The sequence below is a fragment of the Paraburkholderia jirisanensis genome (assembly GCF_054782355.1).
In genome coordinates this window covers 743,568-800,092 of the sequence record NZ_BAAGSQ010000029.1, presented here as the reverse complement: position 1 = coordinate 800,092, position 56,525 = coordinate 743,568, and the positions used below count along the sequence as shown (strand labels likewise).

The window sequence follows — 56,525 nt, the reverse complement described above, 5'->3', positions numbered from 1 at the left end:
TCGGCGCTGGTGCCATTCTCGTCGCTCGGCTGGCCGAACGAAACGCCGGAACTGCAGGCGTTCCTGCCGTCGTCGGTGCTGGTCACGGGCTTCGACATCATCTTCTTCTGGGTCGCGCGGATGGTCATGATGACCACCCACTTCACCGGCCGCGTGCCGTTCGACACGGTCTACGTGCACGGCCTCGTGCGCGACCACGAAGGCCAGAAGATGTCGAAGAGCAAGGGCAATACGCTCGACCCGCTCGATATCGTCGACGGCATCGAACTGGAAACGTTGGTGAAAAAGCGCACCACCGGCCTGATGAACCCGAAGAGCGCCGCCACCATCGAGAAGAAAACCCGCAAGGAATACCCGGACGGCATCCCCGCGTTCGGCACCGACGCGCTGCGCTTCACGATGGCTTCGATGGCCACGCTCGGCCGCAACATCAACTTCGATCTCGCGCGCTGCGAGGGCTACCGCAACTTCTGCAACAAGCTGTGGAACGCCACCCGCTTCGTGCTGATGAACTGCGAAGGCCACGACTGCGGCTTCAGCAAACCGGGCGATTGCCAGCCGGGCGACTGCGGCCCGGGCGGCTATACGGATTACTCGCAGGCCGACCGCTGGATCGTGTCGCTGCTGCAGCGGGTCGAAGCGGAAGTGGCCAAGGCGTTTGCCGACTATCGTTTCGACAATGTGGCAAACGCCCTATATAAGTTCGTGTGGGATGAATACTGTGACTGGTACGTCGAGCTGGCGAAGGTGCAGATCCAGACCGGCACGCCCGAACAGCAGCGCGCCACGCGCCGCACGCTGCTGCGCGTGCTCGAAACGGTGCTGCGCCTCGCGCATCCGGTGATTCCGTTCATCACCGAAGCGCTGTGGCAGAAAGTAGCGCCGTTGACCGATGCTTACCCGCAGGGCGCAGCGCCCGGCGAAGCGTCGATCATGGTGCAGCGCTACCCCGTTGCGGAGCCGAAAAAGATCGACGAGGCCGCGGAGCAATGGGCAGCCGATCTGAAAGCGGTGATCGACGCGTGCCGCAACCTGCGCGGCGAGATGAACCTGTCGCCGGCCACCAAGGTGCCGCTGCTCGCGGCCGGTAACGCAGAACGGCTGCATACGTTCGCGCCTTACGCCCAGGCGCTGGCGCGTCTGTCGGAAGTGCGCGTGCTGGCCGACGAAGCCGCACTCGACGCTGAAGCCCATGGCGCGCCGATTGCTATCGTTGGAAACGACAAGCTCGTGCTGAAGGTGGAAATCGATATCGCTGCCGAGCGTGAGCGCCTGTCAAAAGAGATTGCAAGACTGGCCGCGGAAGTGACGAAATGTAACGCCAAGCTGCAGAACGAGAGCTTTGTTGCAAAGGCGCCTGCCGCCGTGGTTGAGCAGGAGCAGAAAAGGCTGGCAGAATACCGCACCGCTATCGACAAGCTGACGGCGCAGCTCACGCGCCTGCCAGCCTGATAGATGCCGCGCCGCGCGCTGCACGCGTTGTTTCGCGCAACGTGATGCAACTTCGCGGCACGGCTAACCAACCAGAGGATCCAGGGGTAATCGCATGCTAAAAGTTACAAAAGCTGTCTTTCCGGTAGCAGGTCTTGGCACCCGGTTCCTCCCTGCGACCAAAGCCAGTCCCAAAGAAATGCTGCCGATCGTCGACAAGCCGCTGATTCAATACGCGGTCGAAGAGGCGATGGCGGCCGGCATCACCGAAATGATCTTCGTCACGGGCCGCAGCAAGCGCGCGATCGAAGATCACTTCGACAAGTCGTATGAGATCGAAGCCGAACTGCAGGCACGCGGCAAGGACAAGCTGCTCGAGCTGGTGCGCAGCATCAAGCCGAGCCATGTCGACTGCTTCTACGTGCGCCAGCCGGAGGCGCTTGGCTTGGGTCACGCGGTGCTGTGCGCCGAGAAGCTGGTGGGCGACAACCCGTTCGCCGTGATTCTCGCCGACGACTTGCTGTACGGCACGCCGCCGGTCATGCAACAGATGATCGAGGTGTTCGACCACTATCACAGCTCGGTGATCGGCGTCGAAGAGATCCCGCGCGACGAGACCAGGTCGTACGGTATCGTCGACGGCAAGGAGTGGGAAGACGCGATCATCAAGATGTCGGGCATCGTCGAAAAGCCGGAGCCGGCCGATGCACCGTCGAATCTTGGCGTGGTCGGGCGCTATGTGCTGAAGCCGCGGATCTTTGAACACATCCGCTCGATCAAGCCGGGCGCGGGCGGTGAGCTACAACTCACTGACGCGATTCAATCGCTGCTGAACGACGAGCAGGTGCTCGCGTACAAGTATCACGGCACGCGCTTCGATTGCGGCAGCAAGCTCGGGTATCTGAAGGCGACGGTTGAGTTCGCACTGCGCCATCCGGAAGTGGCGCAGGACTTCGAAGCGTATCTGCGCACGCGTTCGCCGGTTCTCGGAGGCTGATCGCCACGAAGCGACAAGCGAGGCGGTAAGGAATAAAGGCGTTGTGTCTGCTCGTGCAGGCACAACGCCTTTTTGTTGCAGCGTAGGTTGCGGTTACCGCAGCGCCGCCCAGGCCGCGATCAGCGCCGCAGCGTCAACAGCTTGCGTCAGCGACGCCGGATCAGAAAAACAAAGGTCTTGTCCTGCGTCGTCGCTTCGACGATACCGTTGCCGGTCTGCTTCGCGAACGCCGCGAAATCGCGCTGCGAGCCGGGGTCGGTGGCGAGCACCTTCAGGATCTGGCCGCTCTCCATATCGGCGAGCGCTTTCTTGGCACGCAGGATCGGCAGCGGGCAATTTAGCCCGCGCGCATCGACTTCCTTGTGAATCTGGGTTTCCATCGACGAGGACCTTCCGGGTAAAACGTCACGGCAAGATGCCGTGCAGAGGGTCAAATTCTACCGCAGGCGACTGTTCGGCGTGCTGCGGTGCCGGCGAGCGCCACGCGCGCGCACGCCGACACCCGTCATAGCGTCACCGCTTGCCCCGTCTCCAGCGAGCGCCGCAGCGCACTGCCGATGCGTGTCGCTTCCAGTGCATCCGCGAGTGTCGCGCCGCCCTGCTCGCCGCCTTTCATGGCCGCAACGAAGGCCTGCGCTTCGTAAAGAAACGCATCCTCGAAGCGGTCGAAAAAGGTCGGCGTGCATTCGTTGCGCACGCCATGCGCGTCCAGAATCTCGACGCGATTGAGCCGCGGATTACGCCCAACAGTCATCGCCCCCGCGGTGCCGATCACCTCGCTGCCGGTATCGTTGCCGTGCGCCATCGTGCGCGACGCGTAGAACATCGCCAGCTGTCCGCCTTCGAATTCGCAGATCGCCACGCCGTTATCGACGTCGCCGAATTCGCGCAAGCCTTCATGCAGCGCAACCGTGCCGGCCGCGTACACGCGCTTCGCCTTCGGTTTGCCGAGCAGCCAGCGCGCGACGTCGATGTCGTGCACCGTGCAGTCGAGAAAGATGCCGCCCGAAGTCGGCGCAAAGCGCACGAAGAAGCCTTCCGGATCGTTCTGGTCGCAGGTTTGCGAGCGCACCATGAACGGCCGGCCGATGCGGCCTGCCTGAATCTTGTCGTACGCGTCGCGATAGCTCGGATCGAAGCGGCGCATAAAACCGATGGTCGCCTGCAGTTGGGGCGCGCGCTGCGCTTCTGCGATCACGCGCTCGCATTCGGCGATATCGAGCGACAGCGGCTTCTCGCAGAACACGTGTTTGCCGGCGCGCAACGCGTCGACGATCTGTTGCGCGTGCAACGACGAAGGGGTGACGAGCCACACTGCGTCGACGTCGCGATCGTCGAGCAATGAAGCGTAGTCGCGATAGGCACGCGGCGCGGCGGGCAACGCGTCGCGCGCCCATGCGAGTTCGTCGTCGAGCGGGCTGCACACGGCGGCGAGCACTGCGCCTGGCACGCGATACGCAAGATTCTGCGCATGGCGCTTGCCGAGGCGCCCGAGCCCCACCACGCCGATGCGCAAAGGTGCGGCGGATACTGTCGTGGCGGCCGTCATCACGCGTTGCCCTCGCTGAGCTTCACCGCGCGGCCTTCGCGCCACGAGCGGGTGGCCGCATCGGCCAGTTCAAGCGCTTTCAGGCCGTCGGCCACCGTGGTGCGCACCGGCTTGCCTTGCGTGACGGCTTCGAAGAAATGCGCAATCTCATGCGCATAGGCCGCGCGATAGCGTTCGAGGAAGAATGCTTCCGGCACATCGCTCGATACTGCCGTCTTCGAATACGCGACCACTTCGGTCGGCCGCACGTTGCCCGCTTGCAGCATCCCCTCGCTGCCGAGCACTTCGAAGCGTTGATCGTATCCATACGCAGCGCGACGCGCCGTGTTGATCTGGCACAACCGCCCACGCTTCGTGCGGATCGTCACCGCGGTCGAATCGATATCGCCTGCATCGGCAATCGCCGGGTCGCTCAGACAGCTGCCGGTGGCATGCAGCGTGTCGGCTTCGTCGTCGAGAATCCAGCGGAAGATATCGAAATCGTGGATCAGCATGTCCTTGAAGATACCGCCCGAGTGCTTGATGTACTCGACCGGCGGCGCGCCCGGATCGCGGCTCGTCACGACCAGCATTTCCGGCGTGCCGATTTCGCCCGCATCGATGCGCGCCTTGACCGCGGAAAAGGTCGGATCGAAACGCCGCTGAAAACCGATCATGCAAACCACACCCGCCTTCGCAACCGCATCCGCGCAAGCGCGTGCGCGTTCGATCGTCAGGTCGACCGGCTTCTCGCAGAACACGTGTTTCTTCTGCGCCGCGGACTTCAGAATCAGATCGGCATGCGTATCGGTGCTCGAGCAGATCACCGTCGCGCCGATCGACGCATCGCCGATCGCGCCATCCACGTCCGCGACCTGCGCGCCGTGCTGCGCGGCCAACGCCGCAGCCGCGTCGCGATTCACATCCACCACATACTTGAGCCGCACGCCCGGCTGGCGCGCCAGGTTTGCCGCATGAATCTTGCCGATGCGCCCCGCGCCGAACACGGCTACATCGATCGTCTTGTCTCCTGCCGAACTCGCATTAGTCATCGTATCCTCCAAGGTCCTTCGATTCTTCGACGTTCAATTCCAGCTTGTACGCAAGCGCGATAAACAGCGCCTGGCACAGGCAGATCGTGCTGGTCAGCGAGCGGAACGCAAACGCGCTGCCCTCTTTCACATACAACTGCGCGCTCGCATAGCGGGCGAGCGGCGATAGCTGGCTGTCGCTGATCACCAGGGTTTTCGCCTGGTGATGGTGCGCGACGCGCAAGCAGTACTGCGTTTCCTTGCCATACGGCGCGAAGCTGATTGCGATCACCACATCGCCCTTCTTCACGCTGCGAATCTGTTCGCGGTACATGCCGCCGAAGCCCGACACCAGATGCACGCGTTTAGGCGTGTGCTGCAGCGCATACACGATGTAGCTCGCCACCGGAAACGACCGGCGTACGCCGATCACATAGATGTTGTCGGCCTGCTGCAGCATCTTCACGGCGGCTTCGAACTGCTCGTCGTCGAGCGAGCCTTCGAGTTCGTCGAGGCCGCTGCGGCACGCGGCCACGAATTCGCGCGCCACAGTGCCGCCCGACAGGCGCCCCGGCTTCTCGTCGATCAACTTGCGAATGCGCTGCTGATAGCTCTGCGCGGTGCCGCCCTGCCCCGTATAAGCCTGTCTAAACACCGCCTGCAGATCGGAGAAGCCCGAAAACCCGAAACGCTGCGCGAAGCGCACCACCGCCGACGGATGCACGCCGCAGCTCGCGGCAATATCGCTGGTGCGATCGACCATCACGCTGCCGCGGTTCTGCTCAATATAAGTGGCCACGCTCTTCAACTGACGCGGCAACGATTCGTAGTTGTCCGCGATGCGCTGCATCAATTCTTCGACGCTCGGCAGTTCTTCTGTGCTTGGCTCGGCCATGGCCCGTCCTTCGGTGCTGTATTGCGGCGCAAAAACCGCGTTGCTGGCGCCTGCGCACGTTGCGCCGACGTTGCCGATTATAGGTAGCGCACCCATCAAATGGAATGAATTTTCCATTTTTATTTGTCATGAAATTTTCATTGCAAGCGCTCCGAAGATCGCCTAATCTTGGTCGTGAGCGATGGTGTGCGCGGAAGGTCAACTGCGTGCGTGCCTGGCGGTGTTCCCGCTGTGTACCCCATACGTTCCCCTCAAAAACGAACAGACCGAGAAAGGTGGAGACAATGAAACTTTGCAAGAGCAAGGGTTCGCTATCGGCGCTTGTCGCAGCGCTGTCGCTGACGCTGGGGTTCGCCGCGGCGTCGCCCGCACAGGCAGCCGACGCACACTTCGTACTGATCAGCCACGCGCCGGATTCCGATTCGTGGTGGAACACGATCAAGAACGCCATCAAGCAGGCCGACGAAGATTTCAACGTCGAAACCGATTACCGCAATCCGCCGAACGGCGATATCGCGGATATGTCGCGCCTCGTCGAACAATCGGCTGCACGCAACTACGATGGCGTGATCGTCACCATCGCCGATTTCGACGTGCTGAAAAGCTCGATCGGCAAGGTCACCGCGAAGAAGATTCCGCTCGTTACGATCAACTCCGGCACGGAAGAGCAGAGCCAGAAACTGGGCGCGATCATGCACGTCGGGCAGCCTGAATACGTGGCCGGCAAGGCCGCAGGCGAAAAGGCCAAAGCCGCGGGCGTGAAGTCGTTCCTGTGCGTGAACCACATTGCAACCAACGCGGTGTCGTTCGACCGTTGCCGCGGTTTCGCCGAAGCGATCGGCGCGAACTACAAGACGTCGACCATCGATTCGGGCCAGGACCCGACCGAAATCCAGACGAAAGTCAGCGCTTATCTGCGCAACCATCCGAAAACCGATGCGATCCTGACGCTCGGCCCGGTGCCGGCTGCGGCAACGTTGAAGGCCGTGCAGCAGATGGGTCTCGAAAATAAGATTTACTTCGCTACCTTCGACTTCTCCGACGATATCGCCAAGGCGATCCAGGCCGGCACGATCAAGTTCGCGATCGACCAGCAGCCGTATCTGCAAGGCTATATCCCGGTGGCCGTGCTCGCGATCGCGAAGAAGGAACACACCACCGATCCGACCAAGATCCGCCAGATCCTGCAGGCGAATCCGAAGTTCAAGGCACGCCTCGAAACCTACGGTCTCGAACCGTCGTATGGGCCTAAGGACATTCGCTCTGGCCCGGGCTTTATCACGAAGGACAATCTCGACAAGGTCGTCAAGTACGCGGGCCAGTACCGCTAAGCGACTTTCTGTTAGCAAGCCGTAGCGGTACCGGACGCGCTGTGAGGCGCGGCACCGGCGGGCCTCGCTCCGCCTGTCGCCGCGCAACTTGCTGGCTTCGAGGCCTTTCGGACCGTGCTTTCCACGGCGCATTCAACCGGCTTGCGGCGCACCGCCCCCCTCGCGGTGCGCGCGCAGCCGGGCATCAAGGAGACATCATGGGCGTAGCCGGCAAACACTATCCGTCGCATGCAGCACCGCCGTCGAACGACGGCGACGCTGCGGCAGCTTCACAGCCAGGCGCGCAGCCAGGCGCGGCGCATTCAGACGAACGCGTGCGCCGCGAATCGTGGTTCGGCCATCTGCTGAACCGTCCGGAATTTGCGGCGATTTCCGGCACCGTGCTGGTGTTTATCGTGTTCGCGTTCGCCGCCGGCCATTCGGGCATGTTCAATCTCGACGGCGTGATGAACTGGTCGCAGGTGTCCGCGTATCTGGGCATTCTGGCGGTCGGCGCGTGCCTGCTGATGATCGCCGGCGAGTTCGATCTGTCGATCGGTTCGATGATCGGCTTCGCCGGCATGATGGTTGCGATTCCGTCGGTGTATTTCCATTGGCCGCTGTGGGCGGCGATTGTGTTCGCGTTCGCCGGTTCGATGGCGCTCGGTGCGCTGAATGGCTATCTGGTGATGCGCACGCGCTTGCCGTCGTTCATCGTGACGCTGGCATTCCTGTTCATTCTGCGTGGGCTGACGCTGGCGCTGTCGATCATGGTGGCGGATCGCACGATCATTTCGGGCGTCGGCGATCTTGCGCAGAGCGATCCGGTGTCGAATCTGCTGTTCCATGGCGTCGCGCTGCATGGGCTTTTCACCTCCCTCGCGCATATGGGCATCGGCACCCTGCTCGATAACGGCCAGCCGCTCGTGCCGGGCATTCCCAAGGTGGTTCTGTGGTGGTTTGCGCTGGCGGCGATCTGCGCGTTCGTGCTCGCCAAAACGCGCTACGGCAACTGGATTCTCGCGGTGGGCGGCGATGCCAACGCAGCGAAAAACGTCGGCGTGCCGGTGCGGCGCGTGAAGATCTCGCTGTTCGTGTTGACCGCGTTCTGCGCATGCCTGTTCGCGGTGCTGCAGGTGTGCGATATCGGCTCGGCTGCAGCTGACCGCGGCCTGCAAAAGGAATTCGAAGCGATCATCGCCGCGGTGATCGGCGGCACGCTGCTGACCGGCGGCTACGGCTCGGTGGTCGGTGCGTGTTTCGGCGCGCTGATCTTCGGCGTCGTGCAGATCGGTATTACCTATACGGACGTCAGCTCCGACTGGTTCCGCGTGTTCCTCGGCGTGATGCTGCTGCTCGCCGTGCTGTTCAACCACTACGTGCGCCGCCGCGTCGCGCAATCGTAACGACCGGGAGACGACCATGTCCGATACCACTACCCAGGACGACATCATTCTCGCGCTCGAAGACGTCAGCAAGTTCTTCGGCAAGGTGATTGCGCTATCCGGCGTGACGCTGCGCTTAAAGCGCGGCGAAGTGCACTGCCTGCTCGGCGACAACGGCGCCGGCAAGTCGACGCTGATCAAGACGCTGGCCGGCGTGCATGCGCCCTCCTCCGGCCAGTATCTGGTGGACGGTAAACCTGTGCATTTCGAATCGCCGAAAGATGCGCTCGACTTAGGCATCGCAACGGTTTATCAGGATCTTGCGTTAGTGCCGCTGCTGTCGGTGGCACGCAATTTCTTCATGGGCCGCGAGCCGCAGAAGAAACGCTTCGGCTTGTTCAACGTAATGGACCTTGAGACCTGCGCGCAGACCTCACGCGAAAAGCTCGCCGAAATGGGCATCAACGTACGCGATCCACATCAGCCGATCGGCACGATGTCCGGCGGCGAACGGCAGTGCCTCGCGATTGCGCGCGCGATCCACTTCGGCGCGCGCGTGCTGATCCTCGACGAGCCCACCGCGGCGCTCGGCGTCAAGCAGAGTTTCAACGTGCTGAAGCTGATTCACAAGGCGCGCGCGAAAGGCATCTCGGTGATTTTCATCACGCACAACGTGCACCACGCGTATCCGATCGGCGATTCGTTCACGCTGCTCAACCGCGGCAAATCGCTCGGCACCTATACGAAGGAGACGATCAGCAAGGATCAGGTGCTCGACATGATGGCAGGCGGCGCCGAAATGCAGAAGATGATCGGCGAGCTCGAAGGCGCGACGATCTGAAGCCCAGGTCCAGGCGAATCTGACGCGCGCCCTTATGTCTGCAAGCTCGCACCCTATTGCTATCGCTATTGCGCTCGCTGCGGCGACGTCCCGACACTCAGGATAATTTATGGCCCTCACCAGCACCTCGACTGCCCCGGCGGGCACCCGCTTCGCCGCCGGACGCAGCCGCGACATCATCTGCCTCGGCCGTCTCGCGGTCGATCTGTACGCGCAGCAGGTCGGCGCGCGGCTCGAAGACGTGTCGACCTTCGCGAAGTATCTCGGCGGGTCTTCGGCGAATATCGCGTTCGGCTGCGCGCGGCTCGGGCTCGACGCAGCCATGCTTGCGCGGGTCGGCAACGACCATATGGGACGCTTTCTGACTGAGACGCTCACTAAGGAAGGCTGCGACGTCAGCCACGTGCGCGTCGATCACGAGCGGCTTACTGCGCTCGTGCTGCTCGGGCTGAAAGACCGCGACACGTTTCCGCTGATCTTCTACCGCGAGAACTGCGCGGATATGGCCGTCGACGAAGCGGATTTTGACGAGGCGTTCATCGCATCGTCGAAGGCGCTGCTGATAACCGGCACGCATCTGTCGACCGAACAGGTGAACCGCACCAGCCGCCGCGCGCTGGAATACGCGCGCCGCAACGAAGTGCGCACGGTGCTCGACATCGACTATCGGCCGGTGCTGTGGGGCTTGACCGGCAAGGCTGATGGCGAAACGCGTTTCATCGCGAACGAAAGCGTCAGCGCGCATCTGCAAGGCCTGCTGTCGCTATTCGATCTGGTGATCGGCACCGAAGAAGAGTTCTGCATTGCGGGTGGCAGCACCGACTTGCTCGAAGCGCTCGCCACCGTGCGCAGCGTGACGCCGGCAACGCTCGTCGTCAAACGCGGGCCGCTTGGCTGCCAGATCATCGACGGCGCATTGCGCGCGAGTCTCGACGACGCGCCGATTCACGGCGGCGTGCAAGTCGAAGTGCTGAACGTGCTCGGCGCGGGCGACGCGTTCGCATCGGGCTTTCTATCCGGATGGTTGCGCGATCAGCCGCTCGATGCATGCGCCCGCGCGGCGAATGCAAGCGGCGCGCTGGTCGTCTCGCGCCACGGCTGCGCGCCCGCGATGCCGACGCCGGCCGAGCTCGACTATTTCCTCGCCGAAGCCAAAGCCGACCCGCAAAGAATGCGCCGCCCGGACCGCGACGCGAAGCTCGCCCGCCTGCACCGCGTGACGCCCGCGCGCAAGCAATGGGACGAAGTGCTCGGCTTCGCGTTCGACCATCGCAACCAGTTCTTCGAACTGGCGCAGCAAACCGGCGCCGGCGAAGCGCGCATCGACCAGTTGAAAAAGCTGTTCGTCGCAGCGGCCGCGCAAACCGAAACTGCACTCAGCCTGCAAGGGCGTATCGGCGTGTTGATCGACGACCGCTACGGCCAGGACGCACTGAACGCCGCAACCGGCCGCGGCTGGTGGATCGGCCGTCCGGTCGAGCTGCCCGGCTCGGTGCCGCTGGAGTTCGACCACGGCCGCTCGATCGGCACTACGCTCGCGAGCTGGCCGCGCGAGCACGTGGTGAAGTGTCTGGTGCACTACCACCCGGATGAGGCAGTCGAACAACGGCTCGAACAGGAAGCGCAACTGCGCGCGCTGTACGACTCGGTGCAGGCAAGCGGCCACGAACTGCTGCTCGAAGTGATTCCGCCGAAGCATGCGCATCTGCCGAACGATCCGCAGGTGGTGCCGCGCGCGCTGAAGCGTCTGTACAACATCGGCATCTATCCGGAATGGTGGAAGCTCGCCCCACTCGATGCCGCGCAATGGCAAGCCGTCGATGCGCTGATCGCCGAGCGCGATCCGCACTGCCGCGGCGTGGTGCTGCTCGGACTGTCGGCGCCGGTCGATCAACTGATCGAAGGCTTCACGGCCGCTGCGGCTTCGGCCAGCTGCCGCGGCTTTACGGTGGGCCGCACGATCCATTACGAACCGAGCCACGCGTGGCTTGCCGGTGAAATCGGCGATGAAGAACTGATCGCGCGAGTGCGGCGCACCTTCGAAACCTTGATCGTGGCATGGCGCTCGGCACGCGCTGCCGCGCGCGGCAACGACCCGCGCAACGTTCATCAGGAGCAGGCGGCATGAACCAACGTGTGTTCCATCAGGAGACGAGCGCAGCGGATCCGGTCACTGCGGGCGCAGAGCAAGCTGCCGCGCCGCACGGCACGCTGCGTTTGACTGCAGCGCAGGCGCTGGTCCGTTACCTCGCTGCGCAGCGTGTCGTTACCGAAGACGGCAAGAGCACCGAGCCGCTGTTCGGCGGCGTGTTTGCGATCTTCGGACACGGCAACGTGGCCGGCATCGGCGAAGCCTTGTACCAGCATCGCAACGAGTTGCCGACGCTACGTGCGCACAACGAGCAGGCGATGGCGCACAGCGCGATCGCCTTTGCGAAAGCGCATTTCCGCCGCCGCATGATGGCGGTCACCACGTCGATCGGACCGGGCGCGACCAACCTCGTCACCGCGGCGGCGCTTGCGCATGTGAACCGCTTGCCGGTGCTGCTGCTGCCGGGCGATATCTTCGTGTCGCGCGCGCCGGACCCGGTGTTGCAGCAGGTCGAGGATTTCCACGACGGCGGCATTTCCGCCAACGATGTGTTCAAGCCGGTGTCGCGCTATTTCGACCGCATCATGCATCCGGCGCAATTGCTGAGCGCGTTGCCGCGCGCGATGCGCGTGCTGACCGATGCGGCGCTGTGCGGGCCGGTGACGCTCGCGCTGCCGCAGGATGTGCAGGCGGCCGCTTACGACTACCCCGCCGATTTCTTCGAGCCGCGCGTCGTATCGTTCCATGCGCCGGCGCCGGTCGACGAAGAACTCGCAGCGGCGCTTACGCGCCTGCGCGACGCGAAGCGGCCAATGATCGTCGCCGGTGGCGGCGTGCTGTACGGGCGCGCGTCGGGCCAACTGTGCGCGTTTGCGGCCGCGCACGGCATCCCGGTTGCCGAAACGCAAGCAGGCAAAGGCGCGCTTGCGTGGGACGATCCGCTGAACATGGGCGCGCTCGGCGTGACCGGTTCGCCCGGTGCGAATGCGCTCGCGCACGAAGCGGATTGCGTGCTCGCGGTCGGCACGCGTCTGCAGGATTTCACTACCGGCTCGAACACGCTGTTCACGCAGGCCGACGTGATCGGCATCAACGCGAACGCATTCGATGGCCTCAAGCATCGCGGGCTCGTCGTGCAAGCCGATGCCGCGCGGACGCTCTCCGCACTGTCCGTGCAATTGAAGGACTGGCGGGCCGACGCTACGTGGACAACGCGCGCGCACCAGCTCGCAAACGAATGGCGCGAAACCGTCGCGCGTCTCACGCACGCGCCGCAACGCGACAACGTGCTGCCCTACGACGCCGACGTGATCGGCGCAGTACAGCGCTCGAACCCGCAATCGGCGCTCAACGATATCGTCGTCTGCGCGGCCGGCACGCTGCCCGCCGAACTGCACAAGCTGTGGCGCGCCGGACGTCCCGGCGCCTATCACGTCGAATACGGCTATTCGTGCATGGGCTACGAGATCGCGGGCGGTCTCGGCGCGAAGCTCGCGCGACCCGAGCGCGAAGTGATCGTGATGGTCGGCGACGGCAGCTATCTGATGCTGAACAGCGAGATCGCGACGTCGGTGATGCTCGGCACGAAGCTGATTATCGTGGTGCTCGACAACCGCGGCTACGGCTGTATCAACCGGCTGCAGCAAGCGTGCGGCGGCGCGCCGTTCAACAATATGTTCGACGATTGCGCGCAAGGTCCGCTTGGCGCGCCCGCGGTCGATTTCGCCGCGCATGCGCGTTCGCTCGGCGCAAAGGCCGAGCATGTGAAGCACATCGGCGAACTCGAAGCCGCCCTGCAGCGTGCCCGCGCCGCGGACCGCACCTACCTGATCAGCATCGACACCGACGCCGCCCGCACCACCGACGACGGCGGCTGGTGGTGGGAAGTCGCGGTGCCCGAGGTATCGCAACGGTCCGGCGTGCGCGATGCGCGCACCGCTTACGAAGCCCAGCTGGCCACGCGCGATCACGCCGCCGGCCCTTCACCTTCAGCCAACGAATGAGGATGCTCGCATGACTCCGTTCGAAGTACGCATCGGCATCAATCCGCTATCGTGGATGAACGACGATTTGCCGTCGCTGGGCGGCGAAACCCCGCTGGACCAGGCACTGACCGAAGGCCGTCAGATCGGCTATCAGGGTTTCGAGCTCGGCAACAAGTTTCCGCGCGAGCCGCAGGCGTTGAAGACACTGCTGGCGCAATACGATCTGGCGCTGGTGTCAGGCTGGTATTCGGGAAAGCTCGCGCATCGCAGTGTCGCCGAGGAAATCGATTCGGTTGGACCGCATCTGGAACTGCTCGCGAAAAATGGCGCGAACGTAATGGTGTACGGCGAAGTGGCCGATTCGATTCAGGGCGCGCCGCAACCGCTGTATCAGCGGCCGCGCTTTTTCAGCGACGCGCAGTGGGAGACGTATGCAAAGCGTGTCGATGAATTTGCGCGGTACACGTTGAGCCAGGGCGTGCGGCTCGCGTACCACCACCATATGGGCGCGTACGTCGAAACGCCCGCGGACGTCGACCGCCTGATGGCGCAAACCAGCGATGCGGTTGGCCTGCTGTTCGATGCGGGCCACATCACGTTTGCCGGCGGCAACGCGCTCGAAACGCTCGACAAGCACATCGCGCGCGTGTGCCACGTGCATTGCAAGGACGTGCGCCCAGCCGTGATGAAGCTCGCGCGCAACCGCAACTGGAGCTTTCTCGACGCGGTGATCAACGGCGCGTTCACCGTGCCGGGCGACGGCGCGATCGATTTTCCGGGGATCATTACGCGGCTCAAGCAGCATGGTTATCGCGGCTGGCTGGTGGTCGAAGCGGAACAGGATCCGGCGGTCGCGCCTTCGTATGCGTACGCGGAGAAAGGTTATAAGACGCTGCGCTCGCTGGTCGATGCGCCGCTGCTTGCTGCACAGGAGGCTCTATGAGTCTGCTCGTCAAAGCCCAGCGCGAGGGCCAGACTATCGCGCGTGTGACGCCGGAATCGGCGGGCTGGAGATATGTCGGCTTCGCTGCGTATCGGCTCGATGCGCATGAAGTCGTGCATGTGTTCGAGACGGCGCGTGAGGTCTGCATCGTGGTGCTCGCCGGTGCGGTGGATATCGAAACCGATACGCAACGTTGGAGCAGCCTCGGATCGCGCGATAGCGTGTTCGAAGATAGCGCGCCGTATGCGGTATATCTGCCGCCGGGCATCCGCATAACCGTGCGCGCCAATCGCCGCGCGGAAATCGGAGTGGCCAGCGCGCCGGCAAAAGGCACGCTACCCGCGCGGCTGATCGAGCCGGGCACGATGAAACGTTCGGTGCGCGGCAAAAGCCAGAATACGCGCTACGTGTGCGACATTCTTCCGCAGACTGAGCCCGCTGAATCGCTGCTGGTGGTCGAGGTGCGCACGCCGAGCGGTCATTCGTCGAGCTATCCGCCGCACAAGCACGACACCAACAACGTCCCGCACGAAAGCTCGCTTGAAGAGACTTACTACCATCGGCTCAATCCGTCGCAAGGTTTTGCGTTTCAGCGCGTGTATACGGATCAGCGCGATATCGATGAGTCGCTTGCAGTCGAGGATCACGATGTCGTGATGGTGCCGCGCGGGTACCATCCGGTGATCGTGCCGTACGGTTACGACTCGTACTACCTGAACGTGATGGCTGGGGCGCAGCGGGTGTGGCATTTCAAGAACGATCCGGCGCACGAGTGGATCGTGGAGCGTGATGCGAAGGGCTAACGCGCAAGCGTCGGGCCGCGTCGCGCTCCCGTCGTGCTCGTAGCGTTCGCGAGCAGATGACGGCAGCCGCCCGCAACAGCGCGAGGACGGAAACGAGGGCGCGCGATCGTCACGCGTTGGCCATCGCCTGTTCGAGCCTGGTGGTGATCTTGTTCAGGTCGTCTTCGCTGAATCCGCGCCGGGCCCTCAACTGCTCGGCGATAGCGACCACCGACATGCCGCGCTTCACGGGCACGCTCACGTTTCTTGCCTTCGCGGCGGCCAGCGCCCAATTGCGATTGTTTTGCGGAATGCCCAGTTTCTTGCCCTCCTTGTCGGTGAAGTTGTTCAAGCGGCTTTCGGTGTAGAGCTTATTGTTTTCGGTCAACTGGCCCGTCAGCGTGGGCACCTGCCTGATCTGGATCCGCTCGTAGGTGATGCCGTTTTTCTGGAACGCCATCATCCGATCACCGGAGCCCGAGCTTATCGGTTCGAGGTAGAAGGTCTCCATGCCCATCAGCGCCATGGCTTCGAGCATGCCGCTGCGCATGCCGAAGTGGATCACCTTGTGGCTACCTTCCTCGTCGAGATAGCGGAAGAACGCGAGCTGGGCGAGAAAGCCGGTGTCCTGGAAATGGTCGGCCCAGGTGTCGGACTTCCACATGTTCGACACGTCGATCACATGCGGCCCGGCATCACGCGACATCCGTTCGAGGTGGTCGCCGCGTTCGTCGCCGGCCAGCAGGACGGTCGCACGCGATTGCGAGAAGTGCTCGGCAACCTGGCGGATGCCCGCGTAGCTCGAATCGAGTTCGATGTGAGCGCCGCCGCGCTTGCCGCTCTGGCGGCTCCAGCACACGAGGATATGCGAGCGCAGTTCGAAATTGATGCCCTTGAATTTTCCGGCCATGTACTCATAGAGCGCGGTCTTCATGTCGGTGGGCAGCGTGCCGCGGCGCCAGGCGCGCGCCACCGTCTCGGCCGTGGCGGGCGACCACTGGTTCGCCAGCAGGCCGGTGACGGCCGTGATCGAGCGCGGCCACTGGTTGACCGGCTCGGCCGTCTGGCATAGCCGCAGCCTGATGCCATCGAGCTCGCTGGCACCCGATTGGCCCGCGCGGGGGATCGGCTTGCCGAGCTTGAAGTTCGCCTGCACGTCTTTCCAGAGGTCGTTGATGCGCACGTTCTTCGCCGAGATGTCGATCAGGTGGACGCGATCCTGCACGCCCGATTCGGCATAGATCTTCTGGATAAAGTCGCTTTTGTCGGCGTACGGGCCCGCGCCCTTGGTGTCCTTGACCAGCACCACGCAGGCCGTCCGGTCGGTCGCGAGCAGGGCCGATGCCGTGTAGGTGTCGCCCGACATGTAACCGCATTGCAATATTTTCGTCGCCATCAGGTCATTCCGGGTAAATCAGGGGGCGACCGCTCAGGCCGCTCGGCTTCGGTTACCTAACGGTTGCGCATCCCGATTTATTCCGCGCGGCTGCGTCTCCTGCTTTAGAGCCGCTGCTGGGTCGTCGAGCGGCGCCTCGACATTCATGTCGCCTTGCTCTGTCGTTATCTGCGCGGGATTCCTGGAAGAATTGTGTTTGCGGCTCGTAATCGGCTTCAGCGCCTCCTCGTATGCGCCCGGTTACGAAGCCTCGTCTCCACGGCCTGCACCCTACTGCGATAGCCGGGTAACACCGCGGCGTTGGCAAGGTCTGCTTTCATGGAGATAACAACACCTTCGTTCGAAAGGCATGCTTATGACGACCTTTGCACTAAACGCGACGCCTGCTCAAGCAACGGCCTTCGAGCCGGATACATCGGCACAAGCTGCACAGGCGCAACGCGTCGACGCACGGCAACCACGCACCGACAGGCATGGGCCGCGCAAGCAGTCACAGCGCCACGAAGCGGGTTCATTCGAACCCGCTGTGCCAATGGGAACGCGCGGCGCGCAGTTGCTTGCCGCAACCAGCACGCCGACCAGCGCAGGTGAATCAGCGCGGCACACCGCCACCACGACGAACCGCGCACACAACGAACGCTATGCCGACGAAGCTGAGCTTTGCTCGCTGCTCGCGCGTTACGACGCTGGCGGCGCTAACGCAAAGGCGGACGCGCTCAATGCCGCACTCGGTGCGCAACTCGAAAAGAGCGCGATGACCGGCTATCCGGAGGACGCACGTGGATTTGAGCAGAACGTGCAAATCGACCTCGGCATGTGTGCCGATCTGCCGTTGGATGCACGCACCGACTATGAAGCGAGGCTGAAGGAACTGTGGACCGCCTTCGAAGCCGCGCCGGATGCCTGGCACAGGAGCCACTTCGCCGATGCGGAGCGGGCATTACACAACGACCTTGCCGGCGAACTCGATGCGATCGCCGATGATCCCGCCGCGCGTCTGCAGGCTGTGTTCAACACGCCGTTCGGCAGCGACATGCTGGATGCGCAAGGGCAACAGCAATTGCTTTCCCTCGCCGAAGCTCGCAAGCAGTTCCGTCTTGCTCGCACCGAGCAGCAGCGCGAAGCGCTGTTCTCGGTCGCGAGCCAGATCAAGCAGCAATTGCAGGCCGACATTGCTAGCACGACCCGCGGACAGATCGACGAACAGACACGGCTATGGGCCGATGCCCGCACCGACGTACTGAATGCATTGCAATGGGCGACCGCGCTCACCGGGCCCGGTGCAACCGCAGGTGCACGACTCGTAGAGTTCGGTAATCGTGCCTTTGCCGGTGCGCGCCACGCGCGGGCCTTCACGGAGTTGCGTCAGATCGAGCCCGACCGGTTCCGGCAATTCACGCAATGGGAGAACGAGTTCGCCGCGCAGGACCGCGACGCGGCGCGCAAGCTGCCTGAGGTCGAGCTTGCGCCGCCGCGCAACTTCTCGGATATCCGCTTCACGCTGCCTGCGCCCGGCCCGCAGTATGAAGACCAGTTGCGTGCGCTTTACGTAGACGCGCTGCACGGCATGCAAGCGGCGGATAAGCGCATCAGCGTCGCGGCTGAACCGCACTCGTCGCCGATCAGGGCGAATTACATCAAGACGCACGGTTCGACTGTGTGACCGGTGCGGCGGTCAATTGCGCGGACGCGCAATGGCTTGCAGCGCGGCCGGCTGTGCGGCCTTCGATGGCCGGGGTCGGCACGTGGCGCGGTGGTCTGCGCTGCTACGGCTACGGTCGCGCCTCCAGCACCAGATTGAACGGCGTCTCGTGAGCGCGCCGGAAACGCGTAAAGCCGCCTCGGGTCACCACATCGCGTAGACGCGCTTCGCCTGCTTGCGCACCGAGCGCCATCTGCCCTTCCTGCGCCATTGAGGCGGGCGTGCAGATCAGCGTCGATGCGCAATAGTAGACGCGCCCCACCGCGTTCAGATTCTCCTCGAGCGTGTCGTTAGCGAAAGGCTCGACGATCAGCCACGTGCCGTCCGGCTTCAGCGTGCCAGCTACGTGCGCCGCCGCGCCGACCGGGTCGCCCATATCGTGCAGGCAGTCGAAGAAAGCAACGAGATCGTAATCGCGGCCGGGATACCCTTTCGCCGGAGCCACCTCGAATTTGACGCGCTCCGCGACACCCGCCTCCTGTGCTTTCTCGCGTGCGTGCTCGATCGAGGCCTCGTGGTAATCGAAGCCGACGAACGTCGCCTGTGGATACGCCTGCGCCATCAGGATCGTCGACACGCCGTGACCGCAGCCGACATCCGCAACGCGTGCGCCGCCCGCCTTCAGTTTCGACTCGACGTCTTCGAGCGCCGGGATCCATTCGGTGGTCAGATGCGCCGTATAGCCTGCGCGAAAGAATCGCTCGGTGCCCCTGAACAGCGACGGATGATGCTGGTGCCAGCCGACCCCTAGCCCCGTGCGAAACGCGGACTCGAGTTTCGGAAGGTCGCGATACATCGATTCGGCCGTGTCGAAGAAACCGACCAGAAAAGTCGGGCTGGACTCATCGGCAAAGCACATGGCTGTTTCGGCTTCAAGCTCGAACGTTCGCGCAGCGCTGTCGTAGCGAACAAAGCCGGATGCGGCCTGCGCCGCGAGCCACTCGCGCACGTAACGCTCGGCAAGACTCGCACGCTGCGCAACCGCCTCGCTCGTCATCGGCCCTTGGCCAGCCATCGCCTTGTACAAGCCCAGGCGGTCGCCTAGCGCCACGAGCGGCGCTGCAGCCACCGCACCGAACTCGCCAACCATGCGCCCCATGAAGGCCTCGAGTTTTTTCTCGTCGAATTGCATGACTCCCCCTCGCTCAAAGACAGAATCGGCCTGGATGTCTAATCCGCTATTCACCTTTCCCCAAAAACGAGTATAGGGATGTGCACGAAATATTCAGCCGGAATTACAACTCCGATTGCAATGCAAAGCAACAGAGTACGGCCCCGATATATCTAACGGCATACGAGATCAACGAGCAACCATGCTGAGCATGGTCACTCCCAGTAGGCAGCGTTACCGGTTCCTAGCCCTAGACGTAGCGCTTGAGATTTATCTGATGTCAGCACGATTCATCAACAACGTTTTAAATATTTTCCTATAAAACTCAGATAACCATCTTAACAATTGAGGTCATAAAGCGCCGACATAAAATTAATTGTCGTATTTATCGTGTTTGGGTAAACGAATAGGTGTTCAATGCCCCTATACTTCCTCCGCCGTCATATAGGCGGCCGGGTTTGGCAACCTGAAAAGCAAGAACCACGCTCCTGGTTGAACGGGTGTGTGACGGCTTTACATTGTTTGGACAATGGGCGGGCCGTGGCGGGGAGACCTTCGGGTCTATCAGCTCGTTCTTGCGCTGGTTTGCCAACCCTGTCATCGTGCCCGCCCACCATTCTTCGATGGGTTGCGGGCTTTGCCTGACAGTGGAGGACGCATTATGACCGACAGGATCACACCTGCCTCGCTCGAGGAATCCGTTTCGCGAAACGAAGCACCGCCGAACGCCGACGCTGCCGCGCCGGACATGTCGTGCGCGCGCCCGACGAACCGTGGCCGTACCCAGGCTGCGGCCACGTCGCGAGCGCGCCTGAACGTCAAGGATCGGCCGACCACGCGCAGCGGTCTCGCGAAGTGGGAAAGAAAGCGCTATGCGGCGACGGCCGTATCCGCATTCGAATATTGCGATCGCTCGGTCGCACAGTTGCGCACCCTTGTCGCGATCGCGGCGACGATTTTGCGCGCGCCGCCGCTCACCGCTGACGAGCGGCGTAGCCAGAAGACCATGCTGGAATTGCTGCTGGAAACCGCGGAAGGCTACCAGCAGATGGCGGAAGAGGATCGGACGCTGTTCGAAGTGCTGGTGCTGGATGCCCGCGGCATCGAAGCAACCGAGATGAGTGCCGCGGAAGCCATCCGGCTGTTGGGAGCGAAGGGAAAGCAGGCGGCACGCGCGGCCGCTTGATGTACGCGGTGTGGCGTGCGTGAGGTGCGTGACTTACGTCACGCCCTCCGCCGCTCGCTCAAACGTCCATCACCTGCTCGAGTATTTCGCGCAACGCCGGCGTGCAGGCAATCACACGGTTACCGTTGCGCAGACAATCTTCCGTGAGGAAATCGTTAGTCCAGCCGCCCGCCTCGTCGACGATCAGCACAGCGGCAGCGGCGTCCCACGAATTGATGTGCAGCTCGCAATATCCGTCGTGACGGCCCATCGCGACGTAGGCGATGCCGAGCGCCCCCGAACCACGGCGCTTCACGCCCGCGCCGAGCTCATGCAGCCGCGCGTGTACGGCCGCATAGCCTTCGAACGGAATGCGCGACGACCAGCCGAGTTCGATCACCGACTGGCGAACGTCGTCGATCGTGCTGACCTTGATCGGTTTGCCGTTCAGCGTCGCACCGGCGCCGCGTTGCGCGGCGAACAGCTCGTCGAGTATCGGGTCGTATAGCACGCCGACTTCGGCGCGCCCGTCGCGCACGAACGCGATCGACACGCAAAAATGCGGCACGCCGCGTGCGAAGTCGGCTGTTCCGTCGATCGGGTCGACGATCCACACGTCGCGGCCAAATGAGCCGCCGCCCTCTTCGCCGAAGAAATCGTCGTCGGGGAAGGCTTCGGCGATGCGCGTCGCGATCAACTGTTCGACTTCGGCGTCGGTTTCGGTCAGGTAGTTCTGCGGGCCTTTGAACTGCAGCTTGAGCACTTCGTCGCGCGCTTCGAAACGCAAGCGGATCAGACGCCCTGCTTCGCGCGCGATTGCGCAGGCGGCCATAAAGCGGAGATTCAGTTGCACGTCGGTCATGCTGTCCTCACGTGTCTCTATGTGGGTCGCACCCGCGGCTGGTAAAGCCGCATGGCATCAAGTCGGCATTCGGTCGGCGCTGTCCGATACGCGCACTCGTGGCGCGCCACCGCAGCACCGCAGCACACTATACCTGCGCATGCCGCGAATTCGATGACAGGCAGAGCGCGTCCGCCGCCGTGGTTCCACGAGCTACGAGCGGTGTGCCACCTGCGCCGCAGCACGCATCAAAACATCGACGCCCGCGCCTAATGCTCAACCACCAACGGTTCAAGCGCTGCCCGCAGCGGCGCAGGCAGCGGCACGGGCCGCCGGCTTTCGCGGCCCACATACGCATGCACGAAATACCCCTGCGCCGCCGGCTCTTCCACGCCTTCCTTGAACAGTCCGACTTCGTAGCGCACGCTCGTATTACCGAGCCGCGTCACGCGCAGTCCAACGTCGACGCGGTCCGGAAACGAAAGCGGCGCGAAGTAGCTGCACTGCGTCTCGACGACCAGCCCGATCGTCTCGCCACGCTCGAAATCAAGCACACCGCTGCGGATCAGATATTCGTTCACCACCGTATCGAAGTAGCTGTAGTAAACGACGTTGTTCACGTGACCGTAGACATCGTTGTCTTCCCAGCGCGTCGCAAGCTGCAGGAAGTGCGGATACGCGTGACGTGGCGTAGGAACGGGCTTTTTCATCGCGGCATTCACAATGATTCGGTCAGCATGCGTCGATAGTCGTCGGCACTCGCTTCGCGGGGATTCGTCTTGTGGCAGTGGTCGGCAAGCGCGCCCGCGATCACCTTGTCGAACACGCTTGCATCGACGCCCATTTGCGCGAGACCGGTGGGTAGCCCAAGACGCGCGGTCATGTCGAACACAGCCTGCGCGACATCCGCATCACGCGCGATACCCATCGCGTGACGCATGCGCGCGTAGCGGTTTTCGCGCACCACGCTCGGCGCGCTCTCGTTGAAACGCAGCACCGCAGGCAACACCACCGCGTTCAGCGTGCCGTGATGCAGCGACGTGCGGCCATCCACTGCTACCCCACCGAGCGGATGCGACAGCGAATGCACGCAGCCCAACCCTTTCTGGAACGCCATCGCGCCTTGCATCGATGCGCTCATCATGTTCAGACGCGCGTCGCGGTCGCTGCCGTCCGCGGTAGCCCGCTCGATGTTGGCCCACGCGCGTTCGAGGCCATCGAGCGCAATACCGTCCGCCGGCGGATTGAATGCCGCCGACAGAAACGTCTCGATGCAGTGCGCGATCGCGTCCATGCCAGTCGCCGCGGTCAAGCCCGGCGGCAAGCCGAGTGTCAGGCCGGGATCGCAGATCGCGGCTTTCGGCAGCAGATGCCATGAGTGAAAGCCGAGCTTGCGCCCGTCGTTCAGTATCACGATCGCGCCGCGCGCCACTTCGCTGCCGGTACCGGACGTGGTCGGCACGGCGATCAACGGCGCGCACGCATCGGTGATCTTGCCGCTGCCGCCTTCGATCGTCGCGTACTGCGTGAGCGACCCCGGATGCCCCACGGCAATCGCGACGCCCTTGGCCAGATCGATCGACGAACCGCCACCTACCGCAATCAGGCCATCGCAGCGCTCATCGCGATAACGCGCGGCCGCGGCCAGCACCATGGCTTCGGTCGGGTTCGACGGTGTGTCGTCGAACACCGGCAGCGAACCAGGCTGCAGCGCGTCGAGCGCGCGCTGCGCGAGGCCGGCCGCGACGACGCCTTTGTCGGTGACCAGCAGCGGCCGCTTGATGCCGATCCGCGTACATTCCGCCGGCAGTTGCGCCAGCGCATCGTAGCCAAGATGGATGTGGGTCAGGTAGTAGATATAGGCCATGTCGGTTGCGCTCCTCGTTTCCTCTGTTATGCGACGAACCCGTGCGGATTCCGTCGAAGGACAACTACGGCACGCGGCCACCGAGAGTCTGGGACTGCCCGGCAGCCGCGCTTGATGCGTAACTCGTGATGCATAACCTGATGCGAAACCGATAGCCCGCAGCGCGTGCTGGTTTCGTCGAAGGCCTCTAGTCTACGGCCCTGATGCGCCGAGCGGCATTCAAACGATGATGTTTATGCCGCGCACAGCTCGCGCACTTCGCTGACAAACCGCTCGACGGTTTCCACCTGCGTATCCCACGCACACATCAGCCGGCATCCGCCCGCACCGATGAACTCGTAGAACTTCCAGCCGCGTGTACGCATCGCTTTGGCGACCGGCGCCGGCAATTGTGCGAACACCGCATTCGACTGCGATGGGAACATGATGCTCACGCCCGGGATCGCGGCGAGCCGCGCCTCCAGCAGTTGCGCCATTGCATTCGCATGACGGGCGTTGCGCAGCCACACGTCGTCGTCGAGCAGACCGAGCCACGGTGCCGAGATAAAACGCATCTTCGAGGCAAGCTGACCGGCCTGTTTCAACCGGTACGCGAAGTCTTCGGCCAGCGCACGATCGAAGAAAATCACCGCTTCGCCCACCGGTAAGCCGTTCTTCGTGCCACCGAAGCACAGCACGTCGACGCCCGCGCGCCAGGTTATCTCGGATGGATGCACGTCGAGCGCGGCCACCGCGTTGGCAAAGCGCGCGCCGTCCATATGCACCTTCAGGTGGCGGCGCTTCGCAATCGCGGCGATCGCGCGGATTTCCTCGACGCTATAGACCGTGCCGACTTCGGTCGACTGCGTCAGCGTGACGACTTTCGGTTTCGGGTAATGAATATCCGCGCGGCGCGTGATCACCGCTTCGATCGCATCGGGTGTCAGCTTGCCGCCGACGCCGGGCGCCGTCAGCAGCTTCGAACCGTTCGAAAAGAATTCGGGGCCACCGCATTCATCGGTCTCGATATGCGCAAGCTCGTGGCAGATCACCGAGTGATACGACTGACACAGCGAAGCCAGCGCAAGCGAATTGGCCGCCGTGCCGTTGAACACGAAGAACACTTCGCAATCGGTCTGGAACAGGTCACGCAGACGGTCGCACACCTGCTGGGTCCAGGAGTCGTCGCCGTAGGCAGGCTCGTGGCCGCTGCCGTTGGCCGCGATCAGTGCTTGCAGCGCTTCGGGGCAGATGCCCGCATAGTTGTCCGACGCGAAATGTTGCATGGTTGCGATGGGCGCGATCGCGCCGGGCAGAAGGATGGAGCCGCTATTTTAGTGCTAGGGGAGTGAAGTTGTTTGGGGCGGGCGTGAGGTTGCAGGCGATGGCTGGGGCGGCGGGCATCGGTGAGGCTTGCGTTGCTCAAGGCCGTCTGAGTTGTTGAAGGCCCGGGCGGAGGGGGATCGTCTGTCTCGCGGGGGTGCGAGGGTGAGAGGACTCTTTGCGCTGCTGCGCGCGCGGGTCAGCGCGAGCGTCTGACGGTGACCACTGCGAGCCCGACCGCACCGGACAGCAACACACCAGCCGCAAGCCACAGCGCTGGCGTGAACGACCCGGTGCGCGCCGCAATCGGCGCGGCGACGAGCGGCCCGAGAATCTGTCCGAGGCCGTAGGCAGCTGTTGCATAACCCATCAGCCCCGCCGCGGCATCGCCGTGCAGGCGACGCGCCTCGCGCATCGCAAACAACGTGATCGCCGTGAACGGCAAACCGATCAGCACGCTACCGAGCGAAAAACCGCCGATAGTCGGCCACACGATGCTCAACGCGATACCCGCCGCCTGCAGCACATAGCAGATCGCCATCAGCATGCGATTGTCCCAGTGCAGCGGCAAACGCGTGCCGGCCAACGCGCCGACCATCAGCGCAACGCCGAACATCGGCCAGAACAGGTCCGGCCAGATCGAGCCCGGCAAGGCGGCGCGCGCGATCACCGGCAGGAAGGTCGCGGTGATGATGTAGCCGAAGCCCGGCATCGCGTAGAGGATGATCAGCCACAGGGCATCGTTACGATGAGTGAGGTGCGCGGGCTGCGTGGATTGCGTGGATTGCGTCGGTCGTACTGCCGGCGCAGTCTGTCCGGCAGCGCGCGTGTTCACCCCGGCACGCTGCGCCGTGCCGCCGCGTGCCGGCGTGAAAACGCGCCATACGCTTGCTGTCAGCAGTGCGGCGACCGCGCCGAAACCGAGCCAGCCAGCCGTCGCGCCCAGCCCGCCTGCCACGCTGACGAACAGACCCGTCGCAGCGATGCTAAAGCCTGGCCCCATATAGATCATCCCGCCCAGTTCGCTGGCGCGCAGCTCGGCAAGCCGGCGTAACCCCCATTGCGAAGCGAACACGAAGGTCCATGCGCTCGCCGCGCCCGCCGCGAAACGGATCGCGAGCCACACCCAAAAACCGTCCGTGACGCCCATCGCGAGCACCAGCAGCGCAGTCGCGGCAAGCCCCCAGCGCACCACGCGGGCCGCCTCGACGCGGATTGCCGCGCAGGTCAGCGCACCCATGCAATATCCGGCATAGTTCGCAGACGCGAGCCAGCCACCCTGCTGGATATCGAGCATGCCTTCCTTGAGCATCAGCGGCAGCAACGGCGTGAAGGCAAAGCGGCCGACGCCTAGCGTGACCGCCAGCGCAACCATGCAAGCGAGCGCGATACGGCGCGCGACATGCGGTTCTGCGCGAGATTCAATGGTGGCGGAGGCGAAGTCGTTCATCGGCTGGCGAGATGGGTCTGTTACCAGGGGTTCCGGTGCGCGTTAGCGTGGCGCCGCACCGGAAAGCTTTCACTCATGTTAGTCCGCCCTTATAATCACAAAAAATGAATAATTCAGATTGAATCGATCATATGTAGAGAATCATGGACCTTGCTGCTCTGACCATATTCCGTACCGTCGTGCGCGAGAACAGCATGACGCGCGCCGCTGCCAAGCTCCACCGCGTGCAATCCAACGTGACGGCGCGGATCAAGCAGCTCGAAGAACAGCTTGGCACTGACCTGTTCATTCGCGACGGACGCCGGCTGGTGCTGACGCCGGCCGGCGAGACCTTGTTGCCCTATGCGGAACGCCTGCTGGCGCTCGCCGAGGAGGCGCGCCATGCGGTGCGCGAGAACCGGCCAAGCGGGCGGCTGCGACTCGGCACGATGGAAAGCGTGGCTGCAACGCGAATGCCCGCTCTGCTCGCGCGCTATCACTACGCCTGGCCTGATGTGGCGCTGGAGCTGGAAACCGGCACGACCGGCCGCCTGATCCAGCGGGTACGCGAGTTCGAGGTAGATGCTGCGCTAGTGGCCATGCCACTCGACGCCGCGGCGGCATTCGGCGACCAGATCGAAGTCGTGCCGGTGTGCCGCGAGGAACTGGTGCTGCTGACGCCGCGCGATCATCCGCCAGTCAGGCGCGCGTCCGATATCGAGCTTTCGACGCTGATCGCGTTCGAACGCGGCTGCGCGTATCGCAGCTATGTTGAGAAGTGGTACCTCGAACATCAGATGCGCCCGACGCGCGTGCTCGAGTTTTCTTCGTATCACGCGATCGTCGCATGCGTCGCGGCCGGCGCCGGCGTGGCCGCTGCGCCGCGCTCGGTGCTCGGCGCGCAGCCGAGCGTGTCGAATATCGCCGTGCATTCGCTGGACGGGGAAATCGGCATGATCGACACGCTGCTGATCTGGCGGCGCGAGCACTTCTCGTCGGCGCTCAATGCGCTGAAGGAGATGTTGCTTGAAACCCCGGATGCTGCGGATGGGGCGGTTTTGAATGAGCCGGAGGCGATTGCGTAGCAGTCGCTTCGAGATGGATCAGTGCGCCTTCGAGCGCTTGTAGAAATGCGGAAGGATCATGCAACGAAGGCCGCGAGTGCAAGACTCGCGGCCTTCGTTGTTTAACGGGCGCTTGCGGAACGATCGGTGGTCGGCGCTCGCGTTGCATACCGTGTCGCAAACCATGTTGCGATGCCGCGAGGACCTACCTTACTGCTCGAACGCCGAAGCGCTTGCCGATGCAAGCGCTTTCGTTTCACACGCTTTACAGCAGCGCTTCGACCCAGCCCTTCACGCCAGCCAGTGCGGCCGGCAAGTTGCCCGGCTCGGTACCGCCGGCTTGCGCCATGTCGGGCCGGCCACCGCCCTTGCCGCCGACCTGCTGCGCGACGAAATTGACGAGCTCACCCGCCTTGACCTTCTTGCTGGCCTCCGGCGTAACGCCCGCGATCAGGCTTACCTTGCCGCCTTCGACCGACGCAAGCACGATCGCCGCGCTCTTCAGCTTGTCTTTCAGCTTGTCGACCGTCTCGCGCAGCGTCTTCGCGTCCGCACCATCGAGCGTCGCGGCAAGCACGTGGACGCCGGAAACTTCGACCGCCTGACTGACGAGTTCGTCGCCCTGGCTCGATGCGAGCTTCGACTTCAACGCGCCCAACTCTTTTTCCAGCGACTTGACCTGTTCCTGCACCTGCGCAATGCGCTGCGTCAGTTCGGACGGTTGTGCCTTTAGCGCCGCAGCGGCCGCATTGATGCGCGCGTCGAGCTCCTGTACGAAACGCACCGCGTTATCGCCGGTAATGGCCTCGACGCGGCGAATGCCCGCTGCTACGCCACCTTCCATCACAATCTTGAACAGGCCGATGTCGCCGCTGCGCTGTACGTGCGTACCGCCGCACAGCTCGCGCGAGAAGCCGAGGTCGAGCACGCGCACTTCGTCGCCGTATTTCTCGCCGAACAGCGCCATTGCGCCACCCTTCACCGCTTCGTCGAACGGCATCACGCGCACGACGCCCGGCGCGTTCGCCAGCACTTCCTCGTTGACGATCGCTTCGACGCGGCGAATTTCGTCGTCCGTCATCGGTGCATTGTGTGCGAAGTCGAAACGGGTCTTGTCGGCATCGACGAGCGAGCCCTTCTGCTGCACGTGCGAACCGAGCACTTCGCGCAGCGCCTTGTGCATCAGGTGCGTGGCCGAGTGGTTGCGCTGGGTGCGGGCGCGGCGGATCGCATCGATTTCCGCCTTCACGACGTCGCCGACTTTCAGCGTGCCCTGCTCGAGCACACCGTGATGGCCGACCACGTCCGCCTGGACTTTCTGCGTATCGGCTACGGCGAAGCGCACGCTGGCATTCGCCAGCACGCCCACGTCGCCGACCTGGCCGCCCGATTCCGCGTAGAACGGCGTGTGGTCGAGCACGACCACCGCCTGCTGGCCCTTCGCGACTTCGTTGACCGACGCGCCGTCGACATACAGCGCGACCACCTTCGCATCGTCGAAGACGATTTCTTCGTAGCCGTGGAACGTGGTCTTCGCGCCCGAGTATTCGAGCCCCTGCGCCATCTTGAACTTGCCGGCGGCGCGCGCCTGATCGCGCTGGCGCGCCATTGCTTCGTCGAACGCCGGTTCGTCGACCGTGACGCTGCGTTCGCGGCATACATCCGCGGTGAGGTCGAGCGGGAAGCCGTAGGTATCGTGCAGCTTGAAAGCCAGTTCGCCGTCGAGCGTCTTGCCGCCCTTCGCGTCCAGATCGGCCAGCGCCGATTCGAGAATCGACATGCCGTGCTCGATCGTCTCGAAGAAACGCTCTTCTTCCTGGCGCAGTACGTCGGTTACGCGCTTTTCCGCTTCTTTCAGTTCCGGATAGGCGCCGCCCATCTGCGCGACGAGATCCGCCACCAGCTTGTGGAAGAACGAGCCGCGGCGGCCGAGCTTGTAGCCATGGCGGATCGCGCGGCGCACGATACGGCGCAGCACATAGCCGCGGCCTTCGTTGCCCGGAATCACACCGTCGACGATCAGGAACGAGCACGCGCGGATGTGGTCGGCGATCACCTTCAGCGAATTGTTCGTGAGATCGGCGATGCCGGTTTCGCGCCCGGCGGCCTGGATCAGCGCATGGAACAGATCGATCTCGTAGTTGCTATGCACGTGCTGAAGCACGGCGGCAATCCGCTCGAGGCCCATGCCGGTGTCGACGCACTGCTTGGGCAGCGGCGTCATGTTGCCCTGCGCGTCGCGGTTGAACTGCATGAACACGAGATTCCAGATCTCGATGTAGCGGTCGCCGTCTTCCTCGGGCGACCCCGGAGGCCCGCCCCACACTTCCGGGCCGTGATCGTAGAAGATCTCCGAGCACGGACCGCACGGACCGGTGTCGCCCATCTGCCAGAAGTTGTCCGACGCGTAGCGCGCACCCTTGTTGTCGCCGATGCGGATGATCCGTTCGGTCGGCACGCCCACTTCGTTGGCCCACATGCCGTAGGCCTCGTCGTCTTCGTGATAGACGGTGACCCACAGCTTTTCCTTCGGCAACTGGTAGACGGTGGTCAGCAATTCCCACGCATAGTGGATTGCGTCGCGCTTGAAATAGTCGCCAAACGAGAAGTTGCCGAGCATCTCGAAGAACGTATGGTGGCGCGCGGTGTAGCCGACGTTTTCGAGGTCGTTGTGCTTGCCCCCCGCGCGCACGCTGCGCTGCGCGGTCGTGGCCCGCGAGTACGGACGGCTTTCCGCACCGAGAAACACGTCTTTGAACTGCACCATGCCCGAATTGGTGAAGAGCAGCGTCGGGTCGTTGCCCGGTACGAGGCTCGACGAACGGACGATTGAATGGCCCTTCGATTCGAAGAACTTGAGGAATTTCTCGCGGATTTCGGCGGCTTTCATAGCGTGCTGGGGACGGTCCTGAACATTGTTCCGACGCCTTGCGCACAACGCGCCGGCGTAGTTTCCTGAGCCGCTGATTATACGGGATCGGCGTGCCCGCGCGGCGCCGCACGCCCGGTACGACGCGCCGTTGGCCGTTCGGCCAGGGGCAGCGCGCGCAAACCCGCGGCGGATATGACGAAACACGACAGGACAAACCGCGCCGAAAGGCGCGCGGCCATTTGTCCTATGCCGTTTGGCCGAATACGCCGCGGAGCGTCGATCGCTTAAGATGCGTGACGTCTCAGCAATCCCATTTGCCGTGTGCCGCGCACACCGCCATACCGCTTTTCTGGAGGCATCAACCGAACATGGGCGCTCTCAGTCATATCCGCGTGCTGGATCTCTCCCGCGTGCTCGCCGGCCCGTGGTGCGCGCAAACTTTTGCCGATTTCGGCGCCGACGTGATCAAGATCGAACGGCCCGGCAGCGGCGACGACACGCGCCACTGGGGCCCGCCGTACCTGAAGGCGCAAGACGGCACGGATACGCGCGAAGCCGCGTACTACCTCGCAGCCAATCGCAATAAACGTTCGGTCACGGTGGACATTGCCAGCGCCGAAGGCCAGCGCATCGTGCGCGAACTGGCTGCGCACTGCGACGTCGTGCTGGAAAACTACAAGGTCGGCCAGTTGAAGAAGTACGGGCTGGATTACGAGTCGCTCAAGGCCGTGAAGCCAGACCTCGTCTATTGCTCGGTAACCGGTTTCGGCCAGACCGGCCCGTATGCACAGCGTGCCGGCTACGACTTCATCATCCAGGGTATCGGCGGCTTCATGAGCATCACCGGCGAGCGCGACGGGCTGCCGGGCGGCGGCCCGCAAAAAGCCGGCGTCGCGATCGCCGACCTGATGACCGGCATGTACTCCGCGTTTGCCGTGCTGACCGCGCTCGCCCACCGCGACCGCACGGGCGAAGGCCAGTACATCGACATGGCGCTGCTCGACGTGCAGGTGGCGATGCTCGCGAACATGAATTCCAATTACCTCGCGAGCGGCACGCCGCCGCTGCGCTGGGGCAATGCGCATCCGAACATCGTGCCGTATCAGACGTTCCAGACAAGCGACAGCTGGATCATCGTCGCGGTGGGCAATGACGGGCAGTTCCGCAAGTTCGTCGAAGCGGGCAGCCGCCCGGACCTTGCCGACGACGATCGCTTCGCCACCAATCCCGCGCGCGTGCGCAACCGCGAGACGCTGGTGCCGGTTCTTGCCGAGATGGTGCGCACGCGCAGCAAGCACGAATGGATCGACGCACTCGAAGCGGCAGGCGTGCCATGTGGACCAATCAACGATCTCGACGAAGTGTTCGACAACGAGCAGGTCGTCGCACGCGGGCTGCAAGTCGATCTGCCGCATCCGTCGGGCGGCACGGTGAAGCTGGTGCGCAACCCGATCAACATGTCGGTCACGCCACCACAGGCCAGCATGCATCCGCCGACACTGGGCGAGCACACCGACGACGTGTTGCGCAGCGTGTTGGGGTATGACGAGGAACGAATCGCGGCGTTGCGCGCGCAAGCTGTGATCTGAGCGTGACGTGAACGTAGCGCGGGGTGGCGCGCAGCCGGCGACTTCGGCGAACGCCCCCCGATCGCACCCTGCCAGCCTGTTGGGCGAACGATCGGAACACGCTCAACGAGCATTCGCCGAACGCCATGCGAACGCCCGGCGAGCCGGCTCACTCAAATGAGCGAAGCCAGCCAAGGCCTTCCGGCCACTCGCCAAGACCGCTGTCGGCGTTGATGTGCCCGCGCGCGCCGATGCTGATCCAGCGGCTGCCCCACACGGCTGCACAGGCCTGCGAGAACGGTACGCCGCCATACGGATCGTCGGTGCTGGCAACGACGATCGTCGCAAACGGCAAGCGCTGCGATGGCACCGGCGCAAAGCCGCTCGCAGTTGCAGGAAAGCCGGCACCCGCTGGGTCGGGTACCGCTACGAGCAGCGCGCCCGCAACTTTGGCAAGCTGCGCCGGCGTCGCGTATTGCGTCGCCCAGAAAGCGGCGCTCAGGCAGCCGAGACTATGCGCAGCCAGCACGACGGGTGCATCGGAAGCGCTCACCGCGGCATCGAGCGTCTGGCACCAGGCGTCGCGCACGGGGTGCGTCCAGTCCGGCATGCGCACCCTCGTGAAGTGCGGATGCGCTGCTTCCCAGCGGGTTTGCCAATGGCCGGCGCCGGAGTCCAGATAGCCGGGCAGTACCAGTACGTTCGGTTCGTTCTGCGACGCCATAGGTTTTGCTCGTGCGGTTTGCGCTGTTTGAGTTGCGTTGCGTTCGTTGTCGTGCGGAGAACCGGCTCAGTCTACGGGAACACGCGCGCTACGCCTGCGCCGCGCGGGTCCGTGGCGGGTTGCGGGGCCGTGCCGTCGACGCGGATCAACTGCACGTCGCCGTTGAACGACTGGCCTTCGAGCGTGTAACCCAGGCTCTGCAACTGCTGCGCGAGCTCGCCGTCGATCGGACGGTACGGCTCCCAATAAATCGTCTTCGGCGGCAGCAGCTGATGATGGAAGCGCAGCGCAGCCAGCGCATCCCCCGGCGACATGCCGTAGTCGTACACGTCGGTCATCACCTGGAAGATCGTCGTGAAGATCCGCGAGCCGCCCGGCGTGCCGATCACGAGCGCAACCTTGCCGTCCTTGAGCAGGATCGTCGGCGTCAGCGACGATACCGGCCGGCGCCCAGGCGCTACCGCGTTCATATCGTTCACGCCGGCGGCGGGTTTCGTGACGAAATCGTCCATCGCATCGTTCAGGACGAAGCCGCCGCCGTCCACCACCACGCCTGAGCCGAACGAGCCGTCTAGCGTGTAGGTGTTCGATACCGCATTGCCCCACTTGTCGACCACCGAGAAGTGGGTGGTCTGCGTCTTCTCCGCAGACGCATCGCTGGCCCCGGGCTTGATCGATGCGGTGCCAGACGCGTCGGCGGGGGTCGTTTGAGCGGGCGGCGCATCGGCAGGATTTGCGTTCGCGGAGGTTGTATCCGCGCTGTCCGCGGCGGGTTTGGCTCCGGGCGAACCTGCGCCTGCGGCGCTCGCTGCCACCGTATTTGCCGCAACGGGCTTCGCGCCTGCGGCGGTTGTTCCGGCCGCGCCGGCATCGGCAGCCTTTGTCGCGGCAGCGCCGCCGGCCGCCGCGGGCGTCACCGCCCCAGCCCCGCTCGCCCCCGCAACGTTGGTGCTGCCTGCGTTGGCCTGAGCCGGAAGCGCTCCTCCCGGCGTGCTCGCCGCGGGCGCGTTTGCCTCGGTCGGCTTCATCGCCGCTGCACTCGCGGAAGCCGCATTAGCCTCAGCAGGCTTCGCTCCCGCAGCCCCCGCTGCAGCTGAATTTACCTCAACCGGTTTTGCCCCTGCAGCGCTTGCCGCTGCCGCATTTGACTCAGCAGGTTTCGCCCCTGCCGCACTCGCTGCCGCCGCATTTGCTTCAACCGGCTTCGCACCGGCCGCACTTGCTGCCACCGCATTTGCCTGAACCGGCTTCGCCGCCGCAGCACTCGCTGCCGCCGCATTTACCTCAGCGGGCTTCGCCTCATTAGCACCAGCGCTCGCCCCGGCCCCCTCCGCCGCAGACGCCTCAGCAGGCTTCGCTGCCGCAGGCGCCTCAACCGGCTTCACCGGTACCGGCTTCACCCCATCCACACGCGACGCGACATACGTATCGCCAGTCAGCTTGTCGACCGGCACCGCAAACGCATCCGGGTCCGCCATATATTGCTGCCGGTCGGCAAACACCCGGTCTTCCATCTGCGCGACCAGGTGAATATACGGCGCCGAATTCACCTGCAAACCATCGAATGCCGGCTTGAGGTCCGACTTCATCTTCAGCAGTTGGATCAGCGCCACCCCGCCCGAACTCGGCGGCGGTGCCGTCACGATCTGATAGCCGTGCCAGTTCGCCGTCAACGGCTGACGCCATACCGCCTTGTATTGCGTCAGGTCTGTCTTCGTAATCACGCCGTGCCCGTACATCTGCTTCGCGATCAGATCGGCGGTCTGGCCTTCGTAGAATTCGCGGCCGCCGTCGTCGGCGATGCGTTGCAGCGTGTGCGCCAGCTCGGGCTGTCGATACATCACCCCCGCTTTCAGGCCGCCGAAGTACGCGTTGAAATTGGTCTTGTTGCCAAACGCCGCAGCCGCCGTGTCGCGACGCTGCTGCAGCCATGGCTCGACCGTAAAGCCGGCGGTCGCATAGTGGATCGCCGGCGCCAGCACCTGCTTCCACTTCAGTTTGCCGAAGCGCTGCTGCGCTTCCCACATGCCGTCGACCGTCCCCGGCACGCCCACCGCGCGATGCCCGATCGAGCTCATGTCCTTGACCAGGTTGCCCTTGTCGTCGAGATACATGTCGCGCGTCGCGCGCTGCGGCGCCTTGGCGCTGTAGTCGAGGAAGTACGGCTTGCCGTCGATCTGCAGCGTCATGTAACCGCCGCCGCCCAGGTTGCCCGCGTCAGGGCTCGTCACCGCCAGCGTGAACGCGATCGCGACCGCGGCATCGACCGCGTTGCCGCCCTGCGCAAAAATCTGCTGTGCGGTATCGGCGCTGTAACGGTCAGGCACCGCAACCGCCGAGCCGTCGAAGACCGGCTTGGGCGCGGTTTTCGCCACGGCGGGCGCGGACGCGACAAGGCTCGCCGCCAGCGTAACGATCGCCATCGCTGCGCCCGCGATCTGCAGAGCGTGCATGCGCATGGCGCCGGGCTGGCCGGCGGGGCGAATCGCATCAGCGGCTGCAGCAGCGCTACGCAGCGTCGTAGCCGGGTGGCCTGAAAAAGCGGGACGTGCAGTGCGCGCGTCGGGCGTCGAATAAGGCATTCAGGGAACTCCGGAATCAAAGAGTGCCGGCTGGACGCCGGCAAGGCGAACGCTGAAGTGTTGCACAGCGCGCCTGCGCGGCGCTTTCAGCCTGCTTCCATCGGGTGTGCTGCGGGCGACCAGCGCTCAGGCGTCAGACCGGCGGTCAGCTACCAGCGGCGCGCACCACGTGCGTCGCGCAATAGCGCAGTGAAACGCTCAACAGCAATCACGCTGCGCGCGCTAACGGGCTGCACGTCAACCCAAGGCGCCAGTGTTCGGTCGATCAGAACCTGCCAGCACACCCCGCACGCGGCTCAATCCCAACTACACGCGCGGCGTGCGCCCCAAGTCCACGGATCCGCGCCATCGGCGCAACACGGACAATTCGCGCAGCACGGGCGGTACGGGCAACACGGTCACGCTGGCAACGCAGGCGGACGGTCAAGACAGCCAACCGGCAATGCGCAAAACGCAACCAGCGCCACCACCAACACCAGCCCCCGCCACACCCTCATCGGAAGGGGGTCGCCGGTCGCATCCTACCGGCTCGCCGAGACCCGGGCCAACGCGATTTACCTCCTGTTACAGCGCATTTCGATCAGCCAAACATCGTAAAAAAGCGCAGGGAAGCGCGTCAGCACGCGCTCAACCCACCGCCCCGTTCCCGCCCCCGATTGATACAAAGCACTCCCCGCCACCAGCAAAAACACCCGATGCACTCCACCACCCAAACCCCAGTCCCACCCCAAAACTGTTGTCCGCACGCCGCACCCGCGCCCGCCAAACGCCCGCGCCATGAGCCAGGGCGCTGTGCCGCGGGAAGTCGTCAGGTAGAATTGTCGGATTAGGGAGCGCACCGAGCGCCCTCGCCGACTTTCTTCCTTCCGCATGAGCAAAGAACGCAACAACGTCGAGCGCAACGACGCGCCCGCGGCCAACTTCATCCGCAACATCATCGACGAAGATAATCGCGCCGGAAAGTGGGGCCAGCGCGTCGAAACGCGCTTCCCGCCGGAGCCGAACGGCTACCTGCATCTTGGTCACGCCAAAAGCATTTGCCTGAATTTCGGTATCGCGCGTAGTTTCGGCGGCGTGTGCCATCTGCGCTTCGACGACACGAACCCCGAAAAGGAAAGCTTCGAGTACGTCGAATCGATCATCGACGCAGTGCGCTGGCTCGGCTTCGAATGGAACAAGGAAGGCGCCGACCATCTGTACTACGCGAGCGACTACTACGACAAGCTGTACGAATTCGCCGAGTTGCTGATCCAGCGCGGCAAGGCCTACGTCGATAGCCAGTCGGCCGAAGACATGCGCGCGAACCGCGGTTCGGCCACCGAGCCGGGCAAGCCGTCGCCGTACCGCGAGCGTTCGGTCGAAGAGAACCTCGACCTGTTGCGCCGCATGAAGGCCGGCGAGTTCAAGGAAGGCGAGCACGTGCTGCGCGCGAAGATCGACATGGCGTCGCCGAACTTCAACATGCGCGACCCGGTGCTGTACCGCATCCGCTTTGCACACCACTACCGCACCGGCGATCAATGGTGCGTGTATCCGATGTACGACTACACGCACTGCATCTCGGACGCGCTCGAAAACATCACGCATTCGCTGTGCACGCTCGAGTTCGAAGATCACCGGCCGCTGTACGACTGGATTCTGAACGAGCTGTCCGATGCCGGCGTGTTCACGCGGCCGCTGCCGCAGCAGATCGAATTCTCGCGGCTGAACCTGACGTACGCGATCACCAGCAAGCGCAAGCTGCTGCAGCTCGTCACCGAAGGCCACGTCGACGGCTGGGACGACCCGCGTATGCCGACTATCGTCGGTGTGCGGCGGCGCGGCTTCACGCCGGAATCGATCCAGCTGCTGTGCGACCGGATCGGCGTGACCAAGGTCGATTCGTGGATCGACATGAGCGTGTTCGAAGGCGCGCTGCGCGACGACCTCGACGAAAAAGCGCCGCGCGCAACCGCGGTGCTCGATCCGCTGAAGCTGATCATCGACAACTACCCGGAAGGCACCACCGAAGACTGCAGCGCGCCGGTGCATCCGCATCATCCGGAGCGCGGCACGCGTACCCTGCCGTTCTCGCGCGAACTGTGGATCGAGCGTGAAGATTTCGCCGAAACCCCGCCGAAGGGATACTTCCGCCTGTTCCCGGGCAACAAGGTGCGGCTGAAGTACGGCTACGTGGTCGAATGCACGGGCGCAGACAAGGACGAGCAAGGCAACATCGTCGCGGTGCACTGCAACTACTTCCCGGACAGCCGTTCGGGCACCGAAGGCGCGAACAGCTACAAGGTGAAGGGCACGATCCACTGGCTGAGCGCGGTGGGCGCCTGCGCCGCCGAGGTGCGCGTGTACGACCGCCTGTTCAAGGAAGCGCAGCCGGACGCGGGTGGACGCGATTTCCTCGAGGCGCTCAATCCGGACTCGAAGCGCATCATGCAGGCCTTCGTCGAACCCGGCGTCAGCGACGCCGAACCCGAGCAGCGCTTCCAGTTCGAACGGCACGGCTACTTCGTCGCCGACCGTTACGACACGAAGCCGGGCAAACCCGTATTCAATCGCATCGTCAGTCTGCGCGACAGTTGGGGGAAGCCAGCGTAAGCTGGTTGAATGCCTGTCGTTTGTCGCGCGGCACCGCAGCCTTGCACGATAACGATACGTCCCGCGCGTCAGAGCTTGCGGAACGGGCGTATCGAACATAACAACGGTCGATCGAGGGTCACGGTGCGGCCGGCGCGCATGCCGGCACTTGGGGGAACGATGAAGGCTGCACTTCGGGATCTGCGCAGCGCGCTGGCCACGGCCTCGTTGACGCTGGTGGTGTGTGTTGCTGTCGCGGCACCGGTCCGCGCGGACGAACTGGCCGGCACGCTGAAGAAAGTCCGCGACGACGGCGTGGTTGTGCTCGGCGTACGCGAGGCGTCGATTCCTTTCTCCTACAGCGACGGCGAACGCACGGTCGGCTATTCGCAGAGCATCGCGCTCGAAATCGTCGACGAAATCCGTAAGACGCTCGGCATGCCGAACCTGCGCGTACGTGAAGTAACGATCACGTCGGCGAACCGCTTCATGATGCTCGCCAGCAACCAGATCGACTTCGAGTGCGGCTCGACTACGCACACGCACGAACGCGAGAACGTGGCCGCGTTTTCGAATAGCTTCTTCCAGTACGCGGTGCGCATGATCGCGCGCAAGAACGCCGGCATTGCCGATTTCGCCGATCTCGCCGGCAAGCCGGTGGTCACGACGGCCGGTACCTCCGACGAACGTCTGGTGCGGCAACTGAACAGCGAGAAGCAGCTGAACATGCGCATCGCCAGCGCGAAAGACCATTCCGATGCGTTCGACGCGGTGAAGTCCGACCGCGCGGTGGCATTCGTGATGGACGAGCCGATCCTGTACGGCTTTCGCGCGAAAGACCCGCGCCCGGATGATTTCGTCGTGACCGGCACGCCGCTTGGTTTCGAGAGCTACGCGTGCATGTTCCGCAAGGGCGATGCGCCGTTCCGCGATCTCGTGAACGGCGTGATCACGCGGATGCAGACGTCGGGGGAAGCGGAGCGGTTATACAACGTGTGGTTCACCCAGCCGATTCCGCCGCATGGGATCAACCTGAACTACCCGCTGTCGCAGGAGATGCGTACGCTGTTCGCGCATCCGAACGACAAGGCGCTTGACTGAGCCTGCGCGTCACGCCGTGGCGAGCGAGGCTGCAACACACTGTGGCCCGTCGCTCTCCTACAGCGACTCGTGCAACTGCGCGAGCGATAACGTGCTGTCGAACAGCCGCGTCAGACTGCGGCTCGCATAGCGCTCGACTTCATCGGGCTGGCACCAGCGGTACGCATCCATTTCGGGAATCATCACGCCGTCGCTGCGCCGCGGAAACAGCGACTTGCACGTGCATGAACTCAGATCGAGTTCATGCGGCTGCGCCCGCGCGGCGAACAGGTGCAGGTCTTTATCGCGCCGGTACAGAAACTGCCCGAGGTCTTTGAGCCGCGCCGCGTCGATCGCGATGCCGGTTTCCTCGACCATTTCGCGCAGCGCCGTGACGTCCGGCGCCTCGCCCTCCTCGCTGTGCCCTTTCGGAATATCCCAGTGATCGGTGCCGGTCGCATGCGCGAGCAACACGCGGCCGTCCGGGTCGAGCAGCACCACGCCGCACGAGACGATACGCTGGCTCAATTCCGTTTCTGCAGCGTCCAGCGGCCGGTGCCCTGGCGGCAGAACTGCGGGCGCAGGTTCATCGACTGCCCTTTGGCGTTGATCACCGCGCGCACGAAGCGACAGGTGCGGTCGCCGTCTTTCGTGGTGCCTTCCGTCGTCAGCTGCGCATCGAGTTTCACGCTGTTGCCGGTGCCTTCGTTGGTCCAGCTGGCAGTTTCGCCGTCCTGCTTCTGGTCGAGCGCGCTGAATGCGGCCTGCTTCAGCGAATCGATGTCGCGCTGCTTCATGTAGCTGATCGGCGTGTCGTTCAGAAAGCCGAGATTCGCCGCTTGCGCGCCAAGCGCGCTGGCGAGCAGCACAGCGCCCATCGTCAGTTTGAACACGGTCCGGTTTGGCTTCGGCATTTTGCGGGAGTCTCCGTGGAAGGTCGGGGGGCGCGGCCGCGGCAGGCAGCTCGCGATCTGGGCCCGAAAAGAATAGCACGCTCGTTGTGACGTCGATCCTGAAAAGACGGTGGGATGCGTGCGGCAGCGCAGGCGACCGCTTTTAGGACATGTCCCATGTCCGCAAGCAGCGGCGGTCCATACCATGGGCGATCACTTTTTCGCGCGCCCCACGCGCACTCCCGACCGCGGTCACATCATGGACTTCTCGTTCGCGCTGCGCTTTTTCACGATGATGCTGACGTTGATCTGCATCGCCCTGATCCCCCTTGCGATTCGCCGCGAACCGGCGCCGCACCCGGTCGTGGTCAGCCTCGCGGCGCTGCCGCGTACCAGATGGCCAGGGCGCCTCGCGGGTGCGGGCGTCGCCTGTCTGCTCGCATCGTTTGCGATGCTCGCGGCCGCCGCCTGCGTGTTGCTGCCGCGTTGAACCGTTGGGTGGCCGGCTGCGCAGCCGGCCACCAAAGTGTATTCACCACCTCAAGTCATCGTCGATTTGCGCCTCATCGCAAGCGCGCCCTGCGTTATCGCGGATGCCTGACGATATGACCATCGACGATCAGCCGGGCGCCGCGCCGGTAAGTCAGATACGCCCACAGCCAGTCCAGCGCGACCGCCAGCCGGTTGCGGCCGCCGCCCAGAAACACGATGTGCGCCGCGCCCCACAGCCACCATGCGAGCGCACCCGACAGCCGAACGCGGCCGAATTCGATGACGGCGGACTGGCGGCCAATCGTCGCAAGGCTGCCCAGATGGCGATAGCGGAATGCCGGCGGCTCGCGGCGTGCGTGGATCCGCGCGTCGAGCAGACTTGCCACGTACCGGCCTTGCTGCTTGGCGGCTGGCGCCAGGCCCGGCACCGGCGCGCCATTCCAGGCCAGACACGCCGCGGTATCGCCAATGGCGAAGATACGATCGTGCCCCGGCACCGACAGATCGCCGCCGACGGCAAGCCGCCCGGAACTGTCAGCAGGCAAGCCCAGCCAGCTGGCCGCGGGCGACGCAGTCACGCCGGCGGCCCACAGCACCGTGCGCGCCGCAATGCGTTCGTCGCCGACCGCGACGCCCTGTTCGTCCACGTCCAGCACGCGGGTATCGAGACGCACATCGACGCCCAGCATACGTAGCGAACGCTGCGCGACGGCCGACAGCGTCGGGTGAAAAGCGGGCAACACGCGCGGCCCGGCGTGCAGCAGGATGACCCGCGCCGCCGCAGGATCGATCGCATGGTATTCGCCAGCCAGGCCGTGCCGCGCAAGCTCCGCGATCGCGCCCGCCAGTTCGATGCCGGTCGGCCCGCCGCCGACGATCACAAAGGTCAACCATGCTTCACGGGTTGCCGCGTCCGTGCTGCTCTCCGCGGCTTCGAACGCGCGCAGCAGGCGGCTGCGGATCGATGCGGCATCCTCGACGTTCTTCAGGCCCGGCGCGAACGGCGCCCAGTGGTCCTTGCCGAAATAGCCGTGTCGCGCGCCGGTCGCCAGCACCAGGTAGTCGTATTTCTGCGTGCCGTCGGCCAGCATGACTTCGCGCGCCGCAGTGTCGACGCCGACCACTTCGCCCAGCCGCACGCGCACATTGCGCTGACCGCGAAACAGGCTGCGGATCGGCGTGGCAATCCCATTTGCCGAAAGCGCCGCTGTCGCCGCCTGATAAAGCAGCGGCTGGAACAGGTGATAGTTGCGCTGGTCGATCAGCGTGATGTCGCAATGTGTGTTGCGCAGGCGCCGCACCGTCGCGACGCCGCCGAAGCCACCGCCGACCACCACCACGCGCACCCGTGGTGAGCCGGCGTGCGCATCGGCATCAGCCCGTTGCATTGACCAGCGTCGCAGCAGACGATCCACCGACCACGCGCCGCCACCGCCGGCGACCAGCGCGCACAACAGCAGCAACACCGCCAGCCATTGATCCATCGACATCAGCGCGCTCGCTGCTACACCGACCAGCAGCACGCACACGATGGCGGCAAGCCGCGTTGCAAGACCAAACGTCAGCGCGCCCGCCAGGCCCAGCGCCAGCCAGCCAGGGACGCCGGCCGGCAACACGAAGGTGTCACGCATCATGTTCGCCAGCGGCACCGTGCCGCCCACGGCGAACAGATACAGCGCGCTTGCCATGCCGACGCGTGTAGCGAACAGCAGCAGCGGCACGAAGCACCATGAAACGAAGCGATAGCACGAGCGCAGCCAACGCAGCGGGCCAAACGCTGCGAACGGCACGCCGCGGTCGAGCAGCGCATCGAGCGAGAAAGACCCTGCGCCCGCCACCACGAGCCAGATCAGGATCGACGGCTCGGCACCGTCGAGAAACCAGGTATGCGCGGTGAGATCGCTGATCAGCAGAGCGGCTGCTAGCGGGCGCGTCAGCAGGCCCGCGGCGATCAGCAACGGCGCCACGCCATGCAATGCAGTGGCGAGGCTGTCGGGCACGTGCAGCGGCCCGCCGGGCTGTGCGTGCGTTCCTTGCTGCACCATTGCCATGAATTGATGCGCGAACACCACCTGGCCAATCCAGATACGCGAGGCCAGTAGAAAACATGGCATCCCGAGCCTGCGCATTTGCTGACCGATGCCGGCCAGCACTCGAAGCAAGTTTCGTAGCATTTGACACCCTTCCCAGGTAAAAGGACATGCGGCCGCGAGCGCGCGACAGTCGTTCGGCACGCGCTGGTGCACACGGCCTGCTCACGTGCGAACGCCACCGGCGATCAGGTTGGTCGTGACGACGCGAAGGTTGAGTCGGAGCGTGCGGCGGGCAAATTACAGAGGCGGGAGAGAAAAAGATGTGATGCGAAGCGGTGGCGGCAGGCGCGAAGTCGCAGCGAGTGTGTGCGTTAGCGAAGCGTGACGAGTTTGCAGGGTTCATCCAGCAGGCGCTGTCGGTACCAACACACGTGCTGTATGACGACGCCGATCTATGCAATCATCCGGCCACCTCGGAAGGCCGCGAGCACTATTTCAGCAGACCTTGTCGGCGCACCGTGTGCAACGGCGTCGGCCACTTTCCGTCAGGCGAAGCGCCGCAGGCGGCAGCGGCCGAGATTCTGACGTTTCTATAAGCGTCGCATTTCCAGCCTTCTGTTTCCGTAAGTTCTGCAGCCTCTGTAACCACGCACAATCGAACATGCTCAAGTTTTCCGCCAATCTGTCCACCCTGTTTCAGGACCGCCCGTTGCTCGAACGTCTGACTGCCGCGCGAGCGGCAGGCTTCGACGCGGTCGAGATGTGGTTTCCGTATGAAATTCCGGCCGCGACCTTGCACGCTGCGATGCGCGAGTGCAACCTCGAAATGGTTGGCATCAACAGCGCACCGGGCGATGTCGGCGCGGGCGATTGGGGGCTCGCCGCCGACCCGCGCCGGCGCAGCGCGTTTCTCGAGTCCGTGCACGAGGCGATGGAGTACGCGCAGGCAATCGGCTGCCCGAGTGTTCACGTGATGGCGGGGATCGTCGATGCCACCGTCACGCGGGAAGCGGCGTGGGACGTCTACCAGACCAATATCGATGAGGCTTGCGAGATTGCCGCGCGCCGCGGGCTGACGGTGATGATCGAGCCGCTCAATGCGATCGATCGTCCGGCGTATCTGCTGAACCGTCAGCAGCAGGCGATCGACTTGATCGACACGCTGCGGCGGTCGAATCTGAAGATCATGCTGGACCTGTTCCACCTGCAGCGCGGCGAAGGCAATCTGATCGAACGGATGCGCGCGAGCTTGCCGTATGCGGCGCATGTGCAGATTGCGGATGTGCCGGGAAGGCACGAGCCGGGCACGGGGGAAATCAATTTTGCCAATGTGTTCGCGGCGCTTGAGGCTGCGCAATGGCAGGGGTGGGTTGGCTGCGAATATCTGCCGGCTGCGGGGACGGAGGCGGGTTTGGGTTGGATGAAGGCGGTAGCGCAATAACGTCACGCGAAAGGGTCATTCAGTAGTGGCCCTTCTGGCTCGATGCGCTAGTCCGCGTCCGCCTACAAACGCAAAAGCCCGCGAATGCGGGCTTCTCTGCGACTTGTCGGGCGACGCCGTGAAGGTGTTCTACCGGCTTGCAAAAGCACAGGCTTCGCAACACACGACGTCCCAAGCAGATTTGGCGCGGCAGGAGGGACTCGAACCCCCGCCCCTCGGCTTAGAAGGCCGATGCTCTATCCAGCTGAGCTACTGCCGCGACGAAGAGCGCAGATGCTACACCAATGTGGGGTGCATTTCACCTGCACTCGGAGCATAGGTCGATGTCGCGGTTACCGCGCGCCCGAACCCAGGCCGACCGAGATTCTACCCGAGCGACGCCGCCGCGGCGCAACGCACAGGCCGGCGAGCGCCGGCCCGTTCAGATTCACAGCGGCTGCGGATGCGTGATGAACCAGCCCAGACACACGGCCCCCGCGATCACGCAATACACGCCGAACGACGCCAGCCGCCCGCGCCCTTCGAAATAACGCATCAGGAAACGCACGCTCAGATACGCCGCGATCGCGGTCAACACGCCACCCAACACGGCATCCGCGAGCTGCGACGGCGCGTGAAACAGCTTCGGCACTTCCAGCAGCCCGGCCGCGAAAATAATCGGCGTACCGAGCAGAAACGAGAATTCAGCCGCCTTCTCCGCCGTCAACCCCGCCGCGTTGCCCGCGATCATCGTCAGGCCGCTTCTCGAAAAACCCGGAATCAGCGCCCCAACCTGCGCCAGCCCAACAAAGAACGCCTGCTTGAAGGTCAGCTTCTCCGGCGCCTGATGCACGCGCGCACGCTGCAGCCGATCGCCGAACCACAGCAGGACGCCGTTCACGATCAGCGCGATCGCCACAATGCGCAGATCGTGAAACACGCGCTCGAGACGCTTTTCAAGCACGAGGCCAACCAGCCCCGCCGGAATCGTGCCGATGATCAACGCCCACATCATGTGCGCATCGTCGTTACGGCGCCCGCCGAACGATGCGAAGAACCCGCGGATCAGCGCAACCCAGCGCGCGCGGAAATACCACAGCAGCGCGAAGGCAGTGCCCAGATGCAGCGCGACGAGGAACGGCAGCAACTGCGGCGCATGCTTGTCGATATGCATGCCGACGAGGCCGGGAACCAGCAGCGTATGGCCAAGACTGCTCACCGGAAACAGCTCGGTAACCCCTTGCAACACGCTCAGAAAAATCAAAAACGACAGGCTCACGTGTTGGTCCTTTTGGCGGAAAGAAAAGAAGAGGCAACGTGCCGGACACGCTGCGCCGCGATCTTAAGGCGGCGGCGATTATGTCTACCTTAAGGCGGCGTCGATTATGCCTGGCCGCTGCGGTCGCGCCAAGCGGCACCCCTTTTTTTAATTTATTTTTCACCGCGGCGCAGTGTGCCCACCCACGCTACGTCGCCGCGCAACGCTGCGATTTATTACGGCCATGAAAGCAAAAAGGCCCGCCTGTCAAGGCGGGCCCACGCGGAGATGGCGCTGAACCGGTCGCTCGTTCGCGTTATCCGGTTTCGGGGATCTCGACGCCCCGTTCTAGCGTGCGACCTTGTAGAAAAAATAAATCGTACTGCCCGCGAACGTCCCGAGCAGAGCCACGCCCATTGCCAATGCGAGATCCATAGAAGCGCCTCCGGTAAAACTGACCTGCCCGACACTCGAAATCATGCGATCGGGCGTTCGTACACATTATCCGCATGATCGACTGTGCGGCGACACCCGCAATTTCCCGATCAAGGGTTTCCCCGTAGCCCCCGTCGCTCCATGTGGCACCGGGTTGCACAATCACCTCGCACGCGAGGGCGCGCGCTGCGCTACGCTCTAGGCTCGACTAACCGCTTTGCATTTCCACCGACCATGCCTCAATTCCAGCAACAGGACATTCTCGAGATCGCGCACGGCGCATCGCTGCTGCGCTTTGCGCCGCAAGCCGGTGGCCGGCTGCTGTCGTGGCACATCGACGGCGAGCCGGTCGTCTATTGGCCCGAGCACGCCGACTGGAGCCAGCCCGCGAAGATCCGCGGCGGCAATCCGTTGCTGTTTCCGTTTCTCGGCCGCCATTTCGTCGACGGCCAGATCGGCGCATGGCGCGACCGGCAAGGCACGGTGCACGAACTGCCGATGCACGGCTTTGCGCGCAACCTGCCGTTCGAAGCGGCGCTCGACCCGGCGCGCGCCGCCGTGCGCATGACGCTCTCCGATAGCGACGCGACCCGCCCCGGCTACCCGTTCGCGTTCCGCTTCGAGGCCAACTACCGGCTGGTCGACCAGCACACGCTCGATGTCGAGCTGACCACCTCGAACACCGGCACCGCGCCGCTGCCCTATTACGCGGGCCATCACTTCTACTTCGCGCTGCCGCACACGCAGCGCGGCGAAACGATCCTCGAACTGCCGTGCACCGAGCGGCGCTATCAGCAGGCGGACGGCGCGTTGTCTGCGCCCGAGCCGGGCGAGCCGAGCTACCGGCTCGACGAGGCCGGCATTATCGATCGCTTCCATTGCCTCACCGGTGCGCCTGCGCATCCGGTGCGTGTCGTCGCGCTTGGGTTGAACCGCAGCATTACGATCGATCTGCAGCGGCCGGGCTCGGTGCCGTGGTTCGCCGTTACCACGTGGACCGAAAAGGCCGATTCGGACTTTTACTGCATCGAGCCGTGGCTCGGCCTGCCCGATGCGATCCACAACGAAGAAGGCCTGCGCTGGCTGCAGCCGGGACAGGCGGAAACGGCCGCGCTGCGGATCGTGGTGGGTACGCTGCCCTGAACGCGAACAGGCGCGATGCAGCCGTTATAGGGACGCTATAGGGCCTCTGCGGACCCATTCGCGCAACCAGACTCCCTGCTGCCGCCACTCCGCGGCCGCTCGCACACCGTTTTTCGGTGCGGCGCCGCAAAACCGTTAGAATCGGGCGTTTTGCATCCGCTGCGTGGCTTGGCTGCAAGCCGGCCCGCACTGACGCTTCGTGCTGGCCATTCGTGCGCGGCGGCGGTTTTGCGAGGTCCAATGTTGACAACAAGAACGAGACGGCTTGCCTGCGCAGCATGTGTCGCAGTGCTCGCCGCATGCGGCTCCGCACCGGTGGGGCCAGGCTTTTATCGCGTCGAACGGGGCGACACACTGTCGAAGATCGCGCGCGATAACCGGCAGTCGCTGCAGAGCATCGCGCGCTGGAACAATCTGTCGAATCCGAATGCGATCGAGGTCGGCCAGGTGCTGCGCGTCGCGCCGCCGCCCGGCACGGTTACCACCGCCGCGGCCACAGCGGCGCCGGGCGCCAGCCCGCCGCGGGCCCGCAGTGGCGGCACCGCGGACGCAGCGCCGGCACCCGCGCCGCTTGCCAGCGCCCCGGGCATTTCGCTGGTGTGGCCGGCGGCCGGCAACGTGATCCGCGGCTTCGACGGCAAGAACTCGAAGGGCATCGACATCGCCAATAGCGCCGGCACGCCGGTGGTGGCGGCGGCGTCGGGCACCGTCGTGTATGCGGGCAACGGGCTGCGCGGCTACGGCAACCTGCTGATCGTCAAGCACAACGCCGAATACCTGACCGCCTACGCGCACAACCGCGCGCTGTTCGTGAAGGAAGGCGAGGCGGTCAAGCAAGGGCAGAAGATCGCGGAGATGGGCAACACCGACAACGACCGCGTCGCGCTGCATTTCGAATTGCGCTACGACGGCCGTTCGATCGACCCGTCCCGCTCGCTGCCGCCGCGTTAGTCGTGCGGTGGCACGGCAAGCATGCATCGGTGCGGCGCCTCAGGCTCCGCGCCTCGCATGCTTGCGCAAACGTTGTCGCGTACCGGCAGCATCCCGGCAGCATCCCGGCAGCATCCCGGCAGCGAAGCGACGCACAGCGCGCGGCACGGCGCGTGCATCAGCACGCAGACGATACGCCACGGGAACCCGATGCGTACTGCAACGCTCCATGGTTAGCGGGCGTAACGTGATGCCCGTCTGAATATTGGTAAAACAGCGAGGAACGTGTAATGAAAACCGTATTGGCAGCAGCTCGGGTAGTCGCAACGAGCGCTTCGATCGCAGCGCTGGCAGCCCTTGCCGGCTGCGCCAGCTCGACGACGATGACCTATCTGCCGAACGGCGAAACCGGCTTCGCCATCAACTGCAGCGGCAGCGACGCGAGTTCGAACTGGGGCAAATGCTACGAACAGGCCGGCCAGGTGTGCGGCGCCTATGGCTATGACGTGATCTCGAAGGACGTCGATAACGGCGCGACGTCGGGCGGTTCGATCGGCGGCGTGTTCGGCGCCAATGTCAAAAATCGTTCGATGGTGGTGCGCTGCAAGCAATAAGCGCCATACGTTGCATGTAAATCTGCATCGACCGGCGGTGGCTGCGTTTTACCCGATGCACGGTCCTGTTCAGATTGCATGCGCGCGCAACCAAAAAAAATGCCCGGCACGAAGCCGGGCTAACGGGGGTTCGGCGCATATCGGCAAAGGACCGGTTTACCATGCGCCGAGACGAAATCTAGCAATGCCTGCCATAGGCGTGCAATCGATTAATTGCGCGAGTAGTGTGAGTCGGCGCACGGATTCGAATCCGCATAAAGAGACTGTCGTTCGTTTTGCAAACCGAAACAACGCGGCAAAAACACTGCGCGGTTTTGTTCACGGCAATGTCGATTGCGTGCAGAGCCGCGCCGGCTGGGCATCTTCGCGCTACTCACTAAATCCGCTCAAGGTTTGACATTGTCGCGCGGCACACGCATCGCCGGCTCGCTTCGTCATGCGTCCGACATTTTCGGGTTTGGTGCGCGAACGCACCCTTCTGTTGCTTTTGTTTCGGCAGAACAATCGATGCGCAATGAATCACAACATTCGACAATTAATTTGCCTGATGCACGGCTTCGCGCCGCGATAATCGCCTGGCGTAATCGGCCGATTCAGCGCTTCGGACTCATCGGCCGGATGCGCGCGGCGATGGTTTATAGTAGCGGCCGCTAGTCCCGACTCTGCTGGTATTCCCATGACTTCCCCCGACGCATCCGATAGCCCCTCGCAAAGCCCCCTTTACGCCAAACTGCTTGGCGAAACCGCCAAAATCGGCTGGAGCGAACTCGAACGCTTCTTCGCGCGCGGCATGTTATTGCGCGTAGCGCGCGATCTCGATCTGGTGAGCGTCGCCGAAGCGATCGCCAGCGATGACACCGCACAGGTCACGCAGTGGCTGTCGGCGGGCCTTGTCGAGCGCGTACAGGCCGACACCGCGGCCGACTTCGCGGCACGCGATCCGAACTTGTGGGCGGTCGTCGTATCGCCGTGGGTCTGCGTGCAGGAACGTACGTGAGCGAGAGCGCCGGCGAGCCGCCCGCGGCGTCGGCTGCATCGACCGCGCCGGCGCTGCCGGTGCGCTGGCATCGGCGGGTCCTCACGCTCGCGTTCCCGATCGTTCTGGCCAATCTGACGCAGCCGATTCTCGGCGCCGTCGATACCGCGGTGGCCGGCCATCTGCAAAGCGCGGCCTATCTCGGCGGCGTGGCGATCGGCGGCCTCGTGTTCAGCTTCGTGTACTGGGGCTTCGGCTTCCTGCGGATGGGCACCACCGGGCTCGTCGCGCAGGCGTTCGGCGCGCACGACGCGGCCGGCGTACGTATCAATGTCGCGCGGGCGATGCTGCTGGCCGTGGCGATCGGCGCGGTCGTGCTCGCCATCCAGGCGCCGCTGATCGAATACGGGATCCGTCTGCTCGGCGGCAGCGCGGAGGTTCAGCAGCATGCGCGCGTGTATTGCCATGCGCGCATCTGGGCCGCGCCCTTCGCGCTTGCGAACTACGTGGTGCTCGGCTGGCTGCTCGGCACGCAACGCGTACGGGCGGCGCTTGCGTCACAGGTATTCGTCAATGCGGTGAATATCATCGCGGTGCTGCTGTATGTGTATGGGTTCGGCTGGGGCGTCGCCGGGATCGGTGCGGCCACGGCCACCGCGGATGCGCTCGGTTTCGGGTTCGGCGCGTGGTTGCTCTGGTATCTGCGGCCGCGCGGTTTGCCGCCGCTCGAGCGGCGCACGCTGTTCGATGCCAAGGCGCTGAAACGGCTGATCGCGATCAATCGCGACATCTTCGTGCGCACGCTGTGCCTGCTGACCTCGTTCGCGTGGTTCGCGCATCTCGGCGCGCGCCATGGTGACGCGACGCTCGCCGCGAATGCGCTTCTGCTCAATTTTCAGACTTTTATGGCCTATGGGCTCGATGGCTTTGCGCACGCGGCTGAGGCGCTGGTCGGCGCGGCGATCGGCGCGCGCGACCGGCATGCGTTCTGGCAAGCGGTCAAGGTCACGATGTTGTGGTCGGCGCTGGGTGCGCTCGGCTTTTCGCTGGTGTACCGGGGCGCCGGCGCATGGATCATCGGGCGGCTGACCGATCAGCCGTCCGTGCGGCTTGCCGCCGAAACCTACCTGGGCTGGGCCGCCTTATCGCCGGTGGTCTCGGTGTGGAGCTTCCTGCTAGATGGCGTTTTCATCGGTGCCACCCGCACGCGCGAACTGATGATTTCGATGGCGGTGTCGCTCGCGATCTTCGTCGCGGCATCCGCAACGCTTGGCCCGGTGGGCGGCAATCACGGGCTGTGGGCCGCGCTGCTGATCTTCATGGCGGCGCGTGGCGTGACGCTCGCGCGGTTTGTGCCGCGCATTGCGCGCGGCATCGAGGCGCAGCCCGCGTGACCGACGCGCAGCCCGTATGACACGTCGTACGGCACCGGGGCAGGCGAGCGGCGCCTGTCGGTGCCTTTAGCGCTGTCGCAAGTGCGACCTCCGTCGCTCGGTAACGCTGCCTTATTGCGGGGTATTCGGCGCGTCGAGCATCTGCGGCGGGCGCGTGTCGGTCGGCACGCCGTGGTAGTCCTTCGGGTCCTCCGGCGGATGGTGAGGGCGCACCGTCGGATCGTCCGCGCAACCCGCGAGGAAAGACAGCGTCAACGCGATCAGGAAAATCTGCTTCATGGAACTCCAGCAACTCGAAAGGACGTCAGACAGGGGCTAGAGTCTAACCGCAAAGCGTCGCACACGCTGCCAGCCGGCCGCCGTGCCGCGCCGCGCGGTGCCGCGGGTGCACTACTATGTACAGATGGCCGCAACGGCCTGAGGAGGCTGCCATGGATTCCGAATCGATCGCAGGTCTGGTAGGGCTCGGTATCGGGTTGCTGGTGCTGGTTGCGCTGTCCGTGTTCGAGTCGCGCAGCTATCGCCGCGAACACAACGGCGAAGGCATGGTGCATCACTGGCTGGCCGAGCATCACGTGCTCGACTGGCGGCATCGCAAACATTGAGGCTGGCTGGTGTCGGCATTGGTGTTGGCGCTTCGCCGGTCTTCATACCGTTTTCATTTCCGGGTGGCCAGTCCGGCTGCCCGCGACAAGCTTCGGGCCGCGCAATGGCAATGGCTCGTGCAGCGCCGCGGTCGTGTTCCTGCTTCACGTGTTTCGACTGCACGCTTTTCTCCTTCTGCCTTGGCTGTTCTTTCCGCTCATCCGCCAGCTGCGCCCGGTAAACGCGCTTCGGCATCGGGCACATGCCTTGCTGTAAGCCGGATGTTGGATACGCAGCGCAGCTGTTCAGCGTAAAGCGGCTCATCCAATTGTTCCGACCATGCGTCGCGGGTGCCTGTTGCGGGTGCCGCACCGCGCGGCCGGCAAGCGTGTCCGTTATGGCCAGGCCCTATAAGGAGAGACAACATGACCCTCGGAACCATTCTTCTGATTGTCCTGATCCTGCTGTTGATCGGCGCATTCCCCACCTGGCCGCACAGCCGTTCATGGGGTTACCGGCCGACCGGCCTGTTAGGCGTCGTGCTGATCGTCGTGATCGTGCTGCTGTTGATGGGTCAGATATAGTCGTCTGATTTATGATTGACGGTCGATATATAAGGCAGCTACAATCTCTGGCTCGCGTCGGAGCGTAGCGCAGCCTGGTAGCGCATCTGATTTGGGATCAGAGGGTCGTAGGTTCGAATCCTATCGCTCCGACCACAAAATCCCGTTTTACGAAGATTTTCGCGAAGATCTACGATTGGCCCGGTCAGTTTTCTGACCGGGCTTTTTCGTTTCTGGCGATCACCGCCTGGCGTCGCCCGCTCGACCGCAAAATATGCCAGTCAAATACGGCATCTCTTGCACCGTCAACCTCACGCAACACTCCACGCGCACCATCCCAGCCGACCATCACGCTTGCCCACAGCCACCTTGCGCCTGGCCATCGGCCATGCGACATTTGCCCGTGCGCTGTAAGCACGCACTCTCACGGAGACCTGCGATGAACCTGATTCTCTGGCGTCACGCCGAAGCAGAAGACACCGCATCGAGCGATCTCGCCCGTCAACTCACCGGCCGCGGCCGCAAACAGGCACAAGCCGGTGCCAAATGGCTGCGCAGCCGTCTCGACGAACATGCCGTAGTCCTTGTCAGTCCCGCCGCCCGCACCATCCAGACCGTCGAGGCGCTGACCGACCAATATCGGGTAGTCCGTGAAATCGCGCCCGAAGCCAGCGCCAGCGACGTGCTCAACGCCGCCGGCTGGCCCGATGGCATCGCGCCGACGGTTGTGGTGGTCGGCCATCAACCGACGCTCGGCCACGTCGCCGCGCGTCTGATGGCGAAATCCGGCGACAGCTGGTCGGTCAGAAAAGGCGGTATCTGGTGGCTCGAAAACCGCGCGCGAGGCAGCGCCGAAGAGATCGTATTGCGCGCCGTCGTCAGCCCGGATTTGCTCTGAACCCTACGAACAGGAATGCGTCCGCCTTACGTCAAGTCATCGAATCGTCACAGCGTTGCCATGCAAACGTCACCCTCGGTTACTACATTGGCGTGCAAAGCGGAATCCTCACTCTTTCGACCAGGAACGTCACAATGCGAGAACTGCCGACGCCTACTCTGCCCTTCGCTTCGATCCCGCTCGAGCCGCGCCGCCGCCTGCCACGCGCTGCGGAAACCGTCACGCCCCAGCACCGTCTGCAGGTCACCTGGGTGCGCTCTGACGAGGAACTTCGCGAAGCACAGCGTCTGCGTTACCGAGTGTTCGCCGATGAAATGGGCGCACGCCTGTCCGGACCGGCTGGCCTCGACGTCGATGCCTTCGATACGTACTGCGACCATTTGCTGGTACGCGATCTCGACACGCTGCAGGTGGTCGGCACGTATCGCGTGCTGCCGCCGCACCAGGCAGCGCGCATCGGCCGCCTGTATGCCGAAGGCGAATTCGATCTGTCGCGCCTGACGCATCTGCGCGCCAAGCTCGTCGAAGTGGGCCGCTCGTGCGTGCACGCCGACTATCGCAGCGGCTCGGTGATCATGTCGCTGTGGGCTGGCCTCGGTTCGTACATGCAGCACAACGGCTACGAAACGATGCTCGGTTGCGCGAGCGTGTCGATGGCCGATGGCGGCCACTATGCGGCGAACCTGTACCAGTCGCTGCGCGAGTCGGAGCTGACTGCGCCTGAATATCGCGCGTTCCCGCTGCTGCCGCTGCCGTTCGACGAACTGCAGACCGGCGCGAAGGTCACGCCGCCGCCGCTGATCAAGGGCTATCTGCGGCTCGGCGCGAAGATTTGCGGTGCGCCGGCGTGGGATCCGGATTTCAACGCTGCGGACTTTTTGACGCTGTTCCGCCTGTCGGAGATCAACGCGCGTTATGCGCGCCACTTCCTCGGCGATATGGTGTCGCGTTAAGCGTTAAGCATTGCGCGTTGCGGAAGCGTCACGCAACACGCATCGCAGCAGCGGCAAAAAAACAGCCCGGCAGAGGACTCTCTGCCGGGCTGTTTTGTCTGGTGGCACAGCACATGCCGGGTGGCGCGTGCGCTTACCTCTATTTATCAGTCATCCGTATAAACCACGCGATACGGCGTGCGGATCTTTTCCCACTCCGCCGCTTCCTGGCTCAGGCTGTAGTCGGTCAACGGATTGTTCTGCACCCACGAGTTCGGCAGTCGCACTTCGTAGCCGCCGTTGGCCTGCGCGACCTGGATATCCGGCAATCCGACGTCCGCGCGTCGCCGGCACAGCAGCGACGCCAGACGCAGGCAGAACAGCAGCGGCCATTCAACCTCACGCGCCTGCGCGAGCTTCCCGAGCTTGCCCGCGTGCCCGAGCACCAGCGCCGCGACGCGCGCCTGATCGGTGCGCGAAAAGCCCGGCATGTCCGCGTTGCTCGCGATATACGAAGAATGCTTGTGATACGAGCTATGCGAAATCGATAGACCGATCTCATGCAGCGCCGCCGCCCAGCCGAGGAACATCCGGTCTTCTTCGCGGCGCTCCGCGTCCGGTTCGTCGAGCTGATCGTAGAAGCGCACCGCCAGTTCGCCGATGCGGCCCGCCTGCGCGCGATCCACGCCATAGCGCCGCATGAAGCCTTCGACGGTGACGGTCCGCATATCCTGATGCTGCGAACGGCCCAGCAGGTCGTACAGCACGCCGAGGCGCAACGCGCCGTCGGTGGTATCGACGTAGTCGATATCGAGTTCGTTGAACACCGCGAGCATGATCGACAGGCCGCCGGCCAGCACCGGCACGCGGTCCGGCTTCAGTGCCACCAGCTTCAGCCGGTTGACGTTTTCGGCCTTGATCAGCGCGCGCTTCAGGCGTTCGAGGCCGGCGCGCGAGATGCCGTGCGTGATGCCCGGATCGTTGAAGCCGTTCGCCTCGACCAGCTCCGCCAGCGCGCGCGCCGTACCGGACGAGCCGACCGCCTGCTCCCAACCGGTCTTCTTGTAGTCCGCGGAGAGAATCTGGATTTCGCGCGACGCGGCGAGCTCGGCCTGCCGCATCGTATATTCGTCGACGTTGCCGGCCGGGAAGAATGCACGGCTATGGCTGACGCAGCCGATATAGAGACTTTCCATCTTGATCGGCGTGTAGTGCGAGCCGATGATGAACTCCGTCGAGCCGCCGCCGATATCGACCACCAGCCGCTTGCCCGAACTGGCCGGCACCGAATGCGCCGCGCCCGCATAAATCAGGCGCGCCTCTTCGCGGCCTGCAATCACTTCGATCGGGAAGCCCAGCGCGGCTTGCGCTTCGCTCAAAAATTCGCCGGCGTTTTTTGCCACGCGTAATGTATTGGTGGCGACGGCGCGCACATGGTCCGGGTGAAAATCGCGCAACCGTTCGCCAAATCGCCGCAGCGCATCCCAGCCGCGCTCCTGCGACGCGCGATCGAGCATCTTGTCGCGCGACAGGCCGGCGGCGAGGCGCACTGGCTCGCGCAGCGCGTCGACCTGATAGATCTGGCTGCCCGCATCGGTTTCTTCAACACGCCCTACAATCAGGCGGAAGCTGTTCGAACCGAGATCGACAGAAGCAAGCAATGGCGGGTTGTTGACCATCAGTGGTGGAGACTCCATGCGCGCGGACAAACGGCTATTTGGCATGCCCGCCCTGTTGAAAGGCGCCATTTTAAGCGTACTGGAACCCACGATGTCACCTCGACCGATGTCAACAGCGGCAGACGAGGCATATCTTCCCGTATACCTTGCGTCACAATTAAGACACGTGACTGGATTACGCGATAAAATTTGCGTCAAACGTAAACGTCACAAAAATACCATCAATCTGTGAGAATTTCCGAGCGTCCCTTCGAGTCCTTTCCTGCGTCCCTTTCCGCGTCTTCAACGCTGCCGATGTCCATCCGCTACCCTCTTCTGAATCGCGAGCTGGGCATTCTGGGTTTCAACGAGCGCGTGCTCGCACAAGCCGCAGATCCCGCAGTCCCCCTGCTCGAACGCTTACGTTTCATCTGTATCACCAGCAGCAATCTCGACGAGTTCTTTGAAATCCGCATGGCCGGATTGCAGGAACAGATGCGTGATAACCCGGGTGCGCTGTCGCCGGACGGCATGTCGCTGCAGCACGCGTACGATCTGGTCGCCGAACGCGCGCAAAAGCTCGTGCACCGGCAGTATGCGATGTTGCAGGAAACGGTGCTGCCGGCCCTCGAGGACGAAGGCATCTATTTTCACGGCACCGAAGCGTGGAACGAAGCGCAAACCGAGTGGGCACGCCATTATTTTCTGAACGAGCTGCTGCCGGTGCTCACGCCGATCGGTCTCGATCCCGCGCACCCTTTTCCGCGCGTGCTGAACAAGAGCCTGAACTTCGTCGTCGAGCTCGAAGGCAAGGATGCGTTCGGCCGCCAGGCGGTGATGGGCATCGTGCAGGCGCCGCGTGCGCTGCCGCGCCTCGTGCGCATGCCGCAGGAGCTGTCGGGCTATCCGCACGGCTTCGTGCTGCTGAGCTCGCTGATGCAGCACTTCGTCAGCGAACTGTTCCCGAGTCTCGCGGTGCGCAGTTGCAACCAGTTCCGCATCACGCGCAATAGCGAGCTGTTTGTCGACGAAGACGAAATCACCAATCTGCGCGTCGCGCTGCAGGGCGAATTGCCCGCGCGCCATCTGGGCAATGCAGTGCGTCTCGAAGTGTCGGCCGAAACGCCCGCGCATCTGGTGCGGCGGCTGCTCGACGAAAGCAGCCTGTCGCTGAAAGATTGTTATCGCGTCGACGGGCCGGTGAATCTGGTGCGGCTGATGCAGCTGCCGGAGATGGTCGATCGGCCCGATCTGAAGTTCGTGCCGCATATTCCGGCCACACCGTCGCAAATCGCGGCGAGCCCGAATCTGTTCGACGTGATCGATCAGAACGACGTGCTGCTGCATCATCCGTACGAAAGCTTCCAGCCGGTGCTCGAACTGCTGTTGCAGGCCGCGAAAGATCCGAACGTCGTCGCAATCAAGCAGACCATCTACCGCACCGGCACCGATTCGCCGCTGATGGACGCGCTGATGCAAGCCGCGCGCAACGGCAAGGAAGTGACGGTGGTGGTCGAACTGCTCGCGCGCTTCGATGAAGAGACCAATATCAACTGGGCGTCGCAGCTGGAAGCGGTCGGTGCGCACGTCGTGTATGGCGTGGTCGGGCACAAGTGCCACGCGAAGATGATGCTGATCGTGCGGCGCGTGTCGGAAGGCGGCAAGTCGATGTTGAAGCGCTACGTGCATCTGGGCACCGGCAACTATCATCCGCGCACCGCACGGCTTTATACCGACTTCGGGCTGATGACCGCCGACCAGAAGATCTGCGAAGACGTGCATCACGTGTTCCAGCAGTTGACGGGTA

50 protein-coding genes and 2 tRNA genes (2 of these 52 cut by a window edge) are annotated in these 56,525 nt (G+C 63.9%); 31 read left to right on the top strand and 21 right to left on the bottom strand.

Annotated features, from left to right (window positions below; translation table 11 throughout):
- Both ACYVNQ_RS29305 and galU read left to right on the top strand, forming a co-directional pair.
- On the top strand, positions 1-1,452 hold the 3' portion of the coding sequence (locus ACYVNQ_RS29305; protein ID WP_460907498.1) for a valine--tRNA ligase. Its footprint begins 1,416 nt before the window's first position; the window shows 1,452 of its 2,868 coding nt (coding positions 1,417-2,868); its start codon lies beyond the left edge, outside the window; it ends in the stop codon at positions 1,450-1,452.
- 94 nt (positions 1,453-1,546) lie between these two features.
- A complete protein-coding gene (galU, locus tag ACYVNQ_RS29300) occupies positions 1,547-2,428 on the top strand; it encodes a UTP--glucose-1-phosphate uridylyltransferase GalU (protein ID WP_460907496.1) in 882 nt (293 codons plus the stop codon).
- A 146-nt stretch (positions 2,429-2,574) separates the two neighbouring features.
- On the opposite strand, the gene ACYVNQ_RS29295 is transcribed toward galU, so the two are convergent.
- The 4 genes from ACYVNQ_RS29295 to ACYVNQ_RS29280 form a co-directional block, all read right to left on the bottom strand.
- Entirely contained in the window at positions 2,575-2,808 is a 234-nt protein-coding gene (locus ACYVNQ_RS29295) for a sulfurtransferase TusA family protein (RefSeq protein WP_460907494.1), read from the bottom strand.
- A 125-nt stretch (positions 2,809-2,933) separates the two neighbouring features.
- Positions 2,934-3,977 (bottom strand): Gfo/Idh/MocA family oxidoreductase, encoded by a 1,044-nt coding sequence (locus ACYVNQ_RS29290; RefSeq protein WP_460907751.1) that lies wholly within the window; start codon positions 3,975-3,977, stop codon positions 2,934-2,936.
- Complete coding sequence (gene iolG, locus ACYVNQ_RS29285) at positions 3,977-5,008, bottom strand: inositol 2-dehydrogenase (protein ID WP_460907492.1); 1,032 nt, start codon at positions 5,006-5,008, stop codon at positions 3,977-3,979. Before iolG ends, ACYVNQ_RS29290 begins: the two co-directional genes overlap by 1 nt.
- A complete protein-coding gene (locus ACYVNQ_RS29280; RefSeq protein WP_460907490.1) occupies positions 5,001-5,882 on the bottom strand; it encodes a MurR/RpiR family transcriptional regulator in 882 nt (293 codons plus the stop codon). Before ACYVNQ_RS29280 ends, iolG begins: the two co-directional genes overlap by 8 nt.
- On the opposite strand from ACYVNQ_RS29280, the gene ACYVNQ_RS29275 reads away from it, so the two are divergent.
- The 8 genes from ACYVNQ_RS29275 (at position 5,881) to iolB (ending at position 15,241) form a co-directional block, all read left to right on the top strand.
- Entirely contained in the window at positions 5,881-6,048 is a 168-nt protein-coding gene (locus ACYVNQ_RS29275; RefSeq protein ID WP_460907489.1) for a hypothetical protein, read from the top strand. The genes ACYVNQ_RS29280 and ACYVNQ_RS29275 overlap by 2 nt on opposite strands.
- Positions 6,049-6,166: 118 nt before the next feature.
- Positions 6,167-7,213 (top strand): sugar ABC transporter substrate-binding protein, encoded by a 1,047-nt coding sequence (locus tag ACYVNQ_RS29270; protein WP_460907487.1) that lies wholly within the window; start codon positions 6,167-6,169, stop codon positions 7,211-7,213.
- 197 nt (positions 7,214-7,410) lie between these two features.
- Entirely contained in the window at positions 7,411-8,598 is a 1,188-nt protein-coding gene (locus tag ACYVNQ_RS29265) for an ABC transporter permease (protein ID WP_460907485.1), read from the top strand.
- Between the two features lie 16 nt (positions 8,599-8,614).
- The gene (locus ACYVNQ_RS29260; RefSeq protein WP_460907483.1) at positions 8,615-9,418 is read left to right on the top strand and encodes an ATP-binding cassette domain-containing protein; all 804 of its coding nucleotides are present in this window, start codon (positions 8,615-8,617) and stop codon (positions 9,416-9,418) included.
- A gap of 109 nt (positions 9,419-9,527) precedes the next feature.
- The gene (locus ACYVNQ_RS29255) at positions 9,528-11,546 is read left to right on the top strand and encodes a bifunctional 5-dehydro-2-deoxygluconokinase/5-dehydro-2-deoxyphosphogluconate aldolase (RefSeq protein ID WP_460907481.1); all 2,019 of its coding nucleotides are present in this window, start codon (positions 9,528-9,530) and stop codon (positions 11,544-11,546) included.
- A complete protein-coding gene (gene iolD / locus ACYVNQ_RS29250) occupies positions 11,543-13,513 on the top strand; it encodes a 3D-(3,5/4)-trihydroxycyclohexane-1,2-dione acylhydrolase (decyclizing) (RefSeq protein ID WP_460907479.1) in 1,971 nt (656 codons plus the stop codon). The genes ACYVNQ_RS29255 and iolD overlap by 4 nt, the downstream gene beginning before the upstream one ends.
- A gap of 10 nt (positions 13,514-13,523) precedes the next feature.
- Positions 13,524-14,438: a myo-inosose-2 dehydratase gene (gene iolE / locus ACYVNQ_RS29245; RefSeq protein WP_460907477.1), complete on the top strand. Its 915-nt coding sequence runs from the start codon at positions 13,524-13,526 to the stop codon at positions 14,436-14,438.
- Entirely contained in the window at positions 14,435-15,241 is an 807-nt protein-coding gene (gene iolB, locus ACYVNQ_RS29240; RefSeq protein WP_460907475.1) for a 5-deoxy-glucuronate isomerase, read from the top strand. The genes iolE and iolB overlap by 4 nt, the downstream gene beginning before the upstream one ends.
- Positions 15,242-15,350: 109 nt before the next feature.
- Here the strand turns inward: iolB and ACYVNQ_RS29235 are convergent, their stop codons facing one another.
- Entirely contained in the window at positions 15,351-16,616 is a 1,266-nt protein-coding gene (locus tag ACYVNQ_RS29235; RefSeq protein WP_460907473.1) for a hypothetical protein, read from the bottom strand.
- 355 nt (positions 16,617-16,971) lie between these two features.
- Here ACYVNQ_RS29235 and ACYVNQ_RS29230 point away from each other — a divergent pair, with 355 nt between their 5' ends.
- Positions 16,972-18,279, top strand: a complete 1,308-nt coding sequence (locus ACYVNQ_RS29230) for a hypothetical protein (protein ID WP_460907471.1) — start codon at positions 16,972-16,974, stop codon at positions 18,277-18,279.
- 109 nt (positions 18,280-18,388) lie between these two features.
- Here the strand turns inward: ACYVNQ_RS29230 and ACYVNQ_RS29225 are convergent, their stop codons facing one another.
- Entirely contained in the window at positions 18,389-19,450 is a 1,062-nt protein-coding gene (locus ACYVNQ_RS29225) for a class I SAM-dependent methyltransferase (RefSeq protein ID WP_460907469.1), read from the bottom strand.
- 640 nt (positions 19,451-20,090) lie between these two features.
- On the opposite strand from ACYVNQ_RS29225, the gene ACYVNQ_RS29220 reads away from it, so the two are divergent.
- Complete coding sequence (locus ACYVNQ_RS29220; protein ID WP_460907467.1) at positions 20,091-20,615, top strand: hypothetical protein; 525 nt, start codon at positions 20,091-20,093, stop codon at positions 20,613-20,615.
- A gap of 58 nt (positions 20,616-20,673) precedes the next feature.
- Here ACYVNQ_RS29220 and ACYVNQ_RS29215 read toward each other — a convergent pair whose 3' ends face one another.
- The 5 genes from ACYVNQ_RS29215 to ACYVNQ_RS29195 form a co-directional block, all read right to left on the bottom strand.
- On the bottom strand, positions 20,674-21,456 hold the full coding sequence (locus ACYVNQ_RS29215; RefSeq protein ID WP_460907465.1) for an inositol monophosphatase family protein: 783 nt from the start codon (positions 21,454-21,456) through the stop codon (positions 20,674-20,676).
- Between the two features lie 248 nt (positions 21,457-21,704).
- Positions 21,705-22,145: an acyl-CoA thioesterase gene (locus ACYVNQ_RS29210; RefSeq protein WP_460907463.1), complete on the bottom strand. Its 441-nt coding sequence runs from the start codon at positions 22,143-22,145 to the stop codon at positions 21,705-21,707.
- 8 nt (positions 22,146-22,153) lie between these two features.
- On the bottom strand, positions 22,154-23,302 hold the full coding sequence (locus ACYVNQ_RS29205; protein WP_460907461.1) for an iron-containing alcohol dehydrogenase: 1,149 nt from the start codon (positions 23,300-23,302) through the stop codon (positions 22,154-22,156).
- 233 nt (positions 23,303-23,535) lie between these two features.
- Positions 23,536-24,567 carry a threonine aldolase family protein gene (locus ACYVNQ_RS29200; RefSeq protein ID WP_460907459.1) on the bottom strand — a complete coding sequence of 344 codons (1,032 nt, stop codon included), beginning with the start codon at positions 24,565-24,567 and terminating at the stop codon, positions 23,536-23,538.
- Between the two features lie 236 nt (positions 24,568-24,803).
- Entirely contained in the window at positions 24,804-26,054 is a 1,251-nt protein-coding gene (locus ACYVNQ_RS29195) for a YbfB/YjiJ family MFS transporter (RefSeq protein ID WP_460907457.1), read from the bottom strand.
- A gap of 143 nt (positions 26,055-26,197) precedes the next feature.
- Between ACYVNQ_RS29195 and ACYVNQ_RS29190 the strand changes: the two genes are divergently transcribed.
- Positions 26,198-27,118 carry a LysR family transcriptional regulator gene (locus ACYVNQ_RS29190; RefSeq protein ID WP_460907455.1) on the top strand — a complete coding sequence of 307 codons (921 nt, stop codon included), beginning with the start codon at positions 26,198-26,200 and terminating at the stop codon, positions 27,116-27,118.
- A 244-nt stretch (positions 27,119-27,362) separates the two neighbouring features.
- Here the strand turns inward: ACYVNQ_RS29190 and alaS are convergent, their stop codons facing one another.
- On the bottom strand, positions 27,363-29,987 hold the full coding sequence (gene alaS, locus ACYVNQ_RS29185; protein ID WP_460907453.1) for an alanine--tRNA ligase: 2,625 nt from the start codon (positions 29,985-29,987) through the stop codon (positions 27,363-27,365).
- A 350-nt stretch (positions 29,988-30,337) separates the two neighbouring features.
- On the opposite strand from alaS, the gene ACYVNQ_RS29180 reads away from it, so the two are divergent.
- On the top strand, positions 30,338-31,558 hold the full coding sequence (locus ACYVNQ_RS29180) for a CaiB/BaiF CoA transferase family protein (RefSeq protein WP_460907451.1): 1,221 nt from the start codon (positions 30,338-30,340) through the stop codon (positions 31,556-31,558).
- A gap of 148 nt (positions 31,559-31,706) precedes the next feature.
- Here ACYVNQ_RS29180 and ACYVNQ_RS29175 read toward each other — a convergent pair whose 3' ends face one another.
- Together ACYVNQ_RS29175 and ACYVNQ_RS29170 are read right to left on the bottom strand one after the other, a co-directional pair.
- The gene (locus ACYVNQ_RS29175; protein WP_460907449.1) at positions 31,707-32,261 is read right to left on the bottom strand and encodes an RBBP9/YdeN family alpha/beta hydrolase; all 555 of its coding nucleotides are present in this window, start codon (positions 32,259-32,261) and stop codon (positions 31,707-31,709) included.
- Positions 32,262-32,332: 71 nt separating this feature from the next.
- On the bottom strand, positions 32,333-34,684 hold the full coding sequence (locus tag ACYVNQ_RS29170) for a gamma-glutamyltransferase (protein ID WP_460907749.1): 2,352 nt from the start codon (positions 34,682-34,684) through the stop codon (positions 32,333-32,335).
- Between the two features lie 1,029 nt (positions 34,685-35,713).
- On the opposite strand from ACYVNQ_RS29170, the gene ACYVNQ_RS29165 reads away from it, so the two are divergent.
- Together ACYVNQ_RS29165 and ACYVNQ_RS29160 are read left to right on the top strand one after the other, a co-directional pair.
- Complete coding sequence (locus ACYVNQ_RS29165; protein WP_460907447.1) at positions 35,714-37,435, top strand: glutamine--tRNA ligase/YqeY domain fusion protein; 1,722 nt, start codon at positions 35,714-35,716, stop codon at positions 37,433-37,435.
- Positions 37,436-37,594: 159 nt separating this feature from the next.
- Positions 37,595-38,515, top strand: coding sequence for a transporter substrate-binding domain-containing protein (locus ACYVNQ_RS29160; protein ID WP_460907445.1), 921 nt, complete (start codon positions 37,595-37,597; stop codon positions 38,513-38,515).
- 57 nt (positions 38,516-38,572) lie between these two features.
- Here ACYVNQ_RS29160 and ACYVNQ_RS29155 read toward each other — a convergent pair whose 3' ends face one another.
- Entirely contained in the window at positions 38,573-39,022 is a 450-nt protein-coding gene (locus ACYVNQ_RS29155; protein WP_460907443.1) for an NUDIX hydrolase, read from the bottom strand.
- Entirely contained in the window at positions 39,019-39,408 is a 390-nt protein-coding gene (locus ACYVNQ_RS29150) for a hypothetical protein (RefSeq protein ID WP_460907441.1), read from the bottom strand. The genes ACYVNQ_RS29155 and ACYVNQ_RS29150 overlap by 4 nt, the downstream gene beginning before the upstream one ends.
- 184 nt (positions 39,409-39,592) lie before the next feature.
- Here ACYVNQ_RS29150 and ACYVNQ_RS29145 point away from each other — a divergent pair, with 184 nt between their 5' ends.
- A complete protein-coding gene (locus ACYVNQ_RS29145; RefSeq protein ID WP_460907439.1) occupies positions 39,593-39,877 on the top strand; it encodes a hypothetical protein in 285 nt (94 codons plus the stop codon).
- A 94-nt stretch (positions 39,878-39,971) separates the two neighbouring features.
- Here ACYVNQ_RS29145 and ACYVNQ_RS29140 read toward each other — a convergent pair whose 3' ends face one another.
- Complete coding sequence (locus ACYVNQ_RS29140) at positions 39,972-41,993, bottom strand: FAD-dependent oxidoreductase (RefSeq protein WP_460907437.1); 2,022 nt, start codon at positions 41,991-41,993, stop codon at positions 39,972-39,974.
- Between the two features lie 281 nt (positions 41,994-42,274).
- Here ACYVNQ_RS29140 and ACYVNQ_RS29135 point away from each other — a divergent pair, with 281 nt between their 5' ends.
- Both ACYVNQ_RS29135 and ACYVNQ_RS29130 read left to right on the top strand, forming a co-directional pair.
- Entirely contained in the window at positions 42,275-42,508 is a 234-nt protein-coding gene (locus ACYVNQ_RS29135) for an alpha/beta fold hydrolase (protein WP_460907435.1), read from the top strand.
- A gap of 65 nt (positions 42,509-42,573) precedes the next feature.
- Positions 42,574-43,353, top strand: coding sequence for a hydroxypyruvate isomerase family protein (locus tag ACYVNQ_RS29130; protein WP_460907433.1), 780 nt, complete (start codon positions 42,574-42,576; stop codon positions 43,351-43,353).
- Positions 43,354-43,535: 182 nt separating this feature from the next.
- Here ACYVNQ_RS29130 and ACYVNQ_RS29125 read toward each other — a convergent pair.
- Together ACYVNQ_RS29125 and ACYVNQ_RS29120 are read right to left on the bottom strand one after the other, a co-directional pair.
- Positions 43,536-43,612, bottom strand: a tRNA-Arg gene (locus tag ACYVNQ_RS29125).
- A 168-nt stretch (positions 43,613-43,780) separates the two neighbouring features.
- Positions 43,781-44,611, bottom strand: coding sequence for an undecaprenyl-diphosphate phosphatase (locus ACYVNQ_RS29120; protein ID WP_460907431.1), 831 nt, complete (start codon positions 44,609-44,611; stop codon positions 43,781-43,783).
- A gap of 648 nt (positions 44,612-45,259) precedes the next feature.
- Here ACYVNQ_RS29120 and ACYVNQ_RS29115 point away from each other — a divergent pair.
- The 6 genes from ACYVNQ_RS29115 (at position 45,260) to ACYVNQ_RS29090 (ending at position 50,082) form a co-directional block, all read left to right on the top strand.
- Complete coding sequence (locus ACYVNQ_RS29115) at positions 45,260-46,168, top strand: aldose epimerase family protein (RefSeq protein WP_460907429.1); 909 nt, start codon at positions 45,260-45,262, stop codon at positions 46,166-46,168.
- Between the two features lie 240 nt (positions 46,169-46,408).
- On the top strand, positions 46,409-47,119 hold the full coding sequence (locus ACYVNQ_RS29110) for a peptidoglycan DD-metalloendopeptidase family protein (RefSeq protein WP_460907427.1): 711 nt from the start codon (positions 46,409-46,411) through the stop codon (positions 47,117-47,119).
- A gap of 269 nt (positions 47,120-47,388) precedes the next feature.
- Positions 47,389-47,712 (top strand): hypothetical protein, encoded by a 324-nt coding sequence (locus ACYVNQ_RS29105; protein ID WP_460907425.1) that lies wholly within the window; start codon positions 47,389-47,391, stop codon positions 47,710-47,712.
- Positions 47,713-48,045: 333 nt separating this feature from the next.
- Positions 48,046-48,366 (top strand): hypothetical protein, encoded by a 321-nt coding sequence (locus ACYVNQ_RS29100; RefSeq protein ID WP_460907423.1) that lies wholly within the window; start codon positions 48,046-48,048, stop codon positions 48,364-48,366.
- A gap of 22 nt (positions 48,367-48,388) precedes the next feature.
- Positions 48,389-48,709 carry a DUF2288 domain-containing protein gene (locus ACYVNQ_RS29095; protein WP_460907421.1) on the top strand — a complete coding sequence of 107 codons (321 nt, stop codon included), beginning with the start codon at positions 48,389-48,391 and terminating at the stop codon, positions 48,707-48,709.
- Positions 48,706-50,082: an MATE family efflux transporter gene (locus ACYVNQ_RS29090; RefSeq protein WP_460907419.1), complete on the top strand. Its 1,377-nt coding sequence runs from the start codon at positions 48,706-48,708 to the stop codon at positions 50,080-50,082. Before ACYVNQ_RS29095 ends, ACYVNQ_RS29090 begins: the two co-directional genes overlap by 4 nt.
- Before the next feature lie 111 nt (positions 50,083-50,193).
- On the opposite strand, the gene ACYVNQ_RS29085 is transcribed toward ACYVNQ_RS29090, so the two are convergent.
- Positions 50,194-50,361 carry a hypothetical protein gene (locus ACYVNQ_RS29085; protein ID WP_460907417.1) on the bottom strand — a complete coding sequence of 56 codons (168 nt, stop codon included), beginning with the start codon at positions 50,359-50,361 and terminating at the stop codon, positions 50,194-50,196.
- A 152-nt stretch (positions 50,362-50,513) separates the two neighbouring features.
- Between ACYVNQ_RS29085 and ACYVNQ_RS29080 the strand changes: the two genes are divergently transcribed.
- The 5 genes from ACYVNQ_RS29080 (at position 50,514) to ACYVNQ_RS29060 (ending at position 53,081) form a co-directional block, all read left to right on the top strand.
- On the top strand, positions 50,514-50,687 hold the full coding sequence (locus ACYVNQ_RS29080) for a hypothetical protein (protein WP_460907415.1): 174 nt from the start codon (positions 50,514-50,516) through the stop codon (positions 50,685-50,687).
- 405 nt (positions 50,688-51,092) lie between these two features.
- Positions 51,093-51,251, top strand: a complete 159-nt coding sequence (locus ACYVNQ_RS29075; RefSeq protein WP_460907413.1) for a DUF3309 family protein — start codon at positions 51,093-51,095, stop codon at positions 51,249-51,251.
- 58 nt (positions 51,252-51,309) lie between these two features.
- Positions 51,310-51,386 (top strand) — tRNA-Pro (locus tag ACYVNQ_RS29070).
- A gap of 283 nt (positions 51,387-51,669) precedes the next feature.
- Positions 51,670-52,128: a SixA phosphatase family protein gene (locus ACYVNQ_RS29065; RefSeq protein ID WP_460907411.1), complete on the top strand. Its 459-nt coding sequence runs from the start codon at positions 51,670-51,672 to the stop codon at positions 52,126-52,128.
- Between the two features lie 134 nt (positions 52,129-52,262).
- Complete coding sequence (locus ACYVNQ_RS29060; RefSeq protein ID WP_460907409.1) at positions 52,263-53,081, top strand: GNAT family N-acetyltransferase; 819 nt, start codon at positions 52,263-52,265, stop codon at positions 53,079-53,081.
- Between the two features lie 146 nt (positions 53,082-53,227).
- On the opposite strand, the gene ppx is transcribed toward ACYVNQ_RS29060, so the two are convergent.
- A complete protein-coding gene (gene ppx, locus ACYVNQ_RS29055; RefSeq protein WP_460907407.1) occupies positions 53,228-54,739 on the bottom strand; it encodes an exopolyphosphatase in 1,512 nt (503 codons plus the stop codon).
- 294 nt (positions 54,740-55,033) lie between these two features.
- Here ppx and ppk1 point away from each other — a divergent pair, with 294 nt between their 5' ends.
- Positions 55,034-56,525 carry the 5' portion of a polyphosphate kinase 1 gene (gene ppk1 / locus ACYVNQ_RS29050; RefSeq protein ID WP_460907405.1) on the top strand. It continues 572 nt past the right edge of the window, so only the first 1,492 of its 2,064 coding nucleotides appear in the window; its start codon is at positions 55,034-55,036; its stop codon lies beyond the right edge, outside the window.

What these genes read in the sequence shown, in the direction of transcription:
- alaS (WP_460907453.1), bottom strand. Translation starts at nt 29,987, where the DNA reads ATGAAAGCCGCCGAAATCCGCGAGAAATTCCTCAAGTTCTTCGAATCG.
- ACYVNQ_RS29220 (WP_460907467.1), top strand. Translation starts at nt 20,091, where the DNA reads ATGACCGACAGGATCACACCTGCCTCGCTCGAGGAATCCGTTTCGCGA.
- ACYVNQ_RS29110 (WP_460907427.1), top strand. Translation starts at nt 46,409, where the DNA reads ATGTTGACAACAAGAACGAGACGGCTTGCCTGCGCAGCATGTGTCGCA.
- ACYVNQ_RS29085 (WP_460907417.1), bottom strand. Translation starts at nt 50,361, where the DNA reads ATGAAGCAGATTTTCCTGATCGCGTTGACGCTGTCTTTCCTCGCGGGT.
- ACYVNQ_RS29270 (WP_460907487.1), top strand. Translation starts at nt 6,167, where the DNA reads ATGAAACTTTGCAAGAGCAAGGGTTCGCTATCGGCGCTTGTCGCAGCG.
- ACYVNQ_RS29170 (WP_460907749.1), bottom strand. Translation starts at nt 34,684, where the DNA reads ATGGCGATCGTTACGCTGGCGGCGAGCCTTGTCGCGTCCGCGCCCGCC.
- ACYVNQ_RS29140 (WP_460907437.1), bottom strand. Translation starts at nt 41,993, where the DNA reads ATGCCATGTTTTCTACTGGCCTCGCGTATCTGGATTGGCCAGGTGGTG.
- ACYVNQ_RS29215 (WP_460907465.1), bottom strand. Translation starts at nt 21,456, where the DNA reads ATGACCGACGTGCAACTGAATCTCCGCTTTATGGCCGCCTGCGCAATC.
- ACYVNQ_RS29265 (WP_460907485.1), top strand. Translation starts at nt 7,411, where the DNA reads ATGGGCGTAGCCGGCAAACACTATCCGTCGCATGCAGCACCGCCGTCG.
- ACYVNQ_RS29160 (WP_460907445.1), top strand. Translation starts at nt 37,595, where the DNA reads ATGAAGGCTGCACTTCGGGATCTGCGCAGCGCGCTGGCCACGGCCTCG.
- ACYVNQ_RS29290 (WP_460907751.1), bottom strand. Translation starts at nt 3,977, where the DNA reads ATGACGGCCGCCACGACAGTATCCGCCGCACCTTTGCGCATCGGCGTG.
- ACYVNQ_RS29150 (WP_460907441.1), bottom strand. Translation starts at nt 39,408, where the DNA reads ATGCCGAAGCCAAACCGGACCGTGTTCAAACTGACGATGGGCGCTGTG.
- ACYVNQ_RS29295 (WP_460907494.1), bottom strand. Translation starts at nt 2,808, where the DNA reads ATGGAAACCCAGATTCACAAGGAAGTCGATGCGCGCGGGCTAAATTGC.
- ACYVNQ_RS29210 (WP_460907463.1), bottom strand. Translation starts at nt 22,145, where the DNA reads ATGAAAAAGCCCGTTCCTACGCCACGTCACGCGTATCCGCACTTCCTG.
- ACYVNQ_RS29130 (WP_460907433.1), top strand. Translation starts at nt 42,574, where the DNA reads ATGCTCAAGTTTTCCGCCAATCTGTCCACCCTGTTTCAGGACCGCCCG.
- ACYVNQ_RS29065 (WP_460907411.1), top strand. Translation starts at nt 51,670, where the DNA reads ATGAACCTGATTCTCTGGCGTCACGCCGAAGCAGAAGACACCGCATCG.
- galU (WP_460907496.1), top strand. Translation starts at nt 1,547, where the DNA reads ATGCTAAAAGTTACAAAAGCTGTCTTTCCGGTAGCAGGTCTTGGCACC.
- ACYVNQ_RS29075 (WP_460907413.1), top strand. Translation starts at nt 51,093, where the DNA reads ATGACCCTCGGAACCATTCTTCTGATTGTCCTGATCCTGCTGTTGATC.
- ACYVNQ_RS29205 (WP_460907461.1), bottom strand. Translation starts at nt 23,302, where the DNA reads ATGGCCTATATCTACTACCTGACCCACATCCATCTTGGCTACGATGCG.
- ACYVNQ_RS29225 (WP_460907469.1), bottom strand. Translation starts at nt 19,450, where the DNA reads ATGCAATTCGACGAGAAAAAACTCGAGGCCTTCATGGGGCGCATGGTT.
- ACYVNQ_RS29235 (WP_460907473.1), bottom strand. Translation starts at nt 16,616, where the DNA reads ATGGCGACGAAAATATTGCAATGCGGTTACATGTCGGGCGACACCTAC.
- ACYVNQ_RS29060 (WP_460907409.1), top strand. Translation starts at nt 52,263, where the DNA reads ATGCGAGAACTGCCGACGCCTACTCTGCCCTTCGCTTCGATCCCGCTC.
- ACYVNQ_RS29165 (WP_460907447.1), top strand. Translation starts at nt 35,714, where the DNA reads ATGAGCAAAGAACGCAACAACGTCGAGCGCAACGACGCGCCCGCGGCC.
- ACYVNQ_RS29195 (WP_460907457.1), bottom strand. Translation starts at nt 26,054, where the DNA reads ATGAACGACTTCGCCTCCGCCACCATTGAATCTCGCGCAGAACCGCAT.
- iolD (WP_460907479.1), top strand. Translation starts at nt 11,543, where the DNA reads ATGAACCAACGTGTGTTCCATCAGGAGACGAGCGCAGCGGATCCGGTC.
- ACYVNQ_RS29095 (WP_460907421.1), top strand. Translation starts at nt 48,389, where the DNA reads ATGACTTCCCCCGACGCATCCGATAGCCCCTCGCAAAGCCCCCTTTAC.
- ACYVNQ_RS29260 (WP_460907483.1), top strand. Translation starts at nt 8,615, where the DNA reads ATGTCCGATACCACTACCCAGGACGACATCATTCTCGCGCTCGAAGAC.
- ACYVNQ_RS29080 (WP_460907415.1), top strand. Translation starts at nt 50,514, where the DNA reads ATGGATTCCGAATCGATCGCAGGTCTGGTAGGGCTCGGTATCGGGTTG.
- ACYVNQ_RS29275 (WP_460907489.1), top strand. Translation starts at nt 5,881, where the DNA reads ATGGCCCGTCCTTCGGTGCTGTATTGCGGCGCAAAAACCGCGTTGCTG.
- iolB (WP_460907475.1), top strand. Translation starts at nt 14,435, where the DNA reads ATGAGTCTGCTCGTCAAAGCCCAGCGCGAGGGCCAGACTATCGCGCGT.
- ACYVNQ_RS29180 (WP_460907451.1), top strand. Translation starts at nt 30,338, where the DNA reads ATGGGCGCTCTCAGTCATATCCGCGTGCTGGATCTCTCCCGCGTGCTC.
- ACYVNQ_RS29200 (WP_460907459.1), bottom strand. Translation starts at nt 24,567, where the DNA reads ATGCAACATTTCGCGTCGGACAACTATGCGGGCATCTGCCCCGAAGCG.
- ACYVNQ_RS29115 (WP_460907429.1), top strand. Translation starts at nt 45,260, where the DNA reads ATGCCTCAATTCCAGCAACAGGACATTCTCGAGATCGCGCACGGCGCA.
- ACYVNQ_RS29190 (WP_460907455.1), top strand. Translation starts at nt 26,198, where the DNA reads ATGGACCTTGCTGCTCTGACCATATTCCGTACCGTCGTGCGCGAGAAC.
- ppx (WP_460907407.1), bottom strand. Translation starts at nt 54,739, where the DNA reads ATGGTCAACAACCCGCCATTGCTTGCTTCTGTCGATCTCGGTTCGAAC.
- ACYVNQ_RS29105 (WP_460907425.1), top strand. Translation starts at nt 47,389, where the DNA reads ATGAAAACCGTATTGGCAGCAGCTCGGGTAGTCGCAACGAGCGCTTCG.
- ACYVNQ_RS29255 (WP_460907481.1), top strand. Translation starts at nt 9,528, where the DNA reads ATGGCCCTCACCAGCACCTCGACTGCCCCGGCGGGCACCCGCTTCGCC.
- ACYVNQ_RS29230 (WP_460907471.1), top strand. Translation starts at nt 16,972, where the DNA reads ATGACGACCTTTGCACTAAACGCGACGCCTGCTCAAGCAACGGCCTTC.
- ACYVNQ_RS29280 (WP_460907490.1), bottom strand. Translation starts at nt 5,882, where the DNA reads ATGGCCGAGCCAAGCACAGAAGAACTGCCGAGCGTCGAAGAATTGATG.
- ACYVNQ_RS29145 (WP_460907439.1), top strand. Translation starts at nt 39,593, where the DNA reads ATGGGCGATCACTTTTTCGCGCGCCCCACGCGCACTCCCGACCGCGGT.
- iolG (WP_460907492.1), bottom strand. Translation starts at nt 5,008, where the DNA reads ATGACTAATGCGAGTTCGGCAGGAGACAAGACGATCGATGTAGCCGTG.
- iolE (WP_460907477.1), top strand. Translation starts at nt 13,524, where the DNA reads ATGACTCCGTTCGAAGTACGCATCGGCATCAATCCGCTATCGTGGATG.
- ACYVNQ_RS29175 (WP_460907449.1), bottom strand. Translation starts at nt 32,261, where the DNA reads ATGGCGTCGCAGAACGAACCGAACGTACTGGTACTGCCCGGCTATCTG.